The sequence below is a fragment of the Beduinella massiliensis genome (assembly GCF_900199405.1).
GTDB lineage: Bacteria > Bacillota > Clostridia > Christensenellales > Aristaeellaceae > Beduinella > Beduinella massiliensis.
Genome location: NZ_LT963430.1, coordinates 1,324,863 through 1,380,830, shown reverse-complemented (window position 1 = coordinate 1,380,830; position 55,968 = coordinate 1,324,863). Strand labels below are relative to the sequence as shown.

Below are 55,968 nucleotides of genomic sequence, written 5' to 3'. Positions count from 1 at the left end.
CGCGAATCTTGTTTGCCAGATAGGAGAGCGGAATCGCCGCCTGCCCCTCGAGCGCCGTATCTTCTACCACCGAACGGTACACGTTGGCCCCGACGACGACCGTCATCATTGAAAAGACAGCAAACATCCCCAGCAGCAGAAAGACGAACAGCTCGCCGAAGATATGCTTTCCCTCCGCCTGCGTCCTTCTGTTTCTCACGGCGCATCCTCCCTTCGCGTCACGCTCACGGAAGGCATGACGTTTTGAGCGAACGCGTCGTAGTAGACGTCAAAGCGCGTTTCGTCGATTACGACGCCATAATTTTCCCGTATGTAGTCGAGCGTCGGGGGGTATTGCCCCTCGATGGCATAACAGGTGACGACCGCGCGCTCGATGGCGCGCTGCAGCATTTGCGTCTGCTGCGCCCCTACGCTGCCCGAGACGCCGGATATGCCGAGCGCAAACGCGGCGGTGCTCAGCACGCAGACGGCTGCCGTCACGATCAAACCGCGTTTACCCCTCTTTGCTCTTTTCATCCGCGCTTCCCTCGTTTCAAATCATGGAGGACATCAGGCTCATTAAAGGCAGCATGACGGACAACAGAATCGCGCCCACCACGATGGAAAGCACCGCGACGAGCACGGGCTCGATGTAGGAGACGAGACGCCTGATTTCGGCGTCCGTCTCTTCGTCGTAGATTTCCGCCAGGCGCTTCATCACGGTGTCGATTTGTCCGGCTGCAAAACCGACGCGGCACATCTGCACGTACATCGGCTCGAAGAGCCTCGCTTCCTCCATCGCCTGCGCGAAGGAAGCGCCCCCCTCCATCAATTCGCAGCAGCGGCGAACCTTCTCCCGCGCCGTGGAATCGGTGAGCACGTCCTGCACCATTGAAAGCGCCTCCTCCAGCGGGTATCCGCCGGTCATCAGCATCGAGAGCGCGAGCGCAATGCGCCCGCTTTCGATCTTGTCCAGCGCGCGGCGCACCGGCGGGAACGCGCGCATCAGCACATCTGCGACATGCGCGCGCCGGTTCGAGCGCATCAGCAGTGCAACGGCGGCGATTGCCGCCACCAGCAGCACCGCCACGATCAGCACGCCGCGGCCAAACCCCAGAGACAACCCCACCACCATCTGAGAGGAACGCGACAGCCCGACGCCCAGACTTTCATACACCTGCGTGAAGACCGGAAATACGCTGGTGATGAGCACGACGATGACCGCCGCCATCATGGCGATGAGCATCGCCGGATAAAAGACCGCGTTGCGCACCGCGCCGCGCACCTTATCCTCCCAGGCGTAATAGTCCGACAGCGCGGTCATGATCGACTCCAGGTTGCCGGAACGCTCCCCGATGCGCACCATGTACACGGCGTAAGAGGGGAAACAGCCCGCGCTTTCCATTGCCTCGTACAATGAACCGGTTTCGCGGATGCGCTCGTCAATCGCATCGATTTTGTTCTCCATCGCCGTGCCAGCATAGCTCTCGCGCAGCATGCTCATCGCGTCGTACAGCGCGATACCCGCGTGCAGCACCAGGGCGATCTGATCGCAAAACAACGAAATATCCTGCGCGGAAAGCTGCTTGAGGCGCTTGTTCTTTGCCATGTCAATTCCCGGCCTTTCCTTCTCGATCAGTAATACCGATCCATTTTATAGTCCGACCCCGTCATCTTCTTGGTGTAGTTCATCGCCACGAGCGTCGCGTCTACGATGCTCCATTTGCCGTCCAGATAGACGCGGTTCCAGGCATGCGCCATGCCCTGAACGCTTCCGATGGCGATCTGTGTAGGCACGCCTTCGGCGCGCAGCATCGCGGCCATGAGCGAGGCGATGTCGAAGCAGATGCCCGTTCCCGTGTCGATGGTAGCGTCCACATCCGGCATGTATCCAGGCTGCACCGTCGCCATTTTGATGTAGTCGTACGACACGTGTTTGGTGATGTAGGTGTAAACCGCCGTCAGCTTTTCGCTATCCGTCGAGGCGCCTTCGCAAACCTGCTCGGCCAGCGCCACCGCCTTGGATTGCGGCGTATACCACACGTATTGATTGGGATACAGGAATGTTTTGTTTTCGTCCTCCATCTTGGCGCTCAACGTCTTAGAATAGACCTGCGCGTACTGCGTGCCCTTCACCTGCTCGTAGACGCGGATGTCGTATTTGCCGCTGCCCAGCTGAAGCGGAAAGACCTCATATTCCCCGTCGCTGCGCAGGTGATAGGTGAACGTCTTCTTCCCCTGCCCGATGCGCACTCGCTGCTCTTTTTCGCTTTCGCGTTTGATCATCACGTAACCTTCCGAGGCGTTCCCTGCGTTCAGCGTGACGCCGCCCTTGGCGTAGACGCCGTCGTCGGATACCTCGGGATAGAGCGCGGCAACGGCGGCAAGCGCGAAACAGCTAAGCAAAAAAAGGGTGCACAACCAGAGCGCGCATTTTCCGCGCCTTTCGCCCCTGCCCTTCGTATCCTGCTGAATCATGCCTCGCTGCACCGTTCCTATTTCAATCTTTCCTTATTGTAACAAAGGCCGGATAAAAAAGCAATTCATCCGCCGGATGAAATCTTCCGGAAGGCAGGTTTTTCCTACGTCCGCGAAGAACTGAGCATATCAAGTCCTCGCCCTGCACACACTACACAAAGGAGCGTCCTCCATGGAAAAGATGACAGGCTGGCTAACGAACCCCGACGCAGCGGCGCGTTTCTACGCCCGCGGTTATCCCAAGGAAGCGCGGGATACCCTGGCTCTCGCGGACGAAATCTGTCAAAACACGTTTACGTTCCGGGGCCATTGGGAGATGGAACGCACGCACGAACCCGTTTCGTTCCCGGAGGGGATCGTCTGGAATCGCGTTCCCGCCGGCGACCCGGAGTGGGTTTACGCCTTTTCGCGCCATACGTTTCAGGTGACTCTGGGACGTGCATACCGTCTTTCCGGCGATCCGCGCTATGCGGAGCAGTTCGCACGGTTGGCCCTGGACTTCATGGATCGCGTGCCCCTCACGCCTGAAAGCGAACAGACGACCTGGCGCGCCATCGAGGCGGGCATCCGATGCGAAAGCTACCTCAAGGCGCTGGAGCTCTTTTCGGGCAGCGCCGCGCTCACTCCCGCGCTGACGGACAGAATCGCCGCTTTTCTCGCCGCGCACGGCGAATACCTCCTGCGCGCAAGCGGCGTCTTTCAGCGCCTGAGCAACTGGGGCGTCCTGCAGGATCACGGCCTGCTGCTCGCGGGCATCTACCTCGGGAACGAAACGTACGTACAGACCGCGCTTCGCCGCCTGAGCGCCGAGCTCTCCCTGCAGGTGATGGACGACGGCACGCACTGGGAGCAGAGCCCTATGTACCACTGTGAGGTTCTGCACTGCGCGATGGACAGCGTGCTCATCGCCCGGAGAAACGGCATTGCGGTGCCCGAGGTGCTGGAAGAGCGCGTGCACGCGATGGCGCGCGCGCTTTCCGCCTGGGTGAAGAGCGACGGCCGGATTCCCTGCCAGTCGGATTCCGACGACACGGACGCGCGCGATCTGCTCTGCGAAGCGGCGCTGCTCTTCAGCGACGGCCAGCTGCGCGCCCGCGCGGGCGGCAGGCTTCCGGCGGAGGCGATCTGGAACCTGGGAGCGCAGGCGCAGCAGGAGCTGAACGCTTTATCGCCGCTCCCCGCCGTGCATCCCAGCGACGCACTGCCCGACAGCGGCAACTACATGCTGCGAAGCGGCCTGGGCGCAGACGCTGTCAATCTACGCTTTCACTGCGGCAGCATGGGCAGCGGCCACGGCCACGCGGATACGCTGCACGTCAGCCTTAGCGCGGACGGGGAGGACATCCTGATCGACGCGGGCCGGTACACGTATGTCGATTCGCCGCTTCGTCTTTCGCTCAAGTCGCCCGCCGGGCACAACGTCACGCTGCTCGACGGTCAGCCCTTCACCGAATGCACCGCGACCTGGGAATACGGTCGCATTGCGCCAAGCGTCAAGGGACAGCACAAATTTACGCCGCTAGCGGATTACGTCAGCGGCGCGCATCTGGGCTATCCCGGCGCGTTCGTCTCGCGCAAAGTCGTCTTCCTGCGCGCCGGGCTATTCGTGCTCTTCGACGCTTTCCATGCGCCCGGCCGCCACGCGGCGGAGCAGCGCTTCCACTTTAATCCCGACGGCATCGTGTCGCTAGAGGACGGCGTCGTGCACTATCGGGGACGCCGCGCGCAGGCCGCGCTGCAGTTCCCCGGCGGCGGAGCTCTGTCCCTCGGCACGTTTCCCTGTTCGCGGGAATACAACCGTCTGGAGGAAGGAGCGCTGCTTACCGTGTCGCGTGCCTTCGAGGGCTTCGGTTCGATGCTCTGCGTAGGCTCCGTGGGAAGTGAAGCGCCGCGGGTGAAAAAGCTTTCCATCGCGCGTCTTCGTATCCCCTCTCCCGTTCCCGATGCGCTTGCAGAGGCAGTCGAGATTTGCTGCGCCGGGGAGCGCTATGTGGTGCTGTGCTGCCATGGCGAGTGTTTCTCGGGGGTGGAACTGTTCGATGTAGGCGGTTTCAGCGGTTACGGGCAGGTGCTCGTCTTCTCAGATGGAAATCCTGAAGGCACGGTGCTCGCTTGGTAAGAAAAATGGACAGATCGCACGCCTTGCGGCGGATTTCAGGCGGAAGGCCTTGACAGGCGCATGACGGTTGCGATAAGCTTTTGAAACAGAACAGACGAAAGGATCCTGCGGATGAATAAAGTATTTACCTCAATGGAGCGTTGGTTTCGACGTCACTCCATTCGCAACCTGATGAACTACATCGTAGGCGGCATGCTGATCGTGTACCTCGCGGACTTTCTGCTGCCGAGCCTGCACCTGTCGTCGCATCTCAGCCTGAATATGGGGCTCGTCCTGCGCGGGCAGATCTGGCGGCTTGTGACCTTCGTGCTGCTGCCCCCGAACACCTCGCTCTTCTGGATCATCTTCAGCCTTTACTTCTATTGGATGATCGGCAGCGCGCTCGAAAATCACTGGGGTACGGCGCGCTTCAACATGTTTTACTTCGTGGGCATCCTCGGCAACATTCTTGCCGCCGCGCTCACAGGCGGCGCGACAAATACCTACCTGAACCTTTCCCTCTTTTTGGCGTTTGCGGCCGTTTACCCCAACTTCGAACTGATGGTCTTCTTTTTCCTGCCGGTCAAGGTCAAGTACCTGGCGCTGCTGGACGTGCTCTTCTACGCCTGGAACCTGATCGTGGGCCCCTGGAGCGAGCGTGCGTCCATCGTCTTTTCGTTGCTCAACGTCATCCTCTTCTTCGGCGGAGATCTGCTTTCCACCATTCGCAGGGAATCCAGCTACTGGAAGACGCGCGCCAACTTCCGGCGGACGATGCGCAGGTGATTGCGATGATACGCCATCTCTTTCTCACCGGAGAAAAGCAGGTTGGAAAGTCCACCCTGCTTCGCCGTCTGCTGAGCGGCTTTTCCCTCCTCCCCGCGGGCTACGAGACGCGCCTGTGGCAGATGGACGGCGAGCGGCGCGGCTATCTTTTCCACAGCTTTTCCCCGATCGCCCCCTATCAAAACGACTGTCCCTGTTCTCTCAGGCTCGCGCAAAAGCGCAGCATTCCCGTGCTGCCCGTCTTTGAAGAGATCGGCGCCGCCTCGCTGCACGCCGCCAGGCGCGGCGAGCAGCCTGTCATCCTGATGGACGAGCTCGGCAAGCTTGAGCGCGACGCGAAGCGCTTTGAAGAAGCGGTGCTCTCCTGCTTCGACTGCGGCAAGCCGGTGCTTGGCGTGCTGCAAAAAGGAGAGTATCCGTTGAAGCAGGCGATTTTATCGCGGCCCGACGTGTGCTGCCTGACCGTCACCCCGGAAAACCGGGACGACCTTTTCGTGCAGGCACAGTCCGTCCTTGCGGGAATCCTGGCAAAATGAAAGCTGGCGATGCCCGCTTCCCTGACTGTCACAGACTGCATTGCGCCATGAAAAACCGCCGTGCGATTCGGTGCAGGAGGCAACGCCTCTGCACCGGCCGCGCGGCGGTTTTTGCTATTTATGAACGTTCCCTGGGTTTGACGACACGGGATACCTGCACGCCAACCTCGAAGAGCAGCAGCATCGGCAAGCCCAGCATCACCTGTGATACGATGTCAGGCGGCGTCAAAACCGCGGCGAGCACGAAGATGCCCAAGACAACATACTTGCGCGCTTTCTTCAGCTTCGCGTAATTCACCCAGCCGACGCGCGTCATCATGTAGATGGCGACGGGCAGTTCAAAGACAAGCCCAAACGGCAGGATAAATGCGAACAGGAAGCTGACGTACTTGTCGATCGAGAGCAGCGGCGTCGCCAGATTTTCACCGGCGACGAGGAAAAAGTCAATCGCCAGCATATAGACCGCATTGTAGCAGAAGAGCACGCCCATCAGAAAGAGCAGCAGCGCGAGAAAAAACAAGCTCTTAAACAGGCGCTTCTCGTTTGGATACAGCGCAGGCTTCACAAACTCCCAGATCTGCCAGAAAATGACCGGACAGGCCACCACCACCGCAGCGATAAGCGACACCTTAAACTGCGTCACCAGCGCCTCGGACACAGCGGTATAGATGATTTCGACTCCCCGCTCGACGATTGGGCGGGTAATAAAATCCATCAGCGGCGTGCAAAACAGGTAAAACACCACGACAAAAGCGACGGCAATCGCGCCAAAGCTGATCACCAACGTCTTGCGAAGCGCCAGCAGATGCGTCAGAATCGGCTGCTTGCTTTCAGTAATTTCCTTGTTTTCATTCGTTCCATTCGTTTCCTGCATGCTTCACTCCGATAAAAGGGCCGCGGCTTACGCCTGCGGCTCGTCCTTCTTCTCTTCGTCCTTCTTTTCGTCTTCCTTCTTGGCGTCGTCGTCCTTGACTTCCTTCTTGAAGTCCTTGATGCTCTGCCCCAGCGCCTTGCCGACGCCCGCGAGCTTGCCGCCGCCGAACAGCACCAGCGCCAGCACCAGAATCAGAATAATCTCCGTCGTTCCAAGTCTCATGAAAATGCCCTCCCCGAATTACTTCTTTTTGATGTCCTTTTTGATCTGCCTTATATCCTTGTTCAGATCCTGCTTAACTTCGCGAAGGTCTGCGGACACATCCGCCTGGCGCATCGTATCCTTAATGTCCTTCTCGGTTTCCTTCAGCTCTTCCGTCACCTCCAGGAGGCCTGTTTCTTCCTTCACCTCCTGAATAAACGACCGGATGTACTTCACAAACCGGCCCAACGCACGCGCGACCTTCGGCAAATCCTTGGGCCCCACGACGATGAACGCAATCAGCAGGATCAGGATCAGCTCGGACAATCCGATATTAAACATCTTCTTACCTCTCCTGGCCTTTGGTATGTACACATATTATACGATACGAAATGCGAAAAGTAAAGGCAACCTTTTGCGCCCTCCGTTTCAGTGTGCGGGTTATTATACACGAAAACGCGCTGATTCGCAATCGTTTCAGAAACTTTTTGCTAAGATTTTAACAGTATGGCTGCATCGAGTCCGACCTGTCCTGGGAATGCGCACCTCATTTTATCGTCTTAAACGCGGAGGGCATTTAACAAAATCTTGATATTTATAACCATTTTTAGCAATATAATGGTATAATTAAATTGTAACAATAACAAAGCCTTCCAAACGACAGCACTTTTTGAGGACGAAGATGAAGTATTCATCTGCTTTATAAACGCAGCTCACAATTATGTAAAAACCTTTTGTTTCGTGAACACGAAGGAGTCAAGTATCAAGAAAGTAATTGAAGGCATCCCTATTTAATCGCGGATTCCTGCTCTAAGTATCATCTGGTTTCATACCTGTTTATTGCGTCGTTCCGTCCACTATGCGGGCGTGCTTTGGAAAAGCCTGTGTTAGAATCCAGGCCGAATGCTTTTATCTTGTCTTTTCATGCCATCTTCTTGGGCGGCTTCATTGTACAAAAAATTGGCGCGCTGATAGATCGCCTAAACGAGGAGGGATTCCTGTGGCTCGATGGCAGTAACTCCGCTTCTAACCCGTTCAACCAACCAGGAATAGAGAAGGAGAACAATGCAGCAACCGTTTTCAGGTGTACGGCAGCGGAAAACTTAAAGTAACCGGTTGGTGTACGCCAAGCGAAAACATTCCTCTGCAGGACAGTGGAATCACCCAAAACATGACCCTTACGCTCAGAGCGCAGGGCTCTGCCCTGCGCCTTATGGAGGGAAATATGAGTATAAAATTAAAGCAGTCGATTACTGTTTTTTTATCGGTCATCCTCGCTTTACTGTGCTCAACTACTTACGCGGACACAGAACGGTATAATATCTCTCAGCTAGGTGATCTTTGCGCTGATGGCTGGCATGACATTTATCAGGCTTACGGAAGGACAATACAAGTAGATCTTGAAATCGAAGTGCCCGCAGTTGATAAGGCCCCGGTGATTCTTGTAGAGGAGATGCCTCCACTGCCTGAACAACGCCAACGCGAACTCAAGGAAAAGTATTTAAACGTAAAGGACGACAACCCGATTAATGGACATGACTTCAGATCAGATGAATGGTCTACCGTGTTGGAGTACAAATTACCCTACCGGCTCAACGAAAAAGCCGGTGAGACTATGCTGACGGTCACTTGGCCTCGGCGGGCATTCACGGAGTATGATTGGTCAAAGGCCTATGCTGACAACAACCCGCTGACCCTTGAAGACGCGTTTGATATTGTGAACAGGCATTTTCACGACGTTTTCCCTGACATAGACTTGATGGTAAAGGATATTGCCTTAGAAGACAGGTACCTTGATAAAAAGACGGGAAAACCCATTCGAGATATGGGCGGATATCTCATGATGTGCAAGCAGCTTTTTCATGGAATCCCGCAGATTACAAGTGCGCACCGGACCTTCCGGGCCAGTGTCAATAACGAAACCGATGGAGAAATTTTATTTAGCGTCGATTATGAAACCCGCGCTACGATTGTTGCTGAGGATGCTTATACGCTCAACTGTAAGCTTATAAGGGAAAAGGAGCTGCTGCATGAGGATATTCCATTGCTGCCGTTTTCAGAAATAAAGCCGAACATTGTAGATTTAATAAAAAAGGGAAACGTTCGGAACGTTTACAAAGTTCAACTGGCGTACGTGGTTTTCGATAATCCTGATGACCTAAACAACTCTTTCGTGCTGCTTCCCTGCTGGGTGGCGTGGTGTGAATATTATAAGGATGCAAAGACAGAAATGAATGAGTTTCAGACAAATGAGCCTTTTTTCGAAACTTCGTATTATAAACCCATAATCATCAATGCGCAAACGGGTATTCTCCTGAATCCCGAAAGCAAGGATCCTTTACGGTCAAGATGTCCCGAAATCATCACGTGGTAAACCGAAAAGCAAATATTCGTTCGTCATTACTCCCGACAGGAGGCATACTTAATGAAAAAAGCATTCTATCTGATGCTCTGTGCCTTCTTGGCATTTATCATTCCCAAGATAAGCTACGGTGAAATATCAAACAGTACGATCGTAGCCGATACACAAGCAGGTTTTATCCGAGGTGCCTGCGAAATCGACGACAAGGCGTACATTCTTAGCAATTTAGGCGTATTCCGCTGGAACTATATTTCAGAGGAACTCGAAACCGTGCTGGATTTATCTCTTTATCAAAAAAATGGCCTTTCCTCCGTGAAACCAGAGACCCCCATCGAGCTCAGTCTCTGGGAAAAGGGCATCGGATATATCTTTGTGCTGAACGGTCAACTCTTTGGCCTTCACCCATATAGCGGACAGGTTTTCCATATCAGCCAACAAAAAGCGACTCCCTATGCGGTAATTCCCAGGGAACAGTTTCTTTATACGGATCAGGATGTTATGCAGGCAAAGGAGATCATAAGCTGTTTGACATCGGATAACACCTTATATTTGGTCTTGGAGAGCTTTACATACGAGGCTGGCGCTGTACGGGAATTGTATGCCTGGGATCTTCAATCAACGGAAATGGCGCTGCTGAATGCTCCGGACATTAGCGCTGCATTTCCTGGTGACAACGGCATGCTTATTGCTCGTGTGACGAATAAAGATACCGGTGCATCTACCATATGGCTCTACGATGCTTCTATCCAGAGCTACACAAAACAGCTTTGGGATGAGGCCACCGAACCGGGGAATGGGTTTGTTTGGAATGCGGAAACAAAGACGCTTTATTTTACCGGGGATAACGGAAAAGTAAAGGAAGTGCTCTCTGAAGACACCACTCAAACCAAAGCATATCTTCCATTGAACTTCTCTTCATCTACCGATTTTGCGTACCTTTCTAATCAAGGCGGGTATGTATATGTGAGCAATGGCAGTATATTTAACCGTGATATTTCACAAAAGGGCGAAATGAAACAGACGACCGTTCGAGTCATGGGATTACTGAATCCAACGGTCACCGTTGCTTTCTCCGCAGCGCATCCTGAAATCTCTCTCATTATTGAGCAGGATTCTACGGACTTTGATAGCATACAAAAATCCATGGTATCCGGCGAAAGCGCCATAGATCTCTATATATTGAATACAGGGCGTTCTTATCAGGATGTTCGAGATAAAGGCTACGCCGCACCCCTGAGCGACAGCAAGCACCTAACAGATTTGGCAAAGCAGTTTTATCCGTTTATTCAGGATGTTCTTTACCTTGATAACGAATTGGTTGCATTCCCCATATCCATCTTGCCAAATACTTGGACTCTAAACGAGACAAAATGGAATGAATTTGGCCTCGGTGATGTTCCTGATACTTGGAAGGAGCTATTTGATATCGCGGAAGTCTGGAAAACAGAGTATGCAGAGGAACATCCAGATTATACGGTGCTGCAATGTAGTTTTGGATTTAAAGGAATTATTTCAATGATCGTGAAGCAATACTTGCTTCAACACGAGACCACGGATACTCCGGTTGACTTTAACAATGATGACTTCAGGGATGTTGTAGCGTTAGCATGGGCGCATCAGGAGTACCTGCAAAATGAACCGGAACTGAATCCGCTGATGATGACCTATTATCAGTATTATGGAACCGGATACAACGACTCTGACCGCGTGATATCTATCGCTCCCCCAGCCTTTGCAGAGGGAAAGCCGAGGATGACCATGGCTACGATGGATGTATTTATACTAAATCCTTTATCACAAAACAGGGACGCTGCGATTCAGTTTCTCGAATTTTATGCAGAACACATGGATAATGTAAACAAGTATTCATTGAACGCAACGTTGAACACGCCCTTGAGGCCTACAGGCTTTGAGACCGAACAGGCGGCGGCATCGGAAAAAATTGCATACCTCGAGGAACAGCTTGAAACAGCTGACGCTAATGAAAAAGCAGATATTGCGGCATTAATCGACCTGGAGAAAAGACGTTATCAACTGCGCGAGATAGAAAGTTGGGATATATCCGCCGAGAGTATTTCTATATACCAGAACATCGCGCAAGCCATGGTGGTCCCCCTTCGTTCTATTTACTCAAACAATAACGAAAGCGCGAGGGATCAGGTGATCGACCAGGTAATCTCCCGCTTTGCCGATGGGCAACTGACCATCGAACAGTTTATTGCAGAACTGAACGATAAAGCTTGGATGATTTTTCAAGAGGGGAATTGAGCCGGTGCTTTTACGCAAAGAAGTTCACAGCTTCTTTGCGCTTTTTTGATTTTTCCTATATAATAGGTTCAAACGCAAAGGAAGAAGGATTGCCCCTTGAAAGCACCGCAGTCTCCGCAGGAAAAGTTCTCTGTCATGACGACCGAGCGCATCCCGCCGCTCGTCCTTCGCCTGGCCGCGCCGACCATCGTCAGCATGCTGGTGACCTCGCTATACAACATGGCCGACACGTTTTTCGTTGGGCGCATCGGCACCAGCGCAACAGGCGCGGTCGGCGTCGTCTTTTCTCTGATGGCCATCATTCAGGCCCTGGGCTTCACGTTCGGCCATGGTTCCGGCAACTTCATCTCCCGCCGTCTGGGGGCGCAGGATACCGAGGGCGCTGAGGCCATGGCCTCGACCGGCTTTTTCTCCGCCCTCATCACAGGCCTTGCCGTCATGGTGCTGGGCCTGCTCTTTCTGGATCCGCTCGTGCAGTCGCTGGGGGCGACGCCCACGATTCTGCCCTACGCGCGGGACTACGCGCGCTTCATCCTGATCGGCTCGCCCTACATGATCGCATCTCTCGTGCTCAATAACCAGCTCCGCTTTCAAGGCAGCGCCGCCTACGCCATGGTCGGCATCGCCTCCGGCGCGGTCATCAACGTCGTGCTCGATCCCCTGCTCATCTTCGGGCTGAACATGGGCGTCGCGGGCGCTGCGCTGGCGACGATCATCAGCCAGTTCGTCAGCTTCTGCCTGCTGCTCGTGGGCACGCATCGGGGCTGCAACATCCCCATCCGTTTCAAGGCGTTCAAGCCCTCGAAAATCCGCTATCGCGAGATTCTTCGCGGCGGCTTCCCGTCCCTTTGTCGCCAGGGGCTGGGCAGCATCGCCACCATCGCGCTCAACCTGGCCGCCGGCCCCTACGGCGACGCCGCGATTGCCGCCATGTCCATCGTCTCGCGCGTGATGCAGTTCGCCATGTCCGCTGTCATCGGCTTCGGACAGGGCTTTCAGCCGGTATGCGGGTTCAACTACGGCGCAAAGCTTTATGGACGCGTGCGCGAGGCCTTCTTCTTCTGCCTGCGCATTTCGTTCGTCATTCTGCTCGTCATGTCCGTCCTGGGCATCTTCTTCGCGCCGCAGGTCATCGAAATCTTCCGCAAGGGCGACCCGGCGGTGGTGCAGATCGGCCAGTCCGCCCTGCGGCTGCAATGCATCCTCTTCCCCTTCGTCGCCTATATCACGATGGTCAACATGATGCTGCAAACTATCGGCAAGTCGCTTCGTGCGAGCGTGCTCGCCGCCGCGCGCCAGGGACTCTTCTTTCTGCCCGTCATCCTCATCCTGCCGCGCGCATTTGGTCTGACGGGTCTGCTCCTGAGTCAGCCGGTTGCGGACCTGTTTACGCTTCTGCTCGCACTGCCCCTGGGCATCGGCACGCTGAACGAAATGAAGCGCATGGAAGAAGCGAACTGATCTTTTAATTTTGAAAGGAAGCCCGCGTATGAGCAACATGCTCGATTACGTCGCCTGGCGCGGCGATCTCACGTTCCTTCAAGCGCCCTTTTGCGCCATCGACAACATCATCTTCACGCAGCTCGTCCATCTGAAGCTCGAAAAGGTGCCGAAGGCTGCGGAGAGCATCCCCCTCTTCGCAGTAATCGACGCGCTTTCTGGGGATGTGCCGCAAAAAAGCGGTGATTCTCTGGAGGCACAGCGCTACGAGCTCGCGCAGGCGCTCCTTGGCAGCGCTCGCTTCCGCGACGTAACTGTCCGCTTCTTTGAGCAAAACCTGGACGAAGCTGCTGAAAAGCAGTTCGCCGCCGTCGCCTTCGAGCTGTGCGACGGCACAGCCTTTATCGCTTTCCGCGGAACGGACGCGACGCTCGTGGGCTGGAAAGAGGACTTCAACATGTCGTTCGAAAGCCCCGTGCCCTCGCAGATCGACGCCGTCTCCTATCTGAACCGCGCGGCGGAGCGTCTGCCCGGCTTTCTGCGCGTCGGCGGCCACTCCAAGGGCGGCAACCTCGCGCTCTACGCGGGCGCGCATTGCGCGCCGCAGGTGCGCGTGCGCATCCTCAAGGTCTACAGCGACGACGGCCCGGGGCTGGACGACGCCACGCTCGCGGCTGTGGGCTATCACGCGCTTTCCGGGCGCATCGAGTCCTACATTCCGGAATCCTCGGTGATCGGCATGCTGATGGGTTACCACGACCGCTACACCGTCGTGCAGAGCTCCGGCATGGGCATCTTCCAGCACAACCCCTTCTTATGGCAGGTGCGCGGGCCGAGCTTTCTCACCCGTGCGGGCGTCAACCGTTCCAGCCGCTTCACAGACAGCACCATTCACGCCTGGCTCAACGCATGTACCTATGAGGAGCGGCGCGTCTTCATCGACACGCTCTACCAGCTCCTTCGCTCCACGAATGCGGAGACGTTCGGCGATCTTACGCGGCATTGGGGGGAAACCGCCACGGGCATTCTGGGCGCGATGCGCCACGTTCCGCCGGAGACGCGCCGCGTGCTCCTGCAGGTGCTCGCAGCCCTCGGCTCGGCAGGTGCCGCCAACCTGCGTCTGCTGGTGCCCGAAAAGCCTGCAGAACCGCCGAAAAAGTAAATCTCGTGTTCTCAAAGTGCAGGTGGAAAGCCGGCAAAGCGCGATGCGGGAGAGGCCGCATGAAGGGAAGACATTTTCTGAACCTGCGGGCGGATCGATCGGCTTTGCGGGCGCGCAGCACCCTTTCCGGCGGATTAAAAATATCGAGATAACCAGAGGACGCCCCGCCGAAGCCCATGGCAAGCTTCGGGGGAGCGTCCTGTTCATATTTTGTGCTTTTCCTTACTGGGCCCGCACGATGTCGTCGCGCAGACGATAGATCGTCGCGCCGTAATTCTTGCGGCAGAATGCGTCGACGAACCAGTCGATGTCTTTTACCGCGTCGAACTGCACGTAGGCGTAGCGCTCGCCATTCACCTTTTTGCCCTTCATGTTGGAATCCGTCCAGTGCACCTGATCGGTCTGCGGGTCGTAATCGGCGGTGAAGATCATGCTGTGCGCGCCCACGCCGTAATAGTAGTTGGCCGCCATCTGAAAATAATCGCCGCGCTGCACCTGCCGCAAGAACTCCCGCGCGAGCTCGCGGTTCTCAGCCTTGGAAAGGGCGCTGTCGTAGCGGAACGACGCCGCCTCGTAAAAGGGGTTCCCCTCTTCCGGCGACACTTCCTCCCATTCCACGCCGTAGACGTAGGGCTTGCAGGCCTCCTTGGGGTTGTTATTGGGGATCACCAGCTCGGTGTCCGGGAATTCCTCCATGCGATAAGCCGGGGCCACCTCCCGGAAGAGATAAACCGTGAAGTTTTTACAGATGTAGATGTCGCCGGAGTACTGCGCGCGCTGTGCGCGTCCGCCCGCCTCGTCGAACTTCGTCTCCGCCAGCGCGATAATGTCGTCGATCATCTCCTCCCGCGCGGAGGATTCGGCCAGCGCAAGCGCGGGCAGTGCGATCGCAAGCACAAGAATCAGGCTAAAAATTCGCTTCATAAGAATAGCACCTCAAGTTTTTGTTTTCCCTATTGTACAGGAAACGCAGGAAAATGTAAATCCTTCGCCTGCTTACCGATCCGCGATCCGGTAGCCCGCGCCGATCTCCGCAACAGATAACGCGGCTTGGCGGGGTTTCCCTCGGCCTTGCGCCGCAGGCCCGCCCTCAGCGCGCGCAGCGCCTGCGTGTCGCTGCCGTAGCCCGCGCCCCAGATTTCCCTGATGATGTAGGAAGAGGTGAACTCCTTGCCCGTGTTGCGGGAAGACAGCGGCAGCAGGCTGTACTTCCTCAGCGTCGCGTGCAGCTCGACGTCGCACAGATAGACCCGACGCTTGCCCAGGTCGATGCGCACCCGCTTACCGCCAGCAGAGAACGCCTGCATCCCCCGTCTCGGCGCTGCAGGTGGCGCAGGGCCACGCGGATGCGCGCATCAATTCCGTCGTGGAAAAGGGCTGGGTCAGGTAATCGTCTGCGCCTGCGTCCAGCGCGAACGCCTTTTCCGGATCCTGATCGCGCTCACCACGAGGATAGGCACCTGCGACCACCTGCGCACCTTTCGGATGACGTCCATACCGTCGAAATCAGGCAGTCCCCAATCGAGCAGCATCAAATCAACCGGTTCCGAAATGAGCAGGTTCAGCCCCGCCTGCGCCGCCGCATAGGCCTGAAAGATTCCTTGTTCCGGTCGATGGCAAGCACCCTCTCGCCCGCGTCGGCCAGACCGGCCCCCAGACGGCCGCAGCCCGCGATTACGTTATAGGAGGGCCGGGCGATTCTATTGATTCTACAACTACCAACGCATTGAGGTGAAAAACGGCCTTACTCCCTTCCAAATTCGGAGTAAAGCCGCCTGATGCCGCGCCATTCTACGTCCGGGTTTGTTTTTTTGTCTACTTCCGTTATAGCAGTCCACCGATCGGTTCCCGGGCTTTCTTTATGCCATTCCCCACATGCGGACGATCTCCGCTACAGCGTCCGCCATGGCCGCATGCCCCTTCGCGTCCATGTGAAGTTGATCTTCGTCGCTCGCCCGCGCGACGGCTGCGCCGTCGAGAAACAGGCACCCGAACTGCCGCGCGACCTGCTCGTACAGGGGCGAGAGCGCGCGCGATTTCTCATAAGCGCTCGCGTCGAAGCTCGCAAAGGGGCTGCTCGCGATCTGAGGGCCCGCGTGAATTGGGGAGATCAGCAAAATCTGCGGCACAGGTGTTCCCACGCCGTAATCGAACGTCCTCACGAGCCGGCAGAGCGCTTCTACCCCCTTGGCGATCACGCGCGGCGAAGCGGCAAAATGCGCTTTACAATCGTTCGTGCCCAGGCTGAGGATGACGAGATCCAGCGGTTTATGACTTTGCAGCACGATGGGCAGCGCCATGATGCCGGAGCGGTTCGGTTCCAGCGGGTCGTCCCAGACCGTCGTGCGGCCGCCCATACCCTCCTCGATCACGTAGTAATCCCCGCCCAGCAGCCGCTGCAGCCTGCCGGGCCATCGAACCTCCCGCGGATGCCGTCCGCCCGTCGGATTGGAACCGTATGTATTGGAATCGCCGAAGCAAAGGATGTTGATCATGTCGTTTCCTCCCGTTCTTGTATATTTCTCCGCACAGGATACCACCGCCTCGCGTGCTGTGCAAGAGGTATCTTGCGTTCCCGTGCCGCCTGCGGTATACTTGCACGCAAAGTGTATTGAAACAGAGAGGATGTCCTCATGAAAAGGTTTTTAAAGCAATACGTTGTTCCCGTGGCGCTGAGCGCGCTCCTCACGTCGGCCCTTTTCTTTCTGGCACACGGTATTCCCCTTTGGGGCGTGCCCGATGCGGCGGACGTAGTCTCCGTCGAAATCACGGATACGCGCCTCTCGCCTAAAGCGCGTGTGCTCGCGACGCCCAGGGATGTCGAAATGGCCGTCAACATGCTGGGCTTTTTGAACTATACGCCCGGCGCAGCCGATACGGAGGCACCATTCCTCCGCCTCGTCTACCATTTGAAGGATGGAAGCGCCCTATCGCTCGAGGTCAGCGATAAAACCGTCTATTGGCGCGGCCGCGCACACGCCGTCAAGGACGACGGCGCCAACACGTTCGCAAGCATCGCGCAGGGCTATTTTTTCTTCGACCGTGTCGCGCCGGGCAGCGCAGAAAACTGAACAAATCGCCTTCCTCCGCTTGACGTTTCGCATTAAATGTGGTATATTTCTATCATAAAGACGGAGATTTATCACATTCAGGAGGTGCCACCATGAAACGCAGCCTGTACGGTTTTTTGGGGTTCTTATCTCTGCTGGGCTTTATCGGCGTGTTTACGCCGGAAAAATCGTTCCTCGCCTTTTTCGCCTTTGCCTGCGACTTTTTGTATTTCTTTGTTCCTGCCGATGAAATGCTCGTCGAGTACATGAACCGTTCTGCGGCGCGCGCCTTTTTCCTCGGCATGCTCACCATGGCCCTGACCACGCTTTTCTCCCTGCTTTCCGCCGCGCCCGGCAAGGCGCTCGCCGTCGGCCTGTCGGTCGGCTGGGCCGCATCGGTCATCGTCTACTCCCTTTCCTCCGCTTACTATGGATTTCGTGAAAGCTGGGCCGCGCGGGATGATTAAGAACAGAATCCGCGAGTATCGCGCCCGCTTCGACATGAAACAGGAGGATTTGGCCGCACGCGTAGGCGTACGTCGGGAGACAATCGGCAATCTCGAAAAGGGGCGCTACAACCCCTCGCTCGTGCTGGCGTGGAACATCGCAAAGGTCTTTGGCGTGCCCATCGAGGAAGTCTTCCTGGTCATGGAGGATTCGGACGCCTCCGACGCTAAATCATAAAAATGGGTCTGTACAATCAAAACCGCGCCCCAAATTCAAAGTCGGGGCGCGGCTTTTTCTTTATCGGATCGGGCACACGCCGCTAGCACAGTCGCTTCCGCCGATGTCCAGCTCCGTCTCCTTGAGATCGCACCGCATCGCCGCTGCAACCCGCGATTCGTCTTCGCTTCTTCACCTGCGCAGACCGTTCACCGTGCTTACTGACGTTTCTTCAGGATCAAATCACGGCTGCCAAATAGAATGGTGATTTTTTCATCCAGGGTATTTTCATCCATCCTCTTTGATTCGTAGATTCCCCAGCTCTTTGCCGTACTGAAAAAGCACTTAAAATCATCCGTGATCGGCCGAAAACTGATCCAGCCCTCTTGAAGATTGTATGTGTACCCGCTAGCTGCGATCAAAAGCCCCCAGCTCGCCAAAGAACGCGCATAGTGATGTCCACATTCTACCTCGTTCCAAGGATTTCGTTTATGCCCATCATACCGCGACCGGACCGTCCGAATTAATTCCTCAGCTTCACTTTGCAGCCCCTCATAAATCATCAGCGTCGCGACCTGATACTCTACCCCGGTCCAAACCTCGTCGCAGTAAGGGAAAGGAAACTTTGGGCGGCCGCCATGAGGCCATGTGCACATCAGCAGACCGCCTTCCTGTTGAAGCGCATAAGCCCGCTGAACATTAAAATGGCCTTCCAGGCTCTTCCGGAAGTTGTTCTCATAGATGGAACAAACAGCGGCATGAATGTGCTGTTGAGGCAGAATGTAACCGAGGTTCAAAAGACTTGCAAGGGTTTGCCCGAAAAGTTGATCACTTAGGCAGCCGTCTCCGATCTGGTACTTATAGCGTTCAGAATGATTGAGTCTTTGCTGAAAGTACTGGCCATTATATAAGAGATGGTCAAGCTTCTCGCTGCCTCTTCTCCAGAGAGTGCAATATTCACAGGCGAGGTCGTCTTCATGCAAGTACCGCGCCATTTCAGCGGCTGCAAGCAGCGCCGTTAAAAAGATCCCATTTGTCAGTGGATTGATACCGTAAAACTCTACGTCGTATGTGTTATGCTGCATCGCGTCCAATACGCCATCGCCATCCGTATCCCATACCGTACAGGCATAGCGTATGCACTTCTTAACGCGCGGCCATACTTCACGCAGAAGATCATCATTACCGCTTAGCTTCCAGTCTCGATAAAGCCGGATGATGCACCCCATCTCCCCATCGGACGCCGGGGGATACAAATCAAACCTGCGATTGCCCAGCGCAACCGATGCCCGAAACGGCATCTCCCCGTTTTCATCCGTTTCAAACAAGAATTCTGTCCTGCGCATATCTTGTTCCAAGGTAGGAAAAAGAAAAGCGAGGGTTTGCGCATAGTTCCAAACATGGGTACAATTTCCTTCGCAGCATCCGCGATGATTGAAGCATCCCTCCCAAGCATAAAACTTTCCGTTTTCAAGTCGAAAACAGGTGTTGCTTTTCAGCACGGTAATATTCGCCGCAAGGGCATCAATCATCTCTTCGGGAAGCGTAGTGGATGACAAGGCGTTCTCAAACGCTGCAGAGGACTGGTAGAGGGCGTCATATCGCAGCGTCAGGTCTTTTGCGACATCCCATGCATCCTCGTAACGGGCCGCATAGAAATTGCGGGTCTGTTGGGCGTCAGCCTCCGCTTCCGCCAAAAAGACATGTCCATTCCATGCAGACATTCTGTTTGGGAAATGCCAGGCAAGGATAAAGACGAACTTACATTCTTCTCCGGGCTGTAACACAGCCACCTGATTCACCGATCCAATCCGCGTTGTCGTACTGCCGGACGTTAAATGGCTGTCGATTGCATCCGTAAAGGACTCCGGCGCCAAGAAACCGTCGTCCAGAAAATCGTCCCAAAAATCATGAGCTCCATCCCACCAATTTCCGTTCAGCCACTCCCGCTTGAGATTGATTTCAGCTTTGCCGGGCACTGCTGCCAGAGCCATTGATCCATATTGCAAATCATCGTTCTGCAATTCAGCCGTAAAGAAAACGCCTTTGGCCGCCTTTTCCTCTCGAATCTGGTTGACGAGTTCCCCTTTGACGATGTTTGACCCAAACAGCTCTTTTCCGACATACCCCACGACATTACAAACACTTCCGCAAACAGAGACATGCTGTACCCGCGGGGAGATGTTTTGAACCGAATAGGTAATGTGAATGGCGGGAATTCCGGAATCTTCCGGGCAAAGCGGAATGAATGGACAAAAAGACTCCATTTTGACGGAAACGGGCATGGAATCATCTTCAAAGCATACATTCGCACGGCTGACACATCCGCTGAGCGACGATTCCGCAAAACGCGGAAGGCCGCCCATGTCCCAGGAATAAACACCGTGGGAACCTTCTACGGGGCCGCTGATGGGGCCCTCGATGAGTTTGGCTTTGCACTGTTCATTTTCATCTGCCGTGCGGATCGCAAAAAATGTATACGGCGGCGTATAGCCGACGTTGGGTTGATTGAAAATTTCCCAATCAACAAACCTTCCAGATGCATTGACCGATATGCTGCCGGTTCCAATACCGCCATGCAGAAATTTTGCAACCTGTGCTTTCCAAGAATATGATTTCACAGCAACAAGGCCCTTTCTTTAAATTGAAGCGGAACGGCCAGTGCGAATTGAGGACGTAATGGCATCAAAAATCAAAACGCTATCGGCAGCTTGCTCGCTGGTAAACACCGGCTCTTTGCGGCCAAAATAGATATCGTACAGATCATTCCACATCAATTCATGTAAATTGCTTTCCGGGAAGGTGATCTTTTCTTGTTCGCCGGTACGGCGCTCAATCGTCAGGCCATTATCCTCTACATATACAGCGCCCTGCGCAAAACGCACGTTAAAATAATTATTGCTGCATCCCAGATACGCCGAATGGCTATGCATTCCCGCAATGCCATTCTTATAAGCAAGCAGTGACATCACGTGGTCGTATTCGCCCATCGTTTCGCGCAGCTTGCTTCCATAGGAGAAAACTGTATCAGGAGAACCAAACAGAGCTGTCAAAATGGCAAAGTCGTGGGCTCCGCCGTCAAAGATTGCTCCCAAGGGAAAATCGGGATTCATGCGCCAGGGCGTTCGGCTGAAGCTCTTTTCTCCATCCTTTTCAGGGTCGAGGATAAAGTGCGTCAACATTTCATAGCTTACAGGCCGTCCCAGCGTCTGCTCCCGCACTAGCTTTTGCAGGTTCAATATCTTGGGATCGTACATCAGCTGCTCCAACATGAAAACTTTTTTTCCATATACGTTCTGAGCTGCCAGCACTTCCTCAGCCTGTTTCGACGTTACGGCAATAGGTTTTTCTTCAAAGACATTTTTCCCGGCCTTCAGTGCCGCAATGCTGACAATCGGATTCAACGAGATAGGCGTCGCGACCAACACGGCGTCAATATCAGGGTCTTCCACAAGCGTTTGATAATCACGATAGTATCTTGCCTGCGGATACTCTCCTTTCCAATAGCTCAATTCATCCTCCTTTACGACACACAATGCACGAATTGAGTATCGATCAACCAGCTTGTCTAAAACAGGCCTATGAGTATTCCGCCAAATCAATCCGGTTCCCACAATTCCCAAACGAATTTTTTCCACGTTCCGTTTCCTCCCAATTTTCAATCTTTAATGCCAGACATCGCGATTCCCTCGATGAAATAGCGCTGGGCAAACAGAAAAATAACCATCATCGGCAGCATTGCCAATGTAACGCCTGCCATAATCTCCGACAGATTACCGCTCCCCATATACCCCTGCAAAGACGCAATGCCAAGCGGCAACGTCATCTTTTCCCACGTTCTGATAAAAATCAACGGTGTGAAGTAGTTGTTCCATGAGTTCAAAAACTGCAACACGCAGAGCGCCGCCATAGCAGATCCACACTGTGGCATTATCAGCCTGACAAAAATCTGTCGATAATTAGCGCCGTCAATCATTCCCGACTCTTCCAATTCTTTGGGCAGAGAAAGAAAGAATTGCCTCAACAGAAAAACACCGAACACACTGGTGATATAAGGTAAAATCAAGCTGAATAGCGTATCCGTCAGCCTTATTTTAGATAAAGCGATAAAGGTTGGAATAATCGTAACCTGGGAAGGCACCATCAGCGTTGACATCAATATTGCGAAAATCAATCCCTTGCCCCGGAAATGAAGGCGCGCAAAGGCATATGCCGCCATAGAACAGGTGATTAGCTGAGCGATTGTTACAACGACGGCCACCAGTACGCTATTCCAAAGCATCCTGAAAAACGGGATGGATGAGAACAGAACCGCTTCATAATTATGTATTTCAAAGGATGTCGGAATAAAGCTCGGAGGCAGCTTATAGGATTCAGACGGCGGCCGGAAAGAGGTGGAAAACATCCAAAGAAATGGTATCAGCATTACAAACGACAGGAACAGGAGAAAAGCAGCGTAAACGTAATCTTTTGTTCTTTTTGCGATCTTTGCCCGATTCATATGCTTCACCCCTTTCTCAATAATGAACCCATCGATCGCTAAGCTTGAACTGGACAAATGTCAGCAAGCCAACGCACGCAAAAAGCGTAACCGCAATGGCCGACGCATAGCCAAACCGAACGCCCTGGAATCCCTGCTCGTAAATATACATCACAACGCTGCGCGTTGCATCTCCCGGGCCGCCCTGGGTCAGAATGCTCATGGAATCAAAGGCCTGAAGCGCATTGATGGAGCTCCAAATCAGATTGAAAAAGAGCGTGGGCGTCAATAATGGCAAGGTAATCTTCCAGAACATGCGCAATCCACTGCAACCGTCGATCTTTGCCGCTTCGTAATATTGGGTAGGGATATTCTGCAAGCCAGCCAGAAAAATCACCATGTAATACCCGGCATTTTTCCACGTGTCCATCAAAAGGATAGCTGGCATCGCATACTTTTTATTGGTAAGCCATCCGATCTTGTCAATCCCCCAAGTCCCAAGGAAATAGTTGATCACGCCAAACTCCGTATTGTAGAGCGCGTGCCAGACAATCGCGACATATACATATGCGATGACGACCGGTATGAAGAAACAGAACTTGACCGTGCTGCTAAGCACTCCTGGAATCTTCCTGTTCAATAAAAGGGCTAACAGTAAGCCGCTGCCGACATTTAAGACAACCGCAAAGAATGTGTATACAAATGTATTTCTGTAAACTGTCCCAATGCGGCGATCTCCGGTAAAAATCTTGATATAGTTCGCCAATCCCTTCCATACAGGAGTACGGATGATGTTATAATCTGTTAGGCTAAAATAGAACGAAGCAAATACAGGGATGATCACGGTCGCAAAAATACAAATTACAGCAGGGAGAATGAAAAGATAAGCAGCTCTTTCTTCCTGTAGTGATGCCCTGCTGATCTTTCGTTTTTTTATAACTGAAATGGATGATGCAGACTTTTCCATCAGCCAGTAAACCTCCTATATATCCTAAACGAAGTGTCTCTGTGGAGCGAATTCTCGCTCCACAGAGAAATGGCCGTTGTGAAAAAGGTTACTGAGCAAGAATATCCTTCAGCTCGAGATCGGCTTCTTCCAGGTAGCTTTCGATGGAACGTTCATTTTGACCCATGATCTCAAAGTAGTAACGGGTCAGCAGGTTCTCGTAATCTGCACTGTTGATGGGCGCGGGCAGAATACGGGCGCCTTCGTCCAGCATCCCATAAAACACCTCTGCGTTTTGCGGATAAGCCAGGAAACTCTCGCTGTTTGCGGCGGAACGACGGACGGGATTGCTGACGCCGGAGGCGGCAATCTCCATCTGGGTCTGCTCGCCCGCGAATTCCATAATCAGGTCGAAGCAGAGCTGCGGATCCTCCGCAGTCTTGAGAATGCCGTATCCATCAGCTCCGAAAATCTGGCTTCCGTTTTCCTTGTCCTGCACCGGGAAGGTGGTGACATACACATTCTCCATGCCGGCAGCCTGGTATTCATAGCAGGAAACGTGCCCCATGACGGTCATGGCAATCTTGCGGTTGATGAAGTTCTCGGCAGAGTAATTGCCAAGCTCGGGAATCGGCATAACGCCGTGCTTCCAGATCAGATCGTGCAAGAACTGCCAAGATTCCACGACTTTAGGATCCGTCATGTTGCTGGTATTGTTACCGTCGACCAGCGTGCTGCAGCCATTCGCATAGGTAAAAAGGTTGAAGAAGATGGCAGCGGGGTAGATGTCAAAAGCATACTGCTTTTCCGCGCCTTCCCCCTTGGTCAACGCCTTGCAAATCTCAAGGAACTCATCCCAAGTGGTGTCAGAGCTCGGAAGTTCCACTCCGGCTTCGTCGAACAAATCTTTGTTGCAGAAGAGATTCATGCCATTCCAGTGCGCGGGGAACAGGAGGACGTTGTCGTTCACCGTGAAGCCCTCCAGCAGCGACGGATGAATGTCCGTCATGGCAGCTTTGACCTCTTCGTCGTTGGCGATAAAATCGTTAAGCGACATCAGCAGATCGTATGAGTTGAGCTGATAGAGACCTTCGATAGCCATCAGGCAGATATCGGGGGCGTCGCCCGCAGCGATCTGAGCCAGCAGCTTGGTGATGTAGTCTGCCCAGCTCATGGATTTTTCCTGATACCGAACCTCCACCTTTACATTGGGATGCTTTTCGTTGAAGCGGGCAATCGCCGCCTCGTTCAGCGCCATATCCGTAGAATCTCCCCAGTTGTAAATCGAAATCGTTTTTTCTTCTTCAGCCAATGCGGTCGCGCTCATCATCGATAGAAGAAGAGCCAGAGAAAGGAACAGTGCGACGAGTTTTTTCATGGTTTATCCCTCCGTCTATTTATTATTGAATCGATTTACATCGATTACAATACATTCTCAGATTGACGCACCGGGCATCAACGTGACGATTTCGATTGGGTTCTGATCCGTATCATGGCACCAGAGTTGAAGGTTGCCGTCCTTGCCGAGCTTGGGAGCTGCATCGATGGAAATGCACGCATCTTTTAACGAAGAAGCCGATTTTTGAACATCCTCTGCGATGAAGCAAAGATGCTCGTATCCGGCCTCCCCAGCCTTGCGTTCACGCCTGTGCTTCGCGGTATAAAACAGTTCCATATACTGCCCGTCGCACACACGAAGAAATTTCAGGAACGGCTTTCCTTCCTTGTCCGGAAGATCGAGGACATGTTCAAAGCCCATTCGCTTTTCAAAATAATCCACAGCCTCGTCCATGTTCTCTACGACAAAGCTGACATGCGCGATTCCTTTCACGCCCGGCGTCACAGGATAATCGAACGCCGCGTGATTTGCCTTCATCACGGGGGATGTGGGCTGGTACTCGACGATTTCAATGGCGTTCCCCTCCGGATCTTCAATCCACAGGCCCAGATTTCCATCGTCATTCAGGGAAGGCGTATCCTTCTCAATGAGCCCCATAGCGAACAGTTTTTTTGCCAAAGCCGCTATATCGCCTACAGATATCGCAAAATGATGATATCCGATTCTGTCGAAGTCGTACGCCGCATCCGGGCGAACAGTTCCGCCATGGAAAAGCTCGACATATTGGTTCTCTGCGATCTTTACATACTCGATCCACGGTTCTCCGGCGTCGTCCCGCAATCCAAAGACGTGCTCAAGACCCAGGGCATCGCGATAAAAGGACAGCACCTTATCCATATCGTGAACCCGCATGGCGACATGCCCAAACTTTTGAATACCGACCTTCTGGGACATAAGTGTTTCCTCCGCGCACTCCGTAATTAATGGAAACGTTTCCTGATTCGTATTATACACATTTTTCGTTTTATGTCAATACATCTCTTATTTTTTTCAAAAAGCTGTGTTATTTGACCCATATTTCACGGAATTACGCCTTTGTCGGGCTCATAAAATGAATACGTTTTCATCTATTGATTTATTTAGGTTTGCTTTTTCCATGAAATGCTGTTATAATGGAAGCACCATATCGGAGGGAAAGAATATGTCCGTTACAATCAAAGACGTCGCTCAGAAAGCGAACGTCGCATTGTCCACCGTGTCAAGAGTCGTGAACAATTCCGGATACGTCAAGCAACAAACGCGCGACAAGGTGAATTCCGTCATTCGTGAACTGGGCTATTCGCCAAACGCGATTGCAAGAAATCTTCACACAAGCCGCACGCAGCAGATTGGCGTCGTCGTTTCAGACATCACCAATCCCTATTTTTCTAATCTTGTGAAAGCGATTTCAGAAGTTTTGAATGGGACGGGCTATGGAATGAACGTCTGCATCACGAACGAATCCATCGCTATGGAAAAAGCATCTCTGGAAATGCTCGCCGAAAACCGTGTCAGCGGCTTGATCGTTACGCCGATTGTTGAGACGGATTCTATTAACAATCGCGATACCTTATGTTCTTTGAGCGCAAAAGGCTTTCCGATCATATTGGTCGACAACGAGGTTCCCGGTTTTTCGTCCGAAGGCGTCTTCTACGACAACTACACGGGCGCCTACGACGCCACGAAGCTGCTGTTACAAAAAGGGCACAGAAGAATCGCCATTATTCACGGCTCTCTTTTTTATAAAACCGAATATGATCGACTGAACGGGTATTTGGATGCCCACAAGGAAGCCAATATCACCCCTGTTTCCAGCCTGCAATTTGAAACAAACGACGGAATTAACGGAACAATGGCGATTATGCCCCAATTACTGAGCCCGAAAAAGAAAAACGCCACCGCGATCTTCTGTTGCAGCAATACGCACACGATTGGCTGCTTGAAGTTCCTACGTCAAAACGGGCTTCGCATACCCGAAGACATCGCCGTAATCGGTTCGGACGAAATCGATCCATATGAGATGTGGGCACAGAATGTCTCGGTTGTATCGCAGCCCACGGATGAACTGGGGCGCATTGCCACCCATACGCTGCTTACACGAATTCGCAAGGAGCAAAACGGAAATCCCGATGAATTCAGCAACAACCGTATTTATCTCCAGCCGCGGCTGGTCTTGCGGGGCTCAGAGCAGCTCGTCTGATCCCCGCGAAAAATGCGCTTCGGTTCAAAACCCCGTAAGCGTTTGCGATTATCCTCGCCCCTTCGTCCGCGAATAAAAACGGCGCCCGGTTTGCAATCACGCGCAAACCGGGCGCCGTATATTTTTGTCGAGCACCATCCCCGTCAACGGATCGGGCACACGCCGCTGGCGCAATCGCTTCCGCCGATGTCCAGCTCCGTCTCCTCGTGTTCGTACTTGGAGATGAGCGAAGGGTTGAAGGGGCGCATCTCCGCCCTGCGGCGCTCGTACTCCTCCTTCGTAATCGCCTCATACGGCAGCAGTTCGTAGAAGCTGTCGTCGTAGCTGAGGAAGGAGAGCGCGACGACGTCGTCCCAGTTATTCCAGACCCACTCCTCCACCTGCTCCCATTCGTTGTCGCGCACGTGCACCGTGATGGAACAGTTGTGGTCCACGTAATGCGTCATGAACATCTTGTAGTTTTCAAGCTGTTCGATGGCCGAGGCGTCCGCCTTCACGCGTCCCTCCGGCGCTTTGACGGGGAATTCCACCACCTTGGTCTTGCAGGTCTCCGCGTCCTGCCCGACCTCCGGGAAGACCGGATAGCCCAGCTCCTCGCAGACCTTGCACAGCGGGTCGGAGGCCGAGATGCGCACGCGGCGGATGTAGTACGGCGCGTGCGAGTAGTGCACGCCGCTGGAAACCGTCGGCAGCAGCGAAAGCGTGCCCTCCGGCTTCACCGTCGTCATGAGCAGCGGCCGCTTCTGGCCGAGCGAATCCGCAATGCGATCCGCCGCCTCGTGCACGGCCTCGCGCATGCGGTCGAGCAGGCGCGCCTGTTCCTCCCGGCCCAGCCCCGTGGCGTTCACCATGTCCTGCCAGCCGGTCATCGAGCAGCCCAGCAGCCGGTCGCGCTGCTGCACGGCGTTCCACTGGTGCATCTCCAGCTCGCGGCAGGTCATGCGGTAGCCCGCGCGCGCGGAAAGGCGCTGCGCGTCCAGCAGCGCTTCCTCGTCCAGCACGCCGTCCTTCACGAACGCCATGACGTTCACCGTCGTCAGGTTGCAAAGGCCGTGGCTGTCCAGCAGGATTTCGCCGCAGGGGTTGCAGCCGCAGAAGTTCGGGCGGCGCTTCAAGCCCGCTTCCTCGTTGATCCAGCCCGGTTCGCCGCTGTAGCGCATCTGCTGCAAATGCCAGTGGAGCTGCTCCCGCGTGGGCTTGCGCCGATAGAAGATGGAGTTATTGCTCATCTGGCGGTGCGCGATGCTCTTGTCGATCTCCCACCGGCCGTTCACCTGCCGGTACAGGTTGCTCTTGGCTTTGATGCAGGCCTCGTCGTCCTGGTCGATCAGTCCGATTTCCGACGTGCGGCGCACCCCGCCGGAGACGACGTTCTCGCCGATGATGTTCGCGATGTCCAGCAGGTCGATCGGTTTCAACTGGGTGAGCACCTGACCGTCGCGCGCGCCCGCCGCCATGATGACCTTATGAATCTTGTCCAGCATCGCCATCATCGACTCGTAGCCGGAGGCCGTGCCGCCGAACACCTTGAGCCGTTCGCCGCGCGGGCGGATGCTGTCGTACTCCACGATGATCTTGCGCAGCTTGTTGTACTCGCGGTTCGTCAACAGGGCGAAGTAGTGGTCCAGCGCCTGCGCCCAGCCCTCCTTAGAGTCCCCGATGGAAAGCGTGGCCGTGTCGGTGGAGAAGGTCAGGTTGGTAAACTCCAGCCGCTCGTCCAGCGGCCGGGGGTCGTAGGCCTTGTGAATGATCTGGATGTTCGTGCGAATCTTGGGCAGCTTCGCCGCGTCGTCCCTGAGGACGCGCACGCCCACGCCGCTGCCGACCATCAGCAGGTAGAACAGGTCGTGAAAGGCGTGATAATCGTCCAGCACCTCGAAGGCGCAGTTATAATTCGCCAGCGGATACGCCTGCGAGACGGGCGTATTGCCCACCCAAAGCGTGCGCCCGGAGAGGAATTGCCGCAGGTGATAGACGTTGTCGAACAGGCGCTCCGCCTCCTCGCGGCTCGTCGGCGCAAGCGAGCAGTTGTACTCGACCGCGCGGCGCACGGTTTCCCACCAGAATTCGCGGCGGTTGAGCGCGGGCAGGTAACGGGAATAGGTGCGGGAATAGACGAACGAGCCGAGCTGGTCCATGGGATTGGCCGCGTGCTTATAGCGGCTCAAAAACTCCTTGCTCAGGAGGCCGTCCCGCCATTCCTCCTTGCCGCGGACCTTTTCCTTCTCCATGCGGTAGCGGATGTAGGCCTTGGCCGTGCGGAAGCGCTGCTGCTCGAAGAGCACCTGCTCCACCATGTCCTGAATCGTCTCGATGTCCACGGCCTGCCCGGCGTCCTCCGCAAGGCGTGCCTCCACGTCCTGGGCCACGCGCTGCGCGGCCTCGTCGTCGTGTTCCCCCGCCGCGGCCGCCGCAAGCGTGACGGCGCGCGCTATGAATTCACGGTCAAAAGCGACCACTTTGCCGTTTCTTTTTCTTACGTTCACCTTTTGTTCTCCTTTCACCTCTGCCCAATATCGCGTCGTCGGAGAAACAACATATAGTCTTCCCCCAATCGTTCAACGCAGCATTTAGTATAATACCACATGTCCTACCCGGAATCAACACGCAAATATGCGAATCGGGCGAAGGACGGGCGCGCGTCAAAAGGCGGCAGGCCGATGCCTGCCGCCTCCGGTGCGTATTTTTCTTTTGCCGGCTTCCTTTAAGACGCAGGCCCTTCCTTGGAAGCGCGCCTGCTGCGCACGTAGCCCGACAGGATGTCGATAAATTCCACGCACGAGGGTTTCTCGATCATGGTATATCCGGCCAGCAGGTTCAGCAGCGGCCGGTTTCCGTTGTCCCAGCAGATGCGGATCACCGTGCGAAGGTTGCGCTCGATCTGTGCCGGGTCGCTGATTCCGCAGCGGCGCGCGACCTCTGGATACAGGCGTTTTGAAACATTTTGCAGCCGCACCGGTTCGTGCACCGCCAGATCGATGCAGACCGCCATATAACGAAAACCGACGTAGCGCACGCCGATGCCCAGCCTGTGCAGCAATGCTTCGATCTCATTCATGGGACGCACCTTCCTCCCCGCGCGCCGACGACAGAATGTCCCCCATCCGCAGGATGTGCTCGGCCAGCTCCCTGGCCTGCTCCATCGGCAGTTTCATATAGCAACTGCACAGATCGACGATGTGGGCGCAGGCCGGGGTCTGCGTCGGGTCCATGTCCTTCACGAGCAGCATGGACGCGGGGACGCCCATATGCGACGCGATACCGTCGAGCGTGTCCAGCGTGCAGCTGACGCGCATGTTTTCCAGTTCGTAAAGGGAAGTTCTGCCGATACCCAGATAATCGGCGAATTCGTCCATCTTCATATTCTGCCTGAGCCGATACTTCTTCAGGTTTTCGGCCAAGTTTTGTCTCGATTCCATTTGCGAAACCTCCTGTAAATTCCCATATCCTTACGATAGGAAGTTTTCGCAGCCAGATCAAGACGTCATGGCGAATTCGCGTATCGTGATGCCGAATGTAACTCCATTTTTACGAAAAAGGGCGCGTTAGGAGCATTTACCCGATAAACCCCATGGAAACCCTGTACTCGCAAGCCCGCCCTTCGACACGGCGTGCTTCTTTCTGTCATGATCCGCTCAGCTGGCAGCTTCCATCGCGGACAGGGATTATTTTATGGATTCATTAGCTGAAAATCCCCGTTGCCGCGTTGACAACGGGGAAGGTCACTTAGTGAATGTTACACGATTAAAAAGTTATAGGATTAACGCTAGCTGAGCCAGTATCAGATTTTCCATTAACCACAGCATAGGAACTACAAGAAGCTTTGTACTCGCGTCCAGAAACCACACTGCACGAAATAGAGTAGGTATAATCATCTGTCCCGCTAGAGTATTTTCCAGACGCTGATGCCGCTACGCTCCAAACACCATTAACCTTATGATAAATCGTTACGGATTTAAATCCCAGCTTTGTTGCTGTGTCAGTCGTCGCAATGTGAGCATCCGCATACACTTTTCCGTTAGAGCTTGTAAGTGTTAGTGAAGTATAGTCGATAACATCACTAGCATACGGAACTATCTCTGATGCAGACGCCATACACGGCAAAATTCCCAAACACAGGACAAAGCAAAGAACGATCGCGCTTACTAATTTCTTTTTCATCATGATTCTAATCCTCCATAAATATTGATTCAGCCATTTTTACGAGTTCTTCTTGTGTAAGGTTACCACGTATTGTCAAGACATAAGGCTTATCTTGCCATTGCATAATAAACCTTTCAATGTTCTTAGCAATAACAAACTCGACATTATTTAAGCCGAAAGTTACCGGATCGTTGGTGTTTTTCTCAAGTTCGTCTGAGCGATTTCCTATCGAGCTAATCTTTTCTACAATAATAGTAAATGAGCGGTCCAGTTGATCCCGATAAATAGCTTTTAGATAAATCGTTCCTGATTCCCAGATTTCTGAGGTAAAGCTATCATATTCGAGACCTTCCGGCATCCACGAAGGCAATCTTGGTTCCATCCCGAGCCGTTCCAGTTCTCGGTCAAACGCATCTCCACGACCGAATCCGATGCGTTTGTCGATTGGAGGAATGACAGATTCCGATGTCGTTTGCGGCTCAGGTTCAGCAGATATGTGCGTTTCGATAGACATAATGTCCTTCGTCCAACTGACGAAACTCGACCAAACATCAACTCCGAGGGCGTAGGCGATTGTTGAACCAGCAGCGGCTGCGAGCAGGATAAACAGCGCGATAGCAATTCCAGGGCGCAAGCTGCGCCGTTTTTTCCGTATCTTCTTTCTCCTGCGATTCGCCTCCTTCTCTTGATAAGTCTGCATGATGCGTTGCCAGGTTGGCTCCTTGGTCGGATACGTTCTCGTCGCCCTATCCGGGTACAGATGATCCAGGCATTTGTCGATCAGCCCGCAATCCACTTCTTCCGCGGGCAGCAACAACTGACCTTTGAGAATGTAGAACGCTTCCTCCCGAGTCATCTCGTCCTTTGTGATGACATAGTTCAGCCACGCCAGGTATGCTTTCTTCTGTTTTCTGCGCATCGTTGCCAATTTCAACACCCCTACGTAATCTTTATTGATTCAGCGGCGGAAATCTTACGGCTTAATAGAAAAAAAGGAGGATGACGAGCGCAAAAATTTCTGGATGATTCAAAATCTTCCTGCGTAGCCGGTTCGCGCGGGCGTAAACCGCGTTTGTGCTCATGTTGTAACGCTTCGCAATTTCGTTGGCGGGCGTGTGCTCTAAACAGTATTCATAAAAGAACTTCATGTCCTCCTTGCCGAGCAGCTTCTCCAACTGGCGCATGTGTTCTTCCGTGATGAGCCGATCCAACAGCGCGTCCTCCGACCGGTCGGCGCGCCTGGTATCGACGAAGTCGTACCATTCCACGTGTTCGGCGGGAAAGACCTCGTTGTTGAACCGAACGAGGCTGTGCTTGTTGTAATCCATCAGCTTGTACTTCAAGGTGATGGTCAGCCATCCGTCGATGTTGGCGTGGGTCTTTAGGATTTCTGCGTCGTTTATCAGCATCTCAAATACGTCATGTATCAGGTCTTCCACGGCATTGTTCTCATGTGTACCGTAATTCCGTTGAAAGATAAACGTCCTGCCTATGTTGTGCATGCGAACAAAATTCCGTTCGTACAGTTCCCTTATCCAACAAAGCGTATCCTCCATACTGCTTCACTCCCATGCGCGTTTTCTTTTGTATGACCCCGCCGGCCCATTGCCGCCGCAATGGACAGCATTGACCCATAAAATGAAGCCGTTGATATTTTCCAGCATCAACGGCCCGCACCACCTTTGCCGATAAATTCTAATAGTTACCATTTTGTGTGGATTTACTTCTTATTACCAATAAATCCGTGACGACTTTTTTCGTCAAAAGTCATTAGGATAATGCACACTATTTGGATATTTATATCTTTTTCAAAAGCACAATAGCATTTTACAGGTCATATGTCAAGCATAAAAGTATTCTTTTCTGTTCAGCCTGCCGCGGGCCCTGTTTTTCTGCATTTGCATGACCAAAAAGGACACAAAAAGACCGGGCGCCACCCACTCTGGGAAGCCCCGGCATTCGTTTCATTTTTCCGTCCAAAAACGGCCGTTTCGCGGCCGTTCCGTCTCATTTTTCCGCGTATTGCATCGCCTCAACCCGCAGCCGCTTTAGAAAGTCCGCATAGTTCTCTTCCGAAAGCGCCTCCGGCCAGCTCATGATCTTCAGCGGATGCGGCGCGCAGGCGTGCCGGTAGGAGGGGTGCACGTGTTTGAACCCGTTTGGCAAAAACCCTTCCCGCAGGTAAAAGCGCTCCCGGCGCTCCGAGATCTCGTCCACCGGCGGATCGATCTCCAGAATCAGAGGACGTCCCTCTTCCTTGAGCGCCGCAAGGATGCGCGCTCCATAGCGCCGTCCGCGAAGCTCAGGCGCTACGGCCAGATGCTCCACGTAGATGCCGCAGGGCCATGCCCAGCAAAGCGCCAGCCCCGCAAACACGCTCCCATCCCACGCGCTCAGGCAGCGGAAGTTCGGCTCCCGCATCGCCTGCGTCTGATCCTCCCTGCGCCGCCTTTCATGCAGCGGAAAGCTCGCCTCATAAAGGGCCCAGACCTCGTCCATCGCCCCGTCCCAGTCCGCGTGCCGCCGAAGCGTCAGCATGTCTGCCGCCTCCTTTCATTTCCATCGCCAATAGAGTGCCCGCGCGTCCGCCAATCGAAACGCGCCTGCGAAAATGCAAAATCCGTCCGGCTGCGGGCCGGGCGGACTCCTGTTCAGTAGATTTCCGTTTCACTGACGCAGTTCTGCTTGATCTGCCCCACCAGCGCCTGAAGGGCGTCGATGACGTGCGGACGAATGTCGCCGCCGATGAGCACCTGCATGATGTCGTCGCCCACGTCCAGGCGTCCCTCGTTCAGCCACACCCGCACATAGTAAACGCCCGGCATCTTATAGGTATCCGCAATCGCGGCGGAGACCTTCTGTTCGTCGTAACCGAACGCCATGCCGGTTACCGGCTTCGTATTTTCATCGCCCTGGCGCACCTTCGCCTTGGCGGTCTGGCGCACCACGCCGTTGTGTATCAGGTACATGCCGCAATCGGCAGCGCTTGCGTCCGCTTTGGCCTCCTGCATCCACTGGTCCATCGACGGCTTTGTGTTCTTGCTCATGTTTCGTCCCTCCCTGATTTGCATGGGGTTAAGTATAATAAAGTCGCTTCTGGTTGTCAATCCCTCGCCGGATGCCGGGTTCTTCCGCGCTTTTGCTCGCGGCCGCGGCAAAAACGCCCGCCAAACAAAAAGCCCCGCCCGAAGGCGAGGCTTGTGAAGGCAAAACACCCGGATCAGAGCGTGCCGTTGAGGATGGCCTCTACCACGACGCTGCCGACCTTAAAGTTGTTCTCCATGGCGGTGGCAAAGATGTCGGCGGACTCGACGCTGTCCTCGGAAGCGAGGGAGCCGTCAAAGTTCGGGTCCCAGAGGCTTTCAGCCGTGGCGCCGTTCATGAACACGTCCATGTTTACCGAGTCGCGGATGATGATGTAGCGGTCGAGCATGCCCAAACGGTCGAGCACGACGCCCAGCGCGGAATCCTCCATCTCGGTCAGCGCATACGGGTCAGGGCAGCCGTAGGTCTCGGTCATGAGCACGGCGTTGGCATGGTCGTAGTAGCCCTTCCAGTAGTTGTCGCCGGAGACGGTGGTACCGCGCAGCACCTGCGGGTCGCGCACGGCCCAGTCGGCATTGTCGAACGCGGCGGCCATGTAAGCGCGGGTCTTCTCGGTCGTCTCGATCTTGACGTCCTTCACGAGGTTGTAGACCCTGTCCATCAGGTCCTTGTCGAGAATCTTGCACGAGGCGCTGTCGTACCCTTCATCGTGGAACCAGGTGGTCGTCGCGCCCTCGGAGAGGTCGCGGACGTCCGCATGGTGGCCCAGGTCGAAATCGACGGCGGCGGTGATGACGAACACGTCGCCCATCACGCCGTACTCGATGGCGGAACCGGCGCAGCCCGTGCTCAGGATGTACGCGTTGGAAAAGTCAAAGCGGCTGTCCAGCAGGATGGCGTTCAGGCTCAGGGCGGTGTTGACCTTGCCCATGCCGGTCACGTACAGGGCGACGCCGTCCTTCACGTAGAGCTTGTTGTCCTCAAAGCCGCCCTTGATGTCGTAGGCGTCGCCGCCGTCGCAGTAGGCCTCATAGTAATACTGGGCCTCTCCGGGGAAATCGCCGGCCAGCTCGTCCACCTCAAACTTGGGCAGGATGAGCACCTTGATCTCGATGGGGGCATCGCCCTCAGTGAAGGCGAGCACGGCGGGAAACAGCAGCACGGCTACCAGCAGGGTGGCAATCAGTTTCTTCATTTCGTTTCTCCTCTCAAACGGATGCGTTTGAATCTTCGGTGTACCAAGCAACCAGAAGAAGCTGCTCCGTCCCTTTGCAGGCCATCCGGAACAGCTTCCGCCGGTTATTTTAACATTCCCGGCATGCGTTTGCAAGTCCATATTGCGATTTAGTCGCTTCGCCCAACGATTGTCGTCCGCATTCCGCCGAAGTGATGCAATCCTGGGGACGGGCGGTCAAAACGTTTGCGCTCATCGCGCGGGCTCCTCCGCCGCCTTGAAATTGTAGATTGGCTTGATGACCTTCCGCACCTCCGCCGTCGGCCCGATCTGCCGCAGGATGTCCTCCATCGGTTTGTAGGCCATGGGGCATTCGTCCAGCGTGTCCTTGTCCACGGAGGTTGAAAATACGCCTTCCATTTCTTTTTTATAGGCGGCCACGGTAAACTGCCGTTTGGCCTCCGCGCGGCTCATCAGACGGCCCGCGCCATGCGGCGCGGATTGGTTCCAGTCCGCGTTTCCTTTGCCCGTGCAGATCAGGCTGCCGTCGCGCATGTTGATGGGGATGAGCAGGGTTTCCCCCGCCTTTGCGGATACCGCCCCCTTGCGCAGGACCATCGTCTCGGTGTCGATGTAGTTATGGACGGTCGTAAACCGTTCCTCCTCGTGCAGCTTCATCCCCTTCATGATCTCGCCGACCATGGCCTGACGGTTCAGCGCAGCAAAGCGCTGCACGAGCTTCATGTCGTGAATGTAGTCGTCAAACAGTTCCCCGCTCACATAGGCCAGCGCAAAGGGGATTTCACTGCGGTTTTCCGCTTTCCAGGCCTTGATGGCCTGCGAAATTTCCCGATCCCGGCCCTGCGCCTTGTACTGCGCGATCAACGCGTTCAAATCCGCAGGGTCGCCTTTGTTGAGCTGCGCAAACCCGGCTTCCTGATAGTGCTTCGCCACCTCCAGCCCCAGATGGCGGCTGCCCGAATGCACGACCAGGTAGAGGCTGCCCTCCTCATCGCGATCCACCTCGATGAAGTGGTTGCCGCCGCCCAGCGTGCCGATGCTGGCATAATCGCGATTCAAGTTGCAGGCGGCGCGGCAGCGCAGCGCAGACAGGTCGATCTCCTTCGCCAGCGCATGCGGGTCTGTCCTGACCGAAAAGCCCGAAGGAATCCGTTTGCGGATGAGCGCGTCCAGCTTGGGCAGTTCCAGCCGCTTTTCCGCCAGCCGGACGGTTTCCATGCCGCACCCGATATCTACGCCCACCAGATTCGGCACCACTTTGTCCGAAATCGTCATCGTCGTTCCAATGGTGCAGCCCGCTCCGGCATGCACGTCCGGCATGATGCGAAGCCTGCTGCCTTGGGTAAACGCCTGATTGCACAGCGCTTGAATCTGCGCGAGCGCCGTGGACTCCAGCGCATCGGTGAAGACCTTGGCCGTGTTGCACAGGCCCTGAACTTCCAGCATTGTGTTCCCTCCTCGCCGTCCTGGCCGCACTTTTCCAGTCCCTCACGCTTTGCGCTCCCGGCCCCGCAAGGGCGCCGCAAGCAGACAGGCACCGGATTTAACCGCAGGCCCGGGAGCCTACGCCTGATTGCGCGTCAAATCCTTCACCCAAATATACTTCCTGTAATGCAGCATCACCCACGGAATCTTGCCGACCTCGTCAAGGCAGGTGCAGGCATACACGACGATCACCGGCCAATGAAACAGGAACGTGCCCGCCGCGGCCAACGGCACGGCGATCATCCACATGGTGACCACCAGGCTGTACATGTCGAAGAGTGTGTCGCCGCCCGCGGCGAATATGCCGTTGATGACGATGGTATTCACCGCACGGCCGATCATGTAGATCGCCATCACGACCATCATGCCGACGAGCTCCGCCCGTGCACCATCCGTCAGCTTCACAAAACGGAGGACCAGGGGCGTGAGGGCAAACATCAGCAGCGAAGAAATCACGCCGCACAGAAAGGCCATGACGGTCAGCCGGTCGCCATATTGCCTGCCCCGCGCAAGGTTGCCCGCGCCCAGTTCGTTGCCTACCAGGATGCCGCCGCCGCTGGCCAGTCCATTGCATACGCAGCATACCAGGTCGCGGATGACCGAAGCGATGGAGTTGGCCGCCGCGGCGTCCGTCCCCATGTGCCCCATGAACGCGGTGTAGGAGGTAAAGCCCACGCCCCACAAAAGGCTCGCCCCCAGAATGGGCAGAAAGCACTTGCGGAAGTCGAGCGCCAGCAGCTTGTGGCGTTGAAACAGGCCCTTCCAGTTCGGCCGGATGTAGCCCGCCCTGCCGGAGAGCGCCATGGCCCAAACCAGCTCGACCACGCGGGAAATCAGCGTTGCGGCCGCTGCGCCGCGAACGCCCATGGCGGGCACGCCCAGCAGCCCGAAGATGAACACCGCGTTCAGCACAATGTTGATCATCACCGTCACCGAACTGATTTTCGCGGAGGACGCGGCATGATCGGTCACCTTCATGACGGTCAGGTAGCACTGCGAAATGCCCGTGAGCAGATACGACCAGCCCGCAATGCGCAGGTAGCTGATGCCGATGCGGATGAGCGCTTCTTCACCGGTAAAGAGCAGCATCAAGTAGCGCGGGATGAACATGCAGGCCGCAAAAAAAAGCAGCGAGGTCAGGCCGCACACGCGGATGCTCATGCAGAAGATGTGGTTGATGGCCGCCGCGTCCCGCTTTCCCCAGTATTGAGCCCCCAGGATACCCGCAGCCGCCGTCACGGAGGACAGAATCATGTTTTGGATAAACTGAATCTGCGTAGCCAGCGATACGGCCGACATGGCGTTTTGCTCCACGCCCCCCAGCATAAAGGCGTCCGCAGCGGCGACGGCCGCCAGCATCAGGCTTTGAATGGCGATCGGCATGGCAAGCCGAAGCAGGTTTCTGTTGAATTTTTTGTCCGAAAAGAGCCGCATCGTTCGTTGCTCGCTTTCATTTGTTTTCCATCTGCCGAGGCAAATTGAACAAATTGTATCATAGTTTTCTCGCCAAATCAAGCGCCCATAGGCGAATTGATCGGCCAAAACGATCGAGGCTTACGCCGGCGGCTTCTTCCACGGCGCGCTGAAAAAAAGGCGGCGACGGACAAGGCTTTCGTCGCCCAGCACCCGTCATGCCCTCATTGCAGAACAAAGGACATTTCGGCATCGTCCGCCATTTGCGCAATCGCCGCGATGTCGGATGTATCGGATGTATAAGAAGAGGCGTTTTTTACAATATAAAACTCGGATATAAATCCGCGAAATTCCCTATCCTTGGGCGAAATCCTAATAGGGGGTAAAAAAGAACGGGCGCAGGAGAGCTATTCAGCCTCTTTGGACGTCTCGGCCTGTAGATTCGCCAGTTCATCACAAATGCGCATCATAATTCTCTTTGTTCGGTCGTCAGCCTTCTTGGTGATCTCCTGCAAGTACTGCTCGAACTCTTCCGCGCTTGGCGGCATGTTATCCAGTATCCGGTCCTCCGTAATCAATGCGCCTTGAAACACGGTCTCCAGAGGAATGTTCAACGCGATACATATATCTCCAAGTCGGTCGAGGTTCGGTTTGATGACACCCCGCTCATACTTACTGTAATATGGCGTTGATATTCCCGCCCGCTCCGCCGCCTCCGCTTGATTCAGCCCCAGCCGTAGCCTTGCGTTCCTGATGTGATTTCCGACAATCTTGTAGCTGATCATTTTCACTACCTCCTATAGTCCTATTTTTTAGTGTCTGCCAGAATCCAAATAAGGATTCATTTTCCGAATACAGACTTTTTATGATATAATAAAACTGTGACTACAGCACAGAAAAGGAGGGAATTGGGTGGACTCAGAGGTTCCAAGCCGAGCCTGCGAAACGAAAGCGTCCCGGAAGTCCCCGCTTCTAAAGTCCCCGTACCAGCCAAGAGAGTGTTTTGCCGCGTTATAAGAGGCTGGCTCTGCTTGATACGGCACAGAAAGAAGGATGATTATGAGCAACACTATACCCGACGATGAACGCAGAACCATTAAAAAGCCCGTCAATGCGCGAATGGAGGCCATGTGCTTTTATCTGAGAGTTCATTTCAAGTATTTCTACACCGCGCTGGATACGCTGTATTCGGACGTGCCTTATGGAAACTCGCTTTATCAGTACATCGCTGACAAAGAGGGTACCAACTATTCAACCGTTGCCAGCACATTACGGCGCGTTCCTGATCGCGCGAAGAAGTACGACCCCGATTTGTACGAAAGAATCACCGGAACAACAAACGCGGTTATGCCTCTATTCTTCTTGCGAAAATGCGCTTATTGGCTCAGGAATCAACCCCCAATGCCGAGCCGTAAAATCATTTTTTAATCTCTTTATCCAGCTCCGACACGATGCCACAGATGGATAAAATGGCTTCCATCCCCTTTGGACTACATCCATGCAGCATGTCCTCAACCAATTCAGCGCCGTCCGTTGGCGGTTCGACAAAGTCTCGAACCGTATAAGTACCCGCGAAGAAGGTTTCGATCCGGGCCGACAGCAGCTCGCTGATTTGCTCCAACCGCTCGAGGTTAATGCGGACCACGCCGTGTTCCAGCTTGCGATAGTAATCCGGCGATATTTTCATCTGACCGGCTAGAGCTTCCTGCGTCAAACCGGCCTTCATTCGAGCCCGTTTGATGTTGAGGCCAAGTTTCTTATAATCCAGCACGCCGAACACCCCTATACTTTATCTGATAATATTCTCCAGGATTTCCCGTAATCTGACAATATACCCCCATAGGCAACGTAGCCTATATGGATGCTGGTTTCGAGAACTTATAGAGGAAAAGTATGCTCTATGTATTATGAATTATTCCAAGTGGTACATAGATAGGCCGGTGCTTCGACAGGCTGAACCTATTTAGGCAGATTGCGCACATCCTTAACACGCTGGCATATGTCCAGCATAGCCGCGATGGTCTGTTCATCGCAGTCTTGAAGAATGGCGGTAAACTGCTGGTTGTATTCGGGATTTGCCGGTACGGACGCGCCGCTCGCGATTAGCTCAAAAGGAACGTCCAATACGTCACAAAGGCGACCCAAGGCCAGAAGGGAAATTTGGTTCTCGCCACGTTCCACCTTTGACATATGCGAGGGAGATACATCGATCATCTCGGCAAGCTGCTCCTGCGTGAATTTCTTCTGCTTGCGAGCTTCGCGTATTCGCCTTCCCAGCAGCAGTAACGATACTGCCATTCAATCACATCCATTCACATTGATAGGTTTATTTTATCGTCCTTTCCCGCTTTGTTACAGGTTTATGCATACTAGTATGGATTCTAAGTGCCAACTATGATATAATGGGCGACGAAGCAAGGTTACGGGCAGAACAAAGGATGGAGCGTGATTTCTATGAAGATGGATTCCATGCGTCTGCACCCCAGAAGGCGTGTATCTTTAGTCCGGGATGGCTGGAAAATGTGGTGGCTCGCGCGCAAGGTGGAGTATTACAACTGGCGAATCAAAAGGCTGAACATCCGAAAAGGGGTACCCCTTACAGCGCCGAGGATCATGGAATTGTCAAAAGAACTGGATCAACTGGTATTGAAACTCGGGGACATGAAAGGTTACTTTTGCGATTCATGATGACGTTCTTTTTTTTGACCGCTGAATAGGTATCTATATAGGCAACACGGTCTAAATATAGCCTAACCATCGGGCGCTGGCAGCGCCTCTGCTGACGGTGTATCTTTCGTAGCGATGTAGGAAGGGAGCGGATCGTGTTTGTCCAGACTTTTCTGGCGGCTGGTATTCGGCTTTGCCGCCCTTGTGTGTTGCATCACCCTGCTATATGGTCAAATCAGGCCGACGCCGCCTTGTGCCTGTGAGGTACTCAGTCGTAATCCGAAAGCTGAGTGGCACGTGGAAGAAGTCGACACCCCCTATTTGCGCGGTACGGCAGGGTATATCGAAGGACGGGATAGCGGCTATTTGTCCTTTACGGCTTACACCTGTGGTCATGGTGCGAGGTTTGCTATCTATTATGATCCAGATTCAGATAAGTGCTGGGGATCGATCCAGTCGTGAGCGCCGTCTGGTTCGACGGAAAGAGAAAGAGCCCGGAATGCTTGAGCGCACTCCGGGCTTGCCTATTCTAGTATTTATGTACGTGTTCCCTTCCCTTGGCGTATGAGGGCGGTACTATAGCCTAAGAGCGCGGCGCACTTAGGATACACGTATTCTTCATTCGATTGCCGGGGATTCTTCCTCGCTTACGTTGGTTTCAACATCTGCCTCCAAACGCTCGGCTTGAGCCTTTTCCGCTTGACGCTTGTTGACCGTGTATTCGACCATATCCAGCAATAGCTCCTGGCAGGGCTCGGATAATTCTTTGAACAGCTTACAAAGGCGCTCCATGCGCACGTCGGCTTCCACGAACATCGGCCCCTCGCCCTTGATGAGGTATTCGCGCGATACATTAAACGTGAGGCACACCTGATAAATGACATTCTTGCGAATCTCATCCTTGCCGACTTCCAACTTGCTGTAATAGGAATCGGAATAGCCTAAAGCCTGAGACATTTCTGCCTGTGACTTTTTCAAGGCTTTTCGGATCGCCAAAAACCGGTTCTGCATTTCATGCAAGGCTTTTTCTTTTTCGTCCATACTTCACAGCCCTCCCGATAGCAGCACTTTATCAAGCTGAGAGACTTTTGTCAATATTCCCTTGACATGTCGTCAGGATTCGAGATAAGATAGAGGCAAACTATCAATTTGACAGAAAAAAGAAGGTGGAACATGCTAATTGATAGAATCAAGGAACTCTCGAAAAAAGCGACGGAAGATGATTTGGCTGAGGCTGAATTTCTGGCACAACGCCTGAAGCGGATGGATCAGGAAATCGCGCGGAGATTTGGGATAAGCCTCGAAACCTACCGGATGATTATGAACGAGGAGGTTAAGGTGGACCACATTACCTATACGGCGCGGCCACGACGGCAATGGAAAGCCGTGGCCGGTCAAACCGGGATAGCGGCGATGGCGGTCCTGCTGGTGCTGCTCTTATCCGTGCCGGGTATGGCCGACAGCATTCGGGCCTCCGTGCTGCGCGTCTTCACCAGCCACGAAGCGGTCCGCGTGGAATCCGTGGCCTATGATCGATACGCCGACCTGCAGGGCTACGTCGTCCCCAGCCTGATGCCGAGCGGCTACGCGTCGAACTACCACACCACCACGGGAGACATGCTCTACATGTCTTACGTCAACGGCGCGGGGGAACAGATTCAATACTACTACTATCCGCGCGGCGCTTCGGCCAGCTATGACAACGAGCATGCCGCGCACCACGTGATCGAATCCAAGCGGGGCACGATCCACGTCTGGAACGCGGAAAGCGGACACACGACCGCCTACCTGCTGGTGGGCGAGGCGTATGTGCAGATGGATTTTGACACAGCCGTAACGGATCGAGAAATACAACAAATCGTCGATGGATTGAACCGCGTCTCCTGACGCGAGGATTCAATAACTACACCATTTAGGAGGGAAAATCATGGGCAAGCAATTTGGGGCAATCGCGCTTGCGCTGCTGGTTTTAAGCGGTACCGCCAGCGCACAGGCGGCGTCAGTAGTAGAGAAGGCGGCGAGCCGCATTGAACAACAGGCCGACGGCATAGCGCCCGCGTATGTGCTGATCTCGTCCATCCACGGCAACACCTCGGTCAAAGACGGGAAGGTGTACCTGACGGGGACGGTATCGGGCGATTGCACCTACGCTAAGGTTACCATTACGCTGCAATACTTTGAGGATGGCAAATGGAAAAACGGATCGAGCTGGTCGGCAACCGGGGAGAAATCCGCGACCAAGTCAACCAGCACCACGGCCAAGGCGGGCATGATTTACCGCACGAAGATTTACGGGTATGTGTCTAAGGGCGCGAGCACGGACAGCGCCACCCTTTACACAAAGGTCGTAGGGGCGTAACAGCGCGGTATGCGAGCGGTATGGCCCGGTTCAGGCGTGATTTCTAACCAAAAGCTGCTGCCCGTTGGCTGGGCGGCAGCTTTTACACAAAAGGAGGGGGGTAAGACCGCATGGAAAACAAACAGGGACTGTTCGCCATCGATTACGAGAGAATTGGGCTGAGGATTCGGAAAGCGCGCAAAGAAGCGCACAAGACTCAGGAGCAGTTAGCCGAGGACACGGGGATCTCCGTTTCGTTCCTCGGCCACATTGAGCGGGGCGCCAGGAAGATGTCGCTGGAGACCTTTTCGCGCCTGTGCATCGTGCTAGACCTGAGTCCGTTTTATCTGCTATACGGCGGGCGAGACCCCTTTTTGTCCAGCACACAAAAGGCCGTGGTTTTCGAGGCCCTGCGTGAAATGGTGGACGAGCTTTCCGAACGTTGGGGTGGAGCCGGTGTTTCCATATTCAACAAGCAAAATTGTTTAAAATAACTTAGGACACCCCTTGACATTCGGGCCGGTTAGAGCTGTAATACGACCACAAGGATCGAGGCGTGAAAACGCCGCGGCAGGCAGGTGCGTTACCAGCACACCTGCCCTGCGAAAGGTACATACACTACCCCTCGCAACCGTTTAACGGCACCACGACTTACGCATATTGTATTACAGGAAACTGTGCTTTACAAGGCGCGCGCAAGGGGTATTGAACCTCCGCTTCGAGCAATGCTTTAACCGGATTACGTGCCTTGACGTTTTTGTCGCGAGCGTGAGATGCGGCTGGATTTGCGCCCTGATCGCTCGGGATGAAGAATCCGGCGCGACTACGCTGCAACTGCTGCTCGACGGTTTCAAAGGCTGCGCGATGGGGCAAAAGGAGCAAAACGCTATGGATAAGCGGTACGTCGAAATTGGCCAGCGCCTCCAAAAAGCACGGGAACACAGAGGGCTCTCGGTGGAGGAACTTGCCGAAAGAGTGACAGAATACAGCACGGAGGAAATCCGGCAGTTTGAGGCTGGCGAGTGCGAACTGGACGTGAACGCCTTTGTCGCGTTATGCCTTGCGTTGGAAACCGATATGGAATGGTTGCTGCACGGCATATCGACTAAAGAACGGCACGGGGTTGAAAGCGTGTTTGCGACCTACTATGGGGAGGATGATTCAGAACCGGCCAAGCAATAAACCCCCTATAATTTGGCGAAACACTTTATCTTTTGGCGAAATACCTTTAGGGGGTAAAAAGAAAGGGCGCGGGAGTATATTTTAGTCTCCGCGCCCTTCGGCTTTGTACAAATAGGGGCAACCGCCGCATGATTTGGCGAAACGAAAGAAGAAAGCCCTCGTGGCAAGGGCTTTTAGGGGTAAGGGGGTAAAAAATAATCTACTCGCTTTGTATCAAAAGCTAGTAGATTATATGTGGGGGCTGTACTGGACTCGAACCAGTGACCCCATCGATGTGAACGATGCTGTCAAAACATTTACTCGATAATGATTTTGATGGGGGAGCATTTTCCGCCGTTGCATTTACTCTCTGATACGCTGCAAGCTGCTATACCCAAACGCACATCCATGAGGGCTTTTAACTTGATGGCATCACCGGGCTTTGAAACTGGTTCTTCCACAGATATGCTTCCATCTTCGTTGATTTTCGTGTACATGAAAATGTTGAAGGGCGTAATAATTGGACGCTTTTCGTTCAGGCTGGTATTGATATTGTCTAAGCAGCTTGAATGGCCTGTTCCATTATTATAGAAAAAATCATACATTTCCGGCCTGCAACAGGGGTGCAACAAGTCGTGCTCGCCAACATCGTCCGACACGACAATAAACATGGGACGATAAAGGTTTGTAAAGATGGTATTGCCAACTTTAATTTTCAAGGAATCATTGCAGTCGATGGTAACGCCAGTGGACAAAAACTCATCTGCATTACATTGAGCTTCCGCAAAGAAATCTACTACTTGCTGGCCTTCCAAATCCACGACTGTAATGGTTTTGTTTTTCTTTACATCGATTGCCTTTCCGCTACACGCACCGATGATATATTCTTGCATTACCTTCGCCTCCAATAAGTGAAGTATATATTTCATCAACAGAATATAGTAAAAGATACCATCCTCTTACGAAGATGGTATCTTTGGTGGTCTGTACTGGACTCGAACCAGTGACCCCATCGATGTGAACGATGTGCTCTACCAACTGAGCCAACAGACCACGTCTTGACGACGTGGATTATTATAGCATGTGTTTTCCGGCCTGTCAAGGAAAAAAGCAAACGTTTCAGGCAAAAAATCTGCCCTGGGCGATTCGATGATTCAACGTCCTCTCGCCGCAGGGCATCTTCATGCTCCCGCATTCCTGGTATGCCGCGTTTTCTTCCTCCACTTAGAAGGCTATCTGAATTCCGCCTGGATGATGCCGACGATCTTAGGCAGAAAGATGATGCAGCCGACGACCGCGGCCCCGATCGCCGCGACCAGCACAGCCCCAGCCGCCGTGTCTTTCGCCAGCTTCGCTTTGGGATCGTATTCCTGCGTGCACAGATCGACTGCCGCTTCAATCGCCGTATTGACCAGCTCCATCGCCATGACCAGCGCAAAGAGCATGACGCAGACGATCCATTCCGCGGCGCTGATGTGCAAAATAACGCCGAAGACGATCACCATGGACATGACGCCGAAATGAATGAGCATATTGCGCTCCGCCTTGAGCCCGGCGATGACGCCGTCCAATGCATGCGCAAAGCTGATGAGCAGGCTGTCGTTTTTGCGGGCCATCGATTTCTCCGGGGCGAGGCTGCGCCCCTCGCGGAAATAGGTGGTCACAAAGCTCGTAAAGACGATCAGGTAAGCAGTCGAAACGCAGAAGGCCGCGATCACGTCGCTGCCGTAATGTGCGCCCAGGTAGACGCGGCTCGTGCCCACCAACAGGATCATTCCGGTAAGCAGCACGGTCAGCGCGTTCTTTTTCGCCCGGCTGAGCCCGGATTGACGAACCAGATAGATTACGAAGCCGTAAAAGGTGGCGGCTGCCATCGAATGGCCGCTGGGAAAGCTATAGCCCGTCTCGGTCACAAAGCGCACCACGTTCACGGGGCGCGGACGCGTGAAGATCGATTTGAGCCCGAGGTTAAGCAGCACGGAAAGCGCGAGATTCATGAAGATCGGCACGGTGTACGTACGCTGATGCACCAGATAGATCAGCGCCAGGCTGACCGCAAGAAGCACCACCGGATGAACGAGCAGCGTCATGCCCCTGAAAAGCCGCGTCGCAAAGCCGCATTGCAGCAGCGAAACCACCCCATAAATCGCCTGATCGAAGGGGCCGAGGGAATTTAAATTGAACGCAAAGAGCAAAAAAACGAGCAGCAGGCCGGCTGCCACAATCCACCGCTTATACTTCCAAACCTTCGCCATCGTTTATCCCATCCTTTGCTTTTAGGCTGACCCCTTCACAGGGTCAACATGCAAAGCATAGCAAAAACAGCGTCTTATTGCAAGGTCTATTCCGGCAAAGAGGCTTCCTCATCAAACTCTAAGGAAATGCTCATCTCCTGCTCCTTGAAGCGTCGCTTGTTCAGGGCGTATACTGCGATTATGGGTGCGGGAGATGTCGAATGAAAACGAAAAACGCGGTATTTCGCGCTTAACCCTTCGCACGAACGTGTCCATTTGATAGACTGCTTATATCCGCCGTGTGCGAAGCGGAATAAATGAGGAGGTCGCCTATGAATATCGCCCTGAGAGAATCTACCCGTCCGCGAGACGTGCAGCAGGCCGCGGGCTTTGCCGTCGGCGTTTGCTTTTCCAAGCTGTTTTGGGTCTTCATGATCGGCAGCTTCGCCGGGTTCATTTTGGAGACAGCCTGGTGCCTCCTCGTGCACGCCCAGCCGGAACTGCACGTCGGCGTCCTGTACGGCCCGCTCATTCCGATTTACGGCGCGGGCTGCGTGCTGCTCACGGTGTTCCTGTATCGCCTTCGCCGCAACGGGGCGATCTTTCTCGCCGGAGGGCTCATCGGCGGCGCGTTCGAGTACCTCTGCAGCCTCTTCCAGGAGATTTTTTTCGGCACGACCTCTTGGGATTACTCCAATTCGCCGCTCAATTTTGGAGGGCGCACGAACATCTGGTTCATGTTGCTATGGGGCGCGCTGGGGCTCGTGTGGATTCGCGTGCTGTATCCGCGCCTTTCCGCGACGATTGAACGCATGCCCCGCGCTACCGGGCGGATGCTGACCTGCCTGCTCTGCGCGTTTATGGCCTACAACCTTTTCATCACCGCCACAGCCGTCGCCCGCCAGAGCGACCGCCGGGCAGGCTACGCGCCCTCCAGCGCCTTTGAACGCTATCTCGACACGCATTACACCGACGCCTACCTGAACCGCTTCTTTCCCACCGCCAAAGCAGTCTGATTCCCTTTACAAACGCCCTTGCGCGGCGTACAATAGCTTATAGAAAAAGATGCCAGTCCTGCCTTTCGCAACCTGGCATCTTTCTTTGAAGTAACGGCGTTTTTGGAGGGATAACCATGGCCAAGAGCATGGACATGACCCGCGGCCGCCCCGCACGGTTGATCGTCACGTTCGCGTTGCCCCTCATGCTGGGAACGATCTTCCAGCAGCTTTACAGCCTGGTGGACAGCGCGGTCGTCGGTCGCCTGCTCGGCGTGGATGCGTTCGCCGCGGTGGGCGCGGCCAGCTTCTTCGGCTGGCTGTCATTCAGCGTAGTGCTCGGCCTGTCGCAGGGCTTTGGCGTGCTGTTCGCCCAGCGCTTCGGCGCGAAGACGGGGCTCAAGCGGGCCGTCTCCATGGCGCTGCTGCTCACCCTAGCGCTCGGCGCCGCACTGACGGCGCTGTTTCAGCTTGCCGTACACCCTGTGCTGCTGCTCGTGCGCACGCCCGACGCGCTGCTTTCCGGCGCGCTCGCCTATCTGCGCTGGACGCTGGGCGGGCTCGTCGTCACCTTCCTTTATAATGCCGCCGCCTCGCTGCTGCGCGCGGTCGGCGACGGGCGCACGCCGCTCGTCGCGGTCATCCTTTCCAGCGTTCTCAACATCGTGCTGGACCTGCTCTTCGTCGCGGCCCTGCATTTGGGCATCAGCGGCGTGGCGCTGGCGACGGTGCTTGCGCAGTTCTTTGCCTTCGGCTATTGTCTATGGAAGCTGCGCACCTATCCCGACCTGCTGCCCGCCCTCGGGGATTTCAGGCTTGAAGCCGGCACGCTCCACGAGCTGCTCCGGCTGGGCGCGCCCCTCGCCTTCCGCGACGCGGTCATCTCGGTCGGCGGGCTCGTCGTGCAGTCGGTCATCAATGGCTACGGCGTGCTGTTCGTCGCGGGTACGACGGCCGCCCGCCGCTACTTCGGGCTGATGGAGATGGCAGGCGGTGCGCTGGAGGGTGCCTTGGCGACCTTCGTCGGTCAGAACTACGGCGCCGGAGAGGGAGACCGCATTCGCACGGGCGTCCGTATCTGCGTCCGCATTGCGGTCGTATGCGCCGTCGCTGTGGCGCTGCTCATCGTCGCGCTGGGGCGTCCGCTCCTGGGCCTGCTCGTCGCTCCCGGCGAGGAGGCCGCGCAGGCGATCGGCGTCGGCTACGCGAACCTGTGCGCCATCGCCCTGTGTCTGCCCGCGCTCTATCTGCTCTACGTCTATCGCTCCGCGCTGCAAGGTATCGGCCGGCCCTTTGTGCCGATGCTGTCGGGTTTTGCCGAGCTGCTGCTGCGCATCGCGGCGGTGTACCTATTGCCCCGTTGGTTCGGCGTATGGGGCGTGTACTTCGCGGAGCCTGCCGGGTGGGTTGGCGCGGGGCTGTTGCTCTGCGTCAGCTACTACCGCTGTCAAAAAAAGATGCGTTTCTGAGCGACAGGCACCATACATGGACGTCAAAGCGGCCGAGGGTTTCCCCGGCCGCTTTGTTCATGCCTCTCCGTCGTCCTGCGAGGCGTCTTCATCCAAAATATTGTCCATCACCCGTCTGGCAAGCTCCGGATTTTCCTTCAAATGCCGCAGCGCTTCACGGCTCAGGACGCTGTTCGTCCCCAGGCAAGCCGTACAGCGGTATTTGCAATCCGGGCATACGCAGCCCACGTGGGCTCCATCGGCGTGCACCATGTACGCGCCGCATTCCGGGCATCCGCACCGCATCGCTTTTTCACCCTTCTTTCCATCTCGGTATTGCGATATGTTACCTTCGCCGCCCAGAGGGAGAAATCCTTCTGCGGCTTTCCCGCGACGGCCATACGACGCCCGCGCCGGTTTCTCCCGCCGCAATCCGCTTAAGGCCGTTTGATGGATCGCCCGTTGCGCTGCCGCCGGACAATTGAGGCGCCTTGCACGCGGCAAGGCCCTATCGTTCAGTTCCTATAACCTTCTTTCAGGAAGCAGATACTTGCAGCCCGACGCCATATTGCAAGCCATTTTACGTTTCCTTCATTTTTGTTTTGCCTTCCAAGATGCGTTTACGTTCACGCAACCAACAAATCCAAAAATCCCTTCATGCATATGCAAGTGAAAAAAACAAGCACAAAATTGCCCGGCGGGTTTTGCACGTTCTTTTCACCTCAAACAAGCGTTTTTTCCATTCCGTCTCCTGCCTTTTGTTTCAAAGTGACGGTCTTTGCCCGGGCCTCTTTACAACATGCCCGGGCTGTGCTATAGTTTGCGCCGTGAGAGGGAAAGCTCCATGAGGCTCCTCCGCTCACTGAATATAGAGGGTCCTGATCGACCGACAAAGAGAAATAAGAGGTGTTGTAAAATGAAGACCTTTAACATTAAGACGAACTGGAAGAGCGCGATCAAGCACGTGGGCAGCAGCCTGTACTTCGCGATGCTTCCCTCCGACGCGGGCATGACGAACGGCATGCTTTTCTTCCACGACTTCCACTGATCGGCGGAAGTCAATCCCCGGCGTCTTACGGCAGCTGCTCATCAGACGGGAACTCAAAAAACCAACATAGCGACTGCCTGAAGCAGGATAGGAAGAACAAACGGTATTCGGCCCTCAAGCCGGATACCGTTTATTTTATGCCCCTTGCCCACTTAAAAAAGTTTACGGGAGGCGCACGGAGAAAATCGCGGGCAGCATACGGAGAATAAATTACGCAATAGGAAGCCCGAAAGGGCGAGCGTAAAAATTCAAATGCCCCCGTCCTCATTCGGCTTTGCCGCCATCAACTTCCGCACCTGCGCGGCGATTTCCGCATAGCACACCTGCGAGAAGTCCGTCGTGTCCACCTCGACGCGCGCGCCGCCGACCGAAAAGTCCAGCATGCCGCGCCGCCGGAGCGAGGAGATGAAGCGTTCAAAGTCTACCGGTTCCGCCTGCGCATTTTCCCCCGCCCGCTCGGGGTATCGCGTATTGACGACGTGTCCCCGATGGCGCGAAGGGTCCCTTTCCCGAGCCAGAAAACGCGCGTGCAGCACCCCCGGATCGCACGAGCAGCAGACGGTCAGTGGTTCGCAGCGATAGGCCGCGAGCAGGCGCAAAAGCTCCGGCTTGGAAACCGCTTCAAAGTTGTTCTCCAGCATAAACGTCTGCCCGGCGCGCATCATCGTCTCCGCGAAGGCGTAGAGCATATGCATAGCGGCTTCGCCCAGAGCCACCTTTTCGGCGCGGGACTCAAACCCCAGCGTGTCAAATAGGATTTCCTTGATGTCATCCTTGCTCATCAGGGGGAGAGCAAGCGCCCTCGACAGCTCACGGGCCAGCGTGCTCTTCCCGGAAGCAGGCGCGCCGCAAATCAAGATACAATACATATCCGTTTCTCCTCTACGCCTTTAAACGCTTTTGGGGAAGCTGCGCGAGCACAATGGCGGCGAACATCACCAGGCAGCCGAGAATTTCCCTCCCGCTCAGCCGCTGGCCGAGGATCAGCCAGCCCGCGAGGACGGAGATGCACGATTCCAGGCTTAAAATGAGGGAAGCCACCGTCGGGTTCATGCCCTTCTGACCTACGATTTGCAGCGTATACGCCACGCCGCAGGAGAGCACGCCCGCGTAGAGCACCGGCGCCCAGGCCGCGAGAATCGCAGAGATCTGCGGCCGCTCCCCTACAAACACCGGCACGGCGCTGAGCAGCGCGCAGACGAAGAACTGGATGCAGGACATCGCGACCCCATCCACACGAGGCGAAAAGAAGTCGATCACCAGAATGTGCACCGAGAAGAGCAGCGCGCACCCCAGCATCAGCAGATCCCCCTTGCCGACGGAGAGCGTCTCCGTGATGCACAGAAGATAGAGCCCGAGCAGCGCCAGCGCGACCGCAAGCCACGTAAACAGACCGCAGCGCTTTCCGAAGGCGAGGCCCAGCAGCGGCACGATGACGATATAGCAGGCTGTAATGAACCCCGCCTTACCCACGGTCGTATACTGGATGCCGATCTGCTGAAGGCTGCTGGCCGCAAAGAGCACCGCGCCGCAAAGAACGCCGCCCAGCAGCAGCGTTCGCCGGTCCGCCGGGCCCACCTTGGCCGCATCCGCTCTGCGTTTCTTGCCGAGCACGAGCGGAAGCAGCACGATGCCGCCGATCAGGCTGCGCACGCCGTTGAAGGTAAAAGGGCCGACATAATCCATGCCCACGCTTTGGGCCACGAAGGCGACGCCCCAAATCGCCGCCGTCAGGAGCAGTAGAAGTGAATTGCGCATCTGTTCCTTTTTCATTCGTTTGGTGCTTCCTTTCCCTTTGAAACATGCGCTCTATTATACCATGTTTGGCGGCAAAATGCTCGGCTTTCCGACGGTTCGGAATTCGCAGAACGGACTTGCCGCGCCAGCCCGTACTACCGCAAAGCCGCTTTCGCCTCTGCAAAATCCCGTAACCCGGTCGCCGCGTCCACGATCTCCCGCACTCGCCGCCAAAGCGCAGAAAGGCACCGCCTTCCAGCCTGGCGCAAGGGAATGCATTCCCTGCGCGAAGGCCGTAAGGCGGCGCTTACCGTTACTTCCTGTAATGGTTGATCAGGCAGCCGTCCAGGATGATCTGGCGCTCCGAGGGCGTCATCTCCGCGATGGAGAGCGTTATCTTTCGATTTTCTCTGCCCAACACGTAGGCGTCGATGTGCGTGGTATCGCCCAGCACGGCCTCGCGCACGTTCGGCACGAGGATGTAGTCGTCCACCTTAAACGCGGGCTTATCCTCCATGAGGAAGGGAATCATGCCCCAGTTCATCAGGTTGGAGCGATAGCGCTTCGTCGCGTATTCGACCGCGATGTTCGCCGCGCCGCCCAGCACGCGCTGGCAGCTCGCGGCCTGCTCACGCGCCGAGCCGTCGCCCGGGCGTACCGCGTACACGCAGGAGCCGATCGTGATCTCCTGCTCCGTGAGCTGTTCGCAGCCCGGCACCCGCCGCGCCGCCTCGAGCACGGAGGCGATTTCAGGCACGCTCCCCCGCTCCCTGCGCTCCTCTTCCAGCGCGCGAACCGCCTTGGCGCGGCCTACGTACGCCGGATCCTTGCGCGAAAGGGTGAATTCGGCAAGTCCCAGCGGATTGGAGCGGAACGAGCTCGTCTCGCCCGAGGGAATCAGCTCGTCCGTCGTGGTCACCGGATCCTCGATCAGCGAGGCCACGCGCAGCAGCAGGTGTTCGCCGAGCGGGCTCATCTGCGGCCAGTCCTTGATGTTCGGGCCGAAGATCAGCTTTTCCTGATCCTTCGGGCAGCCCCAGCCGCTGTAGATGCGGCTCTTGTACGCCGCGTCGTCGAACGTGTATTCCGGCACGTCGTAGGTCACGTCCAGCGCGTCCGCCGGCGTCAGATAGCCGCCCGCCGCGCTCGAGGCGGCGATGGAGCGGGCGTCCATCAGCGCGACCGACGCGATCTGCCCGTTCGCAGGCTTGGAGCCCTCGCGGTTGGGGAAGTTGCGCGTCGTATGGCGAATTGAAAGGCCGCCGTTCATCGGCACGTCGCCCGCGCCAAAGCACGGCCCGCAGAACGCCGTGCGAATCGTCGCACCCGCGGCGATGAAGGTGGAAATATCGCCAATCTCGATCAGCCGCTGCATGACCGGCTGGCTGGAGGGATAGACGCTGAGCGCGTAGCGGCCGTTCCCGCAGCTCTGCCCGCGCAGGATGGAGGCCGCCGCGCACAGGTTTTCGTAGGTGCCGCCCGCGCAGCCCGCGATCACGCCCTGGTCGACGCGGATGCGGCCGTTTTCCACCTTATCGGTAAGCGTCAGGCTCACGCCCGTGCCTTCCAGCAGCGAAGCGCACTTCTTCTCCGTCTCGCGCAGGATGTCGCCGGGGTTTTCAAGCAGCGCCTCGATTTCGTATACGTTGGAGGGATGCATCGGCAGGGCGATCATCGGCTTCACGGACGCAAGGTCTACGTACACCATGCCGTCGTAATAGGCGACGGGGGCCGGGTTCAGCTCCCGGTATTCTTCCGGGCGGCCGTGCACCGCGAGGAACCGCTGCGTGCGCTCGTCCGTGCGCCAGATGGAGGAAAGACAGGTCGTCTCCGTCGTCATCACGTCGATGCCGTTCCTGAAGTCCATCGAAAGGTTCGAAATACCGTCTCCGACGAACTCCATCACGCGGTTCTTGACGTAGCCGCGCTCGTACACCGCGCCGATGATCGCCAGCGCTACGTCCTGCGGGCCCACGCCGGGGTTCGGCTTGCCCGTCAGATACACGCCCACGACGCCCGGATAATCGATGTCCCATGTCTTGCACAGCAACTGCTTGACCAGCTCGCCGCCGCCCTCGCCCACCGCCAGGGTGCCCAGCGCGCCGTAGCGCGTATGGCTGTCCGAGCCGAGGATCATCTTGCCGCAGCCCGCGTACATCTCGCGCATGTACTGATGGATGACCGCCATGTGCGGGGGCACGTAGACGCCGCCGTACTTGCGCGCCGCACTCAGGCCGAACATGTGGTCGTCCTCGTTGATCGTGCCGCCGACCGCGCACAGGCTGTTGTGGCAGTTGGTGAGCACGTAGGGTATCGGGAACTTCGTGAGGCCCGACGCGCGCGCCGTCTGAATGATGCCGACGAACGTGATGTCGTGGCTGGCCATCGCGTCGAAGGATACGTTCAGCTTTTGCGCGTCGCCGCTCCGGTTGTGCGCCTGCAGGATGCCGTAGGCCATCGTGCCCCTGCGCGCCGTCTCGCGGTCAAGTCCCTGCCGCTCGCCTTCGCGCGCCTCCAGGATCTCCTTGCCGTCCTTCAGGAATACGCCTCCGTCATATAATTTGACCATGCGCTGTCCCCCTCTTTCTGTCGCGCGGCCCGTCGGGCCGCTTTGTTACGATCAGTATACCGCCCGGTTTGCCGCGCGTCCAATACATAATTCCCATAGATTTCATGCGTTTACTGCATGGCATTTCGCACCGCTTCAATAAAAGCACGCAGGTAGCCGGGCCTGAACGCCCCCCTACGGAAGGCGGCCACGAACTCGCTGCGCGCCGCCGGATCGCTCAGGCGAATGCAGCGCGGCTGCGGCGTAAGGTGCATGTGCTTCAGGTGCGTGTCCGGGGTGAAGGCGAGGCCCAGCCCCTGCGCCGCCATGGCCGCCGCGCCCTCCACACTGCGGGTTGAAAGCAGAATGCGGGGCTCGATGCCCGCGCGGCGCAGCAGCATCCGACCGATCTGCCCGGTACGCTGGTCTTCGTGGTTGAGGATAAAGCGTGCCTGCGCGAAATCCGCGAGCTCCCTGCGCGCCGCATCGTCCGAGCCCGCTTTTTTCTCGGGCAGCGGCTCGGCCTCTGCCACGAGCACGATCTCCTCCTGCGCGAGCACCTCGCACTCGAGCGCTTCATCCGCTTCTGGCCGGTTCATGAGCGCCACGTCCGCTTCGCCCGACAGCAGCATCCGTTCCAGCACGGCGGACGGCTGCTCCAGCAGCTCCACCTCGACACCCGGATACGCAGCCTCAAAGTCGACCAGCGCGCGCGGCATCAGGTAAGAACTGCGCAGGATGGGAATCGCGACGCGGATGCGTCCGCGCTCCTCCCTGGCGATCTCGCCCAGTTCCTCGTCCATATCGCGCTTCATCAGGAGCATCTGCCTGGCGTAGCGCACGTAGCGCTCGCCCGCGTAGGTCAGTCGCAGACGGTTTCCCTGCCGGTCGAAGAGCCGCATGCCCGTCGTGCGCTCCAGATTTTGCAGGTACTTGCTCAGCGACGGCTGGGAGATGTAGAGCTCCTGCGCCGCGCGCGTCAAATTCTGATGGCTGGCGACCGAAAGCACATAGCGAAGCTCCCGAAAGTCCATGCGGCAGCGCCCCTTTCGACAGGATGCGGGCATCCCCGCTTCCATTTACAAATGTCCGTTTTCGCGCCGCACGTTCCCCGGCCCCGTCGCGGCATGCAATCTTTCTTCCATTAAAAATACCCGCCGGGCAAACCGGCGGGATCGCAAGCCAGGCGGAGATACATTCAGAAGGCGTGCCCGCCCGGCTTCTCCGTTAAATCTCGACCGGTTTGACCTTGCGCACCACGTCCAGAATCGTTCCGTCGCGCGCTTCCATGATGGCGACGACCTGATCGTCAAATTCCACCGGGTCAGGGCGGCCCACGATACTGTAAGCCCGTTCCTTGAGCGACTCAATGCTCACGTGCGGAATGCCCGCGTCGTCCAGGCACTTGGCAAGATCCGCGCGCAGCGGATTGACCGCGATGCCGTAATCGGTGACCAGCACGTCCACCGTCTCGCCGGGGGTCGTCACGGTGACCACGTGCTCGCACACGGTGGGCATGCGTCCGCGCACCAGGGGGGTGACGATGATGCAGCACTTCGCGCCGGCCGCCGCATCCGGGTGTCCGCCCGGCGCTCCGCGCAGCACGCCGT

60 protein-coding genes and 1 tRNA gene (2 of these 61 running past the window's edge) are annotated in these 55,968 nt (G+C 55.6%); 20 read left to right on the top strand and 41 right to left on the bottom strand.

Annotated features, from left to right (window positions below):
* The 4 genes in view from C1725_RS06900 to C1725_RS06885 are tightly spaced (at most 26 nt apart) and all read right to left on the bottom strand, a layout consistent with a single transcriptional unit that may run on beyond the window.
* Positions 1–199: the 5' portion of a DUF4860 domain-containing protein gene (locus C1725_RS06900; protein WP_102410912.1), read on the bottom strand. Its footprint begins 296 nt before the window's first position; the window shows 199 of its 495 coding nt (coding positions 1–199); its start codon is at positions 197–199; its stop codon lies beyond the left edge, outside the window.
* Entirely contained in the window at positions 196–516 is a 321-nt protein-coding gene (locus tag C1725_RS06895) for a hypothetical protein (RefSeq protein WP_146009179.1), read from the bottom strand. Before C1725_RS06895 ends, C1725_RS06900 begins: the two co-directional genes overlap by 4 nt.
* Before the next feature lie 16 nt (positions 517–532).
* Positions 533–1,588, bottom strand: coding sequence for a type II secretion system F family protein (locus C1725_RS06890; RefSeq protein ID WP_102410910.1), 1,056 nt, complete (start codon positions 1,586–1,588; stop codon positions 533–535).
* A gap of 26 nt (positions 1,589–1,614) precedes the next feature.
* Entirely contained in the window at positions 1,615–2,457 is an 843-nt protein-coding gene (locus tag C1725_RS06885; RefSeq protein WP_102410909.1) for a transglutaminase domain-containing protein, read from the bottom strand.
* A gap of 172 nt (positions 2,458–2,629) precedes the next feature.
* On the opposite strand from C1725_RS06885, the gene C1725_RS06880 reads away from it, so the two are divergent.
* The 3 genes from C1725_RS06880 (at position 2,630) to C1725_RS06870 (ending at position 5,877) form a co-directional block, all read left to right on the top strand.
* Positions 2,630–4,576 (top strand): heparinase II/III family protein, encoded by a 1,947-nt coding sequence (locus tag C1725_RS06880; RefSeq protein ID WP_102410908.1) that lies wholly within the window; start codon positions 2,630–2,632, stop codon positions 4,574–4,576.
* Between the two features lie 111 nt (positions 4,577–4,687).
* Positions 4,688–5,341: a rhomboid family intramembrane serine protease gene (locus tag C1725_RS06875; protein ID WP_102410907.1), complete on the top strand. Its 654-nt coding sequence runs from the start codon at positions 4,688–4,690 to the stop codon at positions 5,339–5,341.
* A gap of 5 nt (positions 5,342–5,346) precedes the next feature.
* Entirely contained in the window at positions 5,347–5,877 is a 531-nt protein-coding gene (locus tag C1725_RS06870; RefSeq protein WP_346026874.1) for a nucleoside-triphosphatase, read from the top strand.
* A gap of 118 nt (positions 5,878–5,995) precedes the next feature.
* Here the strand turns inward: C1725_RS06870 and tatC are convergent, their stop codons facing one another.
* The 3 genes from tatC to C1725_RS06855 are packed head-to-tail and all read right to left on the bottom strand — an operon-like array spanning position 5,996 to position 7,294.
* Positions 5,996–6,751 (bottom strand): twin-arginine translocase subunit TatC, encoded by a 756-nt coding sequence (tatC, locus tag C1725_RS06865; protein WP_102410905.1) that lies wholly within the window; start codon positions 6,749–6,751, stop codon positions 5,996–5,998.
* Positions 6,752–6,778: 27 nt separating this feature from the next.
* Positions 6,779–6,973, bottom strand: coding sequence for a twin-arginine translocase TatA/TatE family subunit (gene tatA, locus C1725_RS06860; protein WP_102410904.1), 195 nt, complete (start codon positions 6,971–6,973; stop codon positions 6,779–6,781).
* A gap of 18 nt (positions 6,974–6,991) precedes the next feature.
* Positions 6,992–7,294, bottom strand: coding sequence for a twin-arginine translocase TatA/TatE family subunit (locus C1725_RS06855; RefSeq protein WP_102410903.1), 303 nt, complete (start codon positions 7,292–7,294; stop codon positions 6,992–6,994).
* Positions 7,295–8,177: 883 nt separating this feature from the next.
* On the opposite strand from C1725_RS06855, the gene C1725_RS06845 reads away from it, so the two are divergent.
* The 4 genes from C1725_RS06845 to C1725_RS06830 all read left to right on the top strand — a co-directional run bounded on the left by C1725_RS06845 (position 8,178) and on the right by C1725_RS06830 (position 14,184).
* A complete protein-coding gene (locus tag C1725_RS06845; protein ID WP_102410901.1) occupies positions 8,178–9,326 on the top strand; it encodes a hypothetical protein in 1,149 nt (382 codons plus the stop codon).
* 51 nt (positions 9,327–9,377) lie between these two features.
* Positions 9,378–11,582: an extracellular solute-binding protein gene (locus C1725_RS06840; RefSeq protein WP_102410900.1), complete on the top strand. Its 2,205-nt coding sequence runs from the start codon at positions 9,378–9,380 to the stop codon at positions 11,580–11,582.
* A 96-nt stretch (positions 11,583–11,678) separates the two neighbouring features.
* A complete protein-coding gene (locus tag C1725_RS06835) occupies positions 11,679–13,043 on the top strand; it encodes an MATE family efflux transporter (RefSeq protein WP_346026427.1) in 1,365 nt (454 codons plus the stop codon).
* Between the two features lie 28 nt (positions 13,044–13,071).
* A complete protein-coding gene (locus C1725_RS06830) occupies positions 13,072–14,184 on the top strand; it encodes an Mbeg1-like protein (RefSeq protein ID WP_102410899.1) in 1,113 nt (370 codons plus the stop codon).
* Between the two features lie 222 nt (positions 14,185–14,406).
* Here the strand turns inward: C1725_RS06830 and C1725_RS06825 are convergent, their stop codons facing one another.
* The 4 genes from C1725_RS06825 to C1725_RS06815 all read right to left on the bottom strand — a co-directional run bounded on the left by C1725_RS06825 (position 14,407) and on the right by C1725_RS06815 (position 16,679).
* Positions 14,407–15,108 carry a hypothetical protein gene (locus tag C1725_RS06825; protein WP_102410898.1) on the bottom strand — a complete coding sequence of 234 codons (702 nt, stop codon included), beginning with the start codon at positions 15,106–15,108 and terminating at the stop codon, positions 14,407–14,409.
* 29 nt (positions 15,109–15,137) lie between these two features.
* A complete protein-coding gene (locus tag C1725_RS19255) occupies positions 15,138–15,491 on the bottom strand; it encodes a response regulator transcription factor KdpE (RefSeq protein WP_346026426.1) in 354 nt (117 codons plus the stop codon).
* Between the two features lie 75 nt (positions 15,492–15,566).
* Positions 15,567–15,716, bottom strand: coding sequence for a response regulator (locus tag C1725_RS19250; RefSeq protein ID WP_346026873.1), 150 nt, complete (start codon positions 15,714–15,716; stop codon positions 15,567–15,569).
* 327 nt (positions 15,717–16,043) lie between these two features.
* Positions 16,044–16,679 carry a GDSL-type esterase/lipase family protein gene (locus tag C1725_RS06815; RefSeq protein ID WP_102410897.1) on the bottom strand — a complete coding sequence of 212 codons (636 nt, stop codon included), beginning with the start codon at positions 16,677–16,679 and terminating at the stop codon, positions 16,044–16,046.
* A gap of 138 nt (positions 16,680–16,817) precedes the next feature.
* Here C1725_RS06815 and C1725_RS06810 point away from each other — a divergent pair, with 138 nt between their 5' ends.
* The 3 genes from C1725_RS06810 to C1725_RS06800 all read left to right on the top strand — a co-directional run bounded on the left by C1725_RS06810 (position 16,818) and on the right by C1725_RS06800 (position 17,918).
* Complete coding sequence (locus C1725_RS06810; protein WP_102410896.1) at positions 16,818–17,255, top strand: hypothetical protein; 438 nt, start codon at positions 16,818–16,820, stop codon at positions 17,253–17,255.
* Between the two features lie 92 nt (positions 17,256–17,347).
* Positions 17,348–17,701: a DUF3796 domain-containing protein gene (locus C1725_RS06805; RefSeq protein WP_102410895.1), complete on the top strand. Its 354-nt coding sequence runs from the start codon at positions 17,348–17,350 to the stop codon at positions 17,699–17,701.
* Positions 17,694–17,918, top strand: a complete 225-nt coding sequence (locus C1725_RS06800) for a helix-turn-helix domain-containing protein (RefSeq protein WP_102410894.1) — start codon at positions 17,694–17,696, stop codon at positions 17,916–17,918. The genes C1725_RS06805 and C1725_RS06800 overlap by 8 nt, the downstream gene beginning before the upstream one ends.
* A gap of 197 nt (positions 17,919–18,115) precedes the next feature.
* Here the strand turns inward: C1725_RS06800 and C1725_RS06795 are convergent, their stop codons facing one another.
* From C1725_RS06795 to C1725_RS06770, 6 genes are all read right to left on the bottom strand, one after another.
* Positions 18,116–20,518: a GH116 family glycosyl hydrolase gene (locus C1725_RS06795; protein WP_102410893.1), complete on the bottom strand. Its 2,403-nt coding sequence runs from the start codon at positions 20,516–20,518 to the stop codon at positions 18,116–18,118.
* A gap of 18 nt (positions 20,519–20,536) precedes the next feature.
* Positions 20,537–21,535 carry a Gfo/Idh/MocA family protein gene (locus C1725_RS06790; RefSeq protein WP_346026425.1) on the bottom strand — a complete coding sequence of 333 codons (999 nt, stop codon included), beginning with the start codon at positions 21,533–21,535 and terminating at the stop codon, positions 20,537–20,539.
* A gap of 20 nt (positions 21,536–21,555) precedes the next feature.
* Positions 21,556–22,398: an ABC transporter permease subunit gene (locus tag C1725_RS06785; protein ID WP_102410891.1), complete on the bottom strand. Its 843-nt coding sequence runs from the start codon at positions 22,396–22,398 to the stop codon at positions 21,556–21,558.
* Positions 22,399–22,414: 16 nt separating this feature from the next.
* Positions 22,415–23,344: a carbohydrate ABC transporter permease gene (locus C1725_RS06780; protein ID WP_346026424.1), complete on the bottom strand. Its 930-nt coding sequence runs from the start codon at positions 23,342–23,344 to the stop codon at positions 22,415–22,417.
* A gap of 88 nt (positions 23,345–23,432) precedes the next feature.
* On the bottom strand, positions 23,433–24,701 hold the full coding sequence (locus tag C1725_RS06775; protein ID WP_102410890.1) for an extracellular solute-binding protein: 1,269 nt from the start codon (positions 24,699–24,701) through the stop codon (positions 23,433–23,435).
* 57 nt (positions 24,702–24,758) lie between these two features.
* On the bottom strand, positions 24,759–25,616 hold the full coding sequence (locus C1725_RS06770; RefSeq protein WP_102410889.1) for a VOC family protein: 858 nt from the start codon (positions 25,614–25,616) through the stop codon (positions 24,759–24,761).
* A gap of 247 nt (positions 25,617–25,863) precedes the next feature.
* Between C1725_RS06770 and C1725_RS06765 the strand changes: the two genes are divergently transcribed.
* Positions 25,864–26,901, top strand: a complete 1,038-nt coding sequence (locus C1725_RS06765; RefSeq protein WP_346026423.1) for a LacI family DNA-binding transcriptional regulator — start codon at positions 25,864–25,866, stop codon at positions 26,899–26,901.
* A 143-nt stretch (positions 26,902–27,044) separates the two neighbouring features.
* Here the strand turns inward: C1725_RS06765 and nrdJ are convergent, their stop codons facing one another.
* The 12 genes from nrdJ to C1725_RS06710 all read right to left on the bottom strand — a co-directional run bounded on the left by nrdJ (position 27,045) and on the right by C1725_RS06710 (position 38,967).
* A complete protein-coding gene (nrdJ, locus tag C1725_RS06760) occupies positions 27,045–29,387 on the bottom strand; it encodes a ribonucleoside-triphosphate reductase, adenosylcobalamin-dependent (RefSeq protein ID WP_102410887.1) in 2,343 nt (780 codons plus the stop codon).
* Between the two features lie 218 nt (positions 29,388–29,605).
* Positions 29,606–29,959, bottom strand: a complete 354-nt coding sequence (locus C1725_RS06755) for a sporulation initiation factor Spo0A C-terminal domain-containing protein (protein WP_102410886.1) — start codon at positions 29,957–29,959, stop codon at positions 29,606–29,608.
* On the bottom strand, positions 29,952–30,320 hold the full coding sequence (locus tag C1725_RS06750; protein ID WP_102410885.1) for a helix-turn-helix domain-containing protein: 369 nt from the start codon (positions 30,318–30,320) through the stop codon (positions 29,952–29,954). Before C1725_RS06750 ends, C1725_RS06755 begins: the two co-directional genes overlap by 8 nt.
* A gap of 325 nt (positions 30,321–30,645) precedes the next feature.
* Positions 30,646–31,065 (bottom strand): hypothetical protein, encoded by a 420-nt coding sequence (locus tag C1725_RS18965; RefSeq protein WP_146009177.1) that lies wholly within the window; start codon positions 31,063–31,065, stop codon positions 30,646–30,648.
* A 4-nt stretch (positions 31,066–31,069) separates the two neighbouring features.
* A complete protein-coding gene (locus tag C1725_RS06745) occupies positions 31,070–31,963 on the bottom strand; it encodes a DUF4367 domain-containing protein (RefSeq protein WP_346026872.1) in 894 nt (297 codons plus the stop codon).
* 61 nt (positions 31,964–32,024) lie between these two features.
* The gene (locus C1725_RS06740) at positions 32,025–32,483 is read right to left on the bottom strand and encodes an RNA polymerase sigma factor (protein WP_146009175.1); all 459 of its coding nucleotides are present in this window, start codon (positions 32,481–32,483) and stop codon (positions 32,025–32,027) included.
* Between the two features lie 568 nt (positions 32,484–33,051).
* Positions 33,052–33,582: a GNAT family N-acetyltransferase gene (locus C1725_RS06735; protein WP_102410882.1), complete on the bottom strand. Its 531-nt coding sequence runs from the start codon at positions 33,580–33,582 to the stop codon at positions 33,052–33,054.
* 113 nt (positions 33,583–33,695) lie between these two features.
* Complete coding sequence (locus C1725_RS06730; RefSeq protein ID WP_102410881.1) at positions 33,696–34,091, bottom strand: molybdenum cofactor biosynthesis protein MoaE; 396 nt, start codon at positions 34,089–34,091, stop codon at positions 33,696–33,698.
* Positions 34,092–34,264: 173 nt separating this feature from the next.
* A complete protein-coding gene (locus tag C1725_RS06725; protein ID WP_346026422.1) occupies positions 34,265–35,284 on the bottom strand; it encodes a phosphorylase family protein in 1,020 nt (339 codons plus the stop codon).
* A 231-nt stretch (positions 35,285–35,515) separates the two neighbouring features.
* Positions 35,516–36,730, bottom strand: a complete 1,215-nt coding sequence (locus C1725_RS06720; RefSeq protein WP_102410879.1) for an RtcB family protein — start codon at positions 36,728–36,730, stop codon at positions 35,516–35,518.
* Positions 36,731–36,847: 117 nt separating this feature from the next.
* A complete protein-coding gene (locus tag C1725_RS06715; protein WP_102410878.1) occupies positions 36,848–38,203 on the bottom strand; it encodes an MATE family efflux transporter in 1,356 nt (451 codons plus the stop codon).
* Positions 38,204–38,589: 386 nt separating this feature from the next.
* The gene (locus C1725_RS06710) at positions 38,590–38,967 is read right to left on the bottom strand and encodes a helix-turn-helix domain-containing protein (RefSeq protein ID WP_102410877.1); all 378 of its coding nucleotides are present in this window, start codon (positions 38,965–38,967) and stop codon (positions 38,590–38,592) included.
* A gap of 274 nt (positions 38,968–39,241) precedes the next feature.
* On the opposite strand from C1725_RS06710, the gene C1725_RS06705 reads away from it, so the two are divergent.
* Positions 39,242–39,610, top strand: a complete 369-nt coding sequence (locus tag C1725_RS06705; protein WP_102410876.1) for a hypothetical protein — start codon at positions 39,242–39,244, stop codon at positions 39,608–39,610.
* Here C1725_RS06705 and C1725_RS06700 read toward each other — a convergent pair.
* Entirely contained in the window at positions 39,600–39,953 is a 354-nt protein-coding gene (locus C1725_RS06700) for a helix-turn-helix domain-containing protein (protein WP_146009174.1), read from the bottom strand. The two genes, C1725_RS06705 and C1725_RS06700, sit on opposite strands and share 11 nt — an antisense overlap.
* 188 nt (positions 39,954–40,141) lie before the next feature.
* Entirely contained in the window at positions 40,142–40,480 is a 339-nt protein-coding gene (locus C1725_RS06695) for a helix-turn-helix domain-containing protein (RefSeq protein ID WP_102410874.1), read from the bottom strand.
* A gap of 140 nt (positions 40,481–40,620) precedes the next feature.
* On the opposite strand from C1725_RS06695, the gene C1725_RS18960 reads away from it, so the two are divergent.
* Complete coding sequence (locus tag C1725_RS18960) at positions 40,621–40,899, top strand: hypothetical protein (RefSeq protein ID WP_146009173.1); 279 nt, start codon at positions 40,621–40,623, stop codon at positions 40,897–40,899.
* A 568-nt stretch (positions 40,900–41,467) separates the two neighbouring features.
* Here the strand turns inward: C1725_RS18960 and C1725_RS06690 are convergent.
* Complete coding sequence (locus C1725_RS06690; RefSeq protein ID WP_102410873.1) at positions 41,468–41,890, bottom strand: helix-turn-helix domain-containing protein; 423 nt, start codon at positions 41,888–41,890, stop codon at positions 41,468–41,470.
* Between the two features lie 132 nt (positions 41,891–42,022).
* On the opposite strand from C1725_RS06690, the gene C1725_RS06685 reads away from it, so the two are divergent.
* The 4 genes from C1725_RS06685 (at position 42,023) to C1725_RS06670 (ending at position 44,369) form a co-directional block, all read left to right on the top strand.
* Positions 42,023–42,736, top strand: coding sequence for a hypothetical protein (locus tag C1725_RS06685; protein WP_102410872.1), 714 nt, complete (start codon positions 42,023–42,025; stop codon positions 42,734–42,736).
* 40 nt (positions 42,737–42,776) lie between these two features.
* On the top strand, positions 42,777–43,208 hold the full coding sequence (locus tag C1725_RS06680; RefSeq protein WP_102410871.1) for a hypothetical protein: 432 nt from the start codon (positions 42,777–42,779) through the stop codon (positions 43,206–43,208).
* Between the two features lie 110 nt (positions 43,209–43,318).
* Positions 43,319–43,681, top strand: coding sequence for a helix-turn-helix domain-containing protein (locus tag C1725_RS06675; RefSeq protein ID WP_102410870.1), 363 nt, complete (start codon positions 43,319–43,321; stop codon positions 43,679–43,681).
* A 394-nt stretch (positions 43,682–44,075) separates the two neighbouring features.
* Positions 44,076–44,369: a helix-turn-helix domain-containing protein gene (locus C1725_RS06670; RefSeq protein ID WP_346026421.1), complete on the top strand. Its 294-nt coding sequence runs from the start codon at positions 44,076–44,078 to the stop codon at positions 44,367–44,369.
* A 296-nt stretch (positions 44,370–44,665) separates the two neighbouring features.
* Here C1725_RS06670 and C1725_RS06665 read toward each other — a convergent pair whose 3' ends face one another.
* The 3 genes from C1725_RS06665 to C1725_RS06655 form a co-directional block, all read right to left on the bottom strand.
* Complete coding sequence (locus C1725_RS06665) at positions 44,666–45,241, bottom strand: DUF1989 domain-containing protein (RefSeq protein ID WP_346026420.1); 576 nt, start codon at positions 45,239–45,241, stop codon at positions 44,666–44,668.
* An 84-nt stretch (positions 45,242–45,325) separates the two neighbouring features.
* A tRNA-Val gene (locus C1725_RS06660) sits at positions 45,326–45,401 on the bottom strand.
* Between the two features lie 179 nt (positions 45,402–45,580).
* The gene (locus C1725_RS06655; RefSeq protein WP_102410867.1) at positions 45,581–46,603 is read right to left on the bottom strand and encodes a diacylglycerol kinase; all 1,023 of its coding nucleotides are present in this window, start codon (positions 46,601–46,603) and stop codon (positions 45,581–45,583) included.
* Between the two features lie 311 nt (positions 46,604–46,914).
* On the opposite strand from C1725_RS06655, the gene C1725_RS06650 reads away from it, so the two are divergent.
* Both C1725_RS06650 and C1725_RS06645 read left to right on the top strand, forming a co-directional pair.
* Complete coding sequence (locus C1725_RS06650) at positions 46,915–47,598, top strand: putative ABC transporter permease (protein ID WP_346026419.1); 684 nt, start codon at positions 46,915–46,917, stop codon at positions 47,596–47,598.
* Between the two features lie 116 nt (positions 47,599–47,714).
* Positions 47,715–49,046, top strand: coding sequence for an MATE family efflux transporter (locus C1725_RS06645; protein ID WP_102410865.1), 1,332 nt, complete (start codon positions 47,715–47,717; stop codon positions 49,044–49,046).
* Between the two features lie 57 nt (positions 49,047–49,103).
* On the opposite strand, the gene C1725_RS06640 is transcribed toward C1725_RS06645, so the two are convergent.
* Positions 49,104–49,331 carry a hypothetical protein gene (locus tag C1725_RS06640; RefSeq protein WP_102410864.1) on the bottom strand — a complete coding sequence of 76 codons (228 nt, stop codon included), beginning with the start codon at positions 49,329–49,331 and terminating at the stop codon, positions 49,104–49,106.
* Between the two features lie 610 nt (positions 49,332–49,941).
* Between C1725_RS06640 and C1725_RS19245 the strand changes: the two genes are divergently transcribed.
* Positions 49,942–50,073: a hypothetical protein gene (locus C1725_RS19245; RefSeq protein ID WP_346026418.1), complete on the top strand. Its 132-nt coding sequence runs from the start codon at positions 49,942–49,944 to the stop codon at positions 50,071–50,073.
* 248 nt (positions 50,074–50,321) lie between these two features.
* Here C1725_RS19245 and C1725_RS06635 read toward each other — a convergent pair whose 3' ends face one another.
* The 5 genes from C1725_RS06635 to citF all read right to left on the bottom strand — a co-directional run.
* The gene (locus C1725_RS06635) at positions 50,322–50,942 is read right to left on the bottom strand and encodes an AAA family ATPase (protein ID WP_102410863.1); all 621 of its coding nucleotides are present in this window, start codon (positions 50,940–50,942) and stop codon (positions 50,322–50,324) included.
* Between the two features lie 13 nt (positions 50,943–50,955).
* Complete coding sequence (locus tag C1725_RS06630; RefSeq protein ID WP_102410862.1) at positions 50,956–51,846, bottom strand: EamA family transporter; 891 nt, start codon at positions 51,844–51,846, stop codon at positions 50,956–50,958.
* A 277-nt stretch (positions 51,847–52,123) separates the two neighbouring features.
* The gene (locus C1725_RS06625) at positions 52,124–54,379 is read right to left on the bottom strand and encodes a hydratase (protein ID WP_102410861.1); all 2,256 of its coding nucleotides are present in this window, start codon (positions 54,377–54,379) and stop codon (positions 52,124–52,126) included.
* Positions 54,380–54,489: 110 nt separating this feature from the next.
* Positions 54,490–55,392, bottom strand: a complete 903-nt coding sequence (locus C1725_RS06620) for a LysR family transcriptional regulator (RefSeq protein ID WP_346026417.1) — start codon at positions 55,390–55,392, stop codon at positions 54,490–54,492.
* Between the two features lie 193 nt (positions 55,393–55,585).
* Positions 55,586–55,968, bottom strand: partial view of a citrate lyase subunit alpha gene (gene citF / locus C1725_RS06615; protein ID WP_102410859.1) — the end only. 1,171 nt of this gene lie beyond the right edge of the window; 383 of the gene's 1,554 nt are visible here — the last part of the coding sequence; its start codon lies off the right edge, out of view; its stop codon occupies positions 55,586–55,588.

Bases quoted from the DNA above. Each gene is read 5' to 3' on its own strand.
- C1725_RS06625 (WP_102410861.1), bottom strand. From the start codon at position 54,379: ATGGTCAAATTATATGACGGAGGCGTATTCCTGAAGGACGGCAAGGAG.
- C1725_RS06750 (WP_102410885.1), bottom strand. From the start codon at position 30,320: ATGGAATCGAGACAAAACTTGGCCGAAAACCTGAAGAAGTATCGGCTC.
- C1725_RS06885 (WP_102410909.1), bottom strand. From the start codon at position 2,457: ATGATTCAGCAGGATACGAAGGGCAGGGGCGAAAGGCGCGGAAAATGC.
- C1725_RS06705 (WP_102410876.1), top strand. From the start codon at position 39,242: ATGAGCAACACTATACCCGACGATGAACGCAGAACCATTAAAAAGCCC.
- C1725_RS06845 (WP_102410901.1), top strand. From the start codon at position 8,178: ATGAGTATAAAATTAAAGCAGTCGATTACTGTTTTTTTATCGGTCATC.
- C1725_RS06680 (WP_102410871.1), top strand. From the start codon at position 42,777: ATGGGCAAGCAATTTGGGGCAATCGCGCTTGCGCTGCTGGTTTTAAGC.
- C1725_RS06895 (WP_146009179.1), bottom strand. From the start codon at position 516: ATGAAAAGAGCAAAGAGGGGTAAACGCGGTTTGATCGTGACGGCAGCC.
- C1725_RS06785 (WP_102410891.1), bottom strand. From the start codon at position 22,398: ATGAATCGGGCAAAGATCGCAAAAAGAACAAAAGATTACGTTTACGCT.
- C1725_RS06870 (WP_346026874.1), top strand. From the start codon at position 5,347: ATGATACGCCATCTCTTTCTCACCGGAGAAAAGCAGGTTGGAAAGTCC.
- C1725_RS06640 (WP_102410864.1), bottom strand. From the start codon at position 49,331: ATGCGGTGCGGATGCCCGGAATGCGGCGCGTACATGGTGCACGCCGAT.
- C1725_RS06725 (WP_346026422.1), bottom strand. From the start codon at position 35,284: ATGAAGAAACTGATTGCCACCCTGCTGGTAGCCGTGCTGCTGTTTCCC.
- tatC (WP_102410905.1), bottom strand. From the start codon at position 6,751: ATGCAGGAAACGAATGGAACGAATGAAAACAAGGAAATTACTGAAAGC.
- C1725_RS06730 (WP_102410881.1), bottom strand. From the start codon at position 34,091: ATGAGCAAGAACACAAAGCCGTCGATGGACCAGTGGATGCAGGAGGCC.
- C1725_RS06800 (WP_102410894.1), top strand. From the start codon at position 17,694: ATGATTAAGAACAGAATCCGCGAGTATCGCGCCCGCTTCGACATGAAA.
- C1725_RS06890 (WP_102410910.1), bottom strand. From the start codon at position 1,588: ATGGCAAAGAACAAGCGCCTCAAGCAGCTTTCCGCGCAGGATATTTCG.
- C1725_RS06810 (WP_102410896.1), top strand. From the start codon at position 16,818: ATGAAAAGGTTTTTAAAGCAATACGTTGTTCCCGTGGCGCTGAGCGCG.
- C1725_RS06685 (WP_102410872.1), top strand. From the start codon at position 42,023: ATGCTAATTGATAGAATCAAGGAACTCTCGAAAAAAGCGACGGAAGAT.
- C1725_RS06665 (WP_346026420.1), bottom strand. From the start codon at position 45,241: ATGCAAGAATATATCATCGGTGCGTGTAGCGGAAAGGCAATCGATGTA.
- C1725_RS06645 (WP_102410865.1), top strand. From the start codon at position 47,715: ATGGCCAAGAGCATGGACATGACCCGCGGCCGCCCCGCACGGTTGATC.
- C1725_RS06805 (WP_102410895.1), top strand. From the start codon at position 17,348: ATGAAACGCAGCCTGTACGGTTTTTTGGGGTTCTTATCTCTGCTGGGC.
- C1725_RS06670 (WP_346026421.1), top strand. From the start codon at position 44,076: ATGGATAAGCGGTACGTCGAAATTGGCCAGCGCCTCCAAAAAGCACGG.
- C1725_RS06855 (WP_102410903.1), bottom strand. From the start codon at position 7,294: ATGTTTAATATCGGATTGTCCGAGCTGATCCTGATCCTGCTGATTGCG.
- C1725_RS06720 (WP_102410879.1), bottom strand. From the start codon at position 36,730: ATGCTGGAAGTTCAGGGCCTGTGCAACACGGCCAAGGTCTTCACCGAT.
- C1725_RS06830 (WP_102410899.1), top strand. From the start codon at position 13,072: ATGAGCAACATGCTCGATTACGTCGCCTGGCGCGGCGATCTCACGTTC.
- C1725_RS06745 (WP_346026872.1), bottom strand. From the start codon at position 31,963: ATGCGCAGAAAACAGAAGAAAGCATACCTGGCGTGGCTGAACTATGTC.
- C1725_RS06780 (WP_346026424.1), bottom strand. From the start codon at position 23,344: ATGGAAAAGTCTGCATCATCCATTTCAGTTATAAAAAAACGAAAGATC.
- C1725_RS18960 (WP_146009173.1), top strand. From the start codon at position 40,621: ATGGAGCGTGATTTCTATGAAGATGGATTCCATGCGTCTGCACCCCAG.
- C1725_RS06765 (WP_346026423.1), top strand. From the start codon at position 25,864: ATGTCCGTTACAATCAAAGACGTCGCTCAGAAAGCGAACGTCGCATTG.
- C1725_RS06755 (WP_102410886.1), bottom strand. From the start codon at position 29,959: ATGAATGAGATCGAAGCATTGCTGCACAGGCTGGGCATCGGCGTGCGC.
- C1725_RS19245 (WP_346026418.1), top strand. From the start codon at position 49,942: ATGAAGACCTTTAACATTAAGACGAACTGGAAGAGCGCGATCAAGCAC.
- C1725_RS19255 (WP_346026426.1), bottom strand. From the start codon at position 15,491: ATGCAGGCGTTCTCTGCTGGCGGTAAGCGGGTGCGCATCGACCTGGGC.
- C1725_RS06875 (WP_102410907.1), top strand. From the start codon at position 4,688: ATGAATAAAGTATTTACCTCAATGGAGCGTTGGTTTCGACGTCACTCC.
- C1725_RS06825 (WP_102410898.1), bottom strand. From the start codon at position 15,108: ATGAAGCGAATTTTTAGCCTGATTCTTGTGCTTGCGATCGCACTGCCC.
- C1725_RS06690 (WP_102410873.1), bottom strand. From the start codon at position 41,890: ATGGACGAAAAAGAAAAAGCCTTGCATGAAATGCAGAACCGGTTTTTG.
- C1725_RS06715 (WP_102410878.1), bottom strand. From the start codon at position 38,203: ATGCGGCTCTTTTCGGACAAAAAATTCAACAGAAACCTGCTTCGGCTT.
- tatA (WP_102410904.1), bottom strand. From the start codon at position 6,973: ATGAGACTTGGAACGACGGAGATTATTCTGATTCTGGTGCTGGCGCTG.
- C1725_RS06675 (WP_102410870.1), top strand. From the start codon at position 43,319: ATGGAAAACAAACAGGGACTGTTCGCCATCGATTACGAGAGAATTGGG.
- C1725_RS06775 (WP_102410890.1), bottom strand. From the start codon at position 24,701: ATGAAAAAACTCGTCGCACTGTTCCTTTCTCTGGCTCTTCTTCTATCG.
- C1725_RS06815 (WP_102410897.1), bottom strand. From the start codon at position 16,679: ATGATCAACATCCTTTGCTTCGGCGATTCCAATACATACGGTTCCAAT.
- C1725_RS19250 (WP_346026873.1), bottom strand. From the start codon at position 15,716: ATGCTGCTCGATTGGGGACTGCCTGATTTCGACGGTATGGACGTCATC.
- C1725_RS06650 (WP_346026419.1), top strand. From the start codon at position 46,915: ATGAATATCGCCCTGAGAGAATCTACCCGTCCGCGAGACGTGCAGCAG.
- C1725_RS06710 (WP_102410877.1), bottom strand. From the start codon at position 38,967: ATGATCAGCTACAAGATTGTCGGAAATCACATCAGGAACGCAAGGCTA.
- C1725_RS18965 (WP_146009177.1), bottom strand. From the start codon at position 31,065: ATGATGAAAAAGAAATTAGTAAGCGCGATCGTTCTTTGCTTTGTCCTG.
- C1725_RS06635 (WP_102410863.1), bottom strand. From the start codon at position 50,942: ATGTATTGTATCTTGATTTGCGGCGCGCCTGCTTCCGGGAAGAGCACG.
- C1725_RS06880 (WP_102410908.1), top strand. From the start codon at position 2,630: ATGGAAAAGATGACAGGCTGGCTAACGAACCCCGACGCAGCGGCGCGT.
- C1725_RS06655 (WP_102410867.1), bottom strand. From the start codon at position 46,603: ATGGCGAAGGTTTGGAAGTATAAGCGGTGGATTGTGGCAGCCGGCCTG.
- C1725_RS06695 (WP_102410874.1), bottom strand. From the start codon at position 40,480: ATGGCAGTATCGTTACTGCTGCTGGGAAGGCGAATACGCGAAGCTCGC.
- C1725_RS06770 (WP_102410889.1), bottom strand. From the start codon at position 25,616: ATGTCCCAGAAGGTCGGTATTCAAAAGTTTGGGCATGTCGCCATGCGG.
- C1725_RS06630 (WP_102410862.1), bottom strand. From the start codon at position 51,846: ATGAAAAAGGAACAGATGCGCAATTCACTTCTACTGCTCCTGACGGCG.
- C1725_RS06735 (WP_102410882.1), bottom strand. From the start codon at position 33,582: ATGCTGACGCTTCGGCGGCACGCGGACTGGGACGGGGCGATGGACGAG.
- C1725_RS06840 (WP_102410900.1), top strand. From the start codon at position 9,378: ATGAAAAAAGCATTCTATCTGATGCTCTGTGCCTTCTTGGCATTTATC.
- C1725_RS06620 (WP_346026417.1), bottom strand. From the start codon at position 55,392: ATGGACTTTCGGGAGCTTCGCTATGTGCTTTCGGTCGCCAGCCATCAG.